This window comes from Pseudomonas lini (genome assembly GCF_030812475.1).
Classification (GTDB): Bacteria; Pseudomonadota; Gammaproteobacteria; order Pseudomonadales; family Pseudomonadaceae; genus Aquipseudomonas; species Aquipseudomonas lini_A.
Genome location: NZ_JAUSSR010000014.1, coordinates 1 through 55972, shown reverse-complemented (window position 1 = coordinate 55972; position 55972 = coordinate 1). Strand labels below are relative to the sequence as shown.

Sequence of the window (55972 nt, the reverse complement as noted above, 5' to 3'; positions counted from 1 at the left end):
CGTTCTTCGCCGCCAGCCCGATGGTCGTCAACAGGCCCACCTGGAAGTACACGTCATTGGAGAGGCCGCGCAGGCTGGTCGCCATCAGCGCCCCGATGATGCCCAAGGGCACCACCAGCATCACCGCGATCGGGATCGACCAGCTTTCATACAACGCCGCCAGACACAGGAACACCATCAGCAGCGACAACGCATACAGCGCTGGCGCTTGCGAGCCGGACAGACGTTCTTCATACGACAGGCCGGTCCAGGAAATACCGACACCGGCCGGCAGTTTCTTGGCCAGGGCTTCGACCTCGGCCATGGCTTCACCGGTGGAATAGCCGGGCGCCGGAGCACCGAGGATTTCCATCGCTTCTACGCCGTTGTACCGCGACAGTTTCGGCGCGCCGTAGATCCACTCACCCTTGGCGAAGGCCGAGAACGGCACCATGGTCCCGGCGCTGTTGCGCACATACCATTTCTTCACGTCCTCGGGACTCATCCGTGCACCTGGCTCGCCTTGCAGATAGACCTTCTTCACCCGACCGCGGTCGATGAAGTCGTTCACATAGCTACTGCCCAGGGCAATCGACAGGGTGTTGTTGATGTCGGTGAGGGTCACGCCCAAGGCGCTGGCCTTCTCGTCATCGATTTCCAGCTGGTATTGCGGCTCGTCGTTCAGGCCGTTGGGACGCACTTGCGAGAGCACCTTGCTTTGCGCCGCCATGCCGAGGAACTGGTTGCGCGCTTCCATCAGCTTTTCGTGACCGATGCCGGCGCGGTCCTGCAGGAACACGTCGAAACCGGTGGCGTTACCCAGTTCCAGAACCGCCGGCGGCGCGAAAGCGAACACCATGGCGTCACGGAAGGTGAAGAAGTGCTGCTGGGCCCGTGCCGCGAGTTTGAATACGCTGTTGTCGGCGTTACGCTCGTCCCAGGGCTTGAGCATGATGAACGCCATACCCGAGCTCTGGCCACGGCCGGCGAAGTTGAAGCCGGTCACGGTAAACACCGAGGCTACCGCGTCACCTTCACCGCCGTCCTTGGTTGGACGCAGCAGGAACTCACGCATTTCGTCCACCACCACTTGGGTGCGCTGGGCAGTGGAGCCGGCCGGGGTTTGCACCTGGGCGAACAACACGCCCTGGTCTTCTTCCGGCAGGAACGCCGTTGGAATACGGGTGAACAGCCAGATCATGCCGACCAGGATGATGAGGTAGGCCAGCAGGTAGGGCGCCTTGTTCGAGAGCATATTGCCCACGCCACGCTCATAGCTTCTGACACTACGGTCGAAATTGCGGTTGAACCAGCCGAAGAAGCCGCGTTTCGGCGTGCCGTGTTCGCCTTTCGGAATCGGCTTGAGCATGGTGGCGCACAATGCCGGGGTGAAAATCAGCGCAACCAGTACCGACAGCGCCATGGCGGAAACGATGGTGATCGAGAACTGCTTGTAGATCACACCGGTGGAACCGCTGAAGAACGCCATCGGCAGCAGTACCGCCGACAGCACCAGGGCAATACCGACCAGCGCACCCTGGATCTGCCCCATGGATTTCTTTGTGGCCTCCTTGGGTGACAGGCCTTCTTCACTCATGACCCGTTCGACGTTTTCCACCACGACGATGGCGTCGTCCACCAGCAAGCCGATGGCCAGCACCATGCCGAACATGGTCAGGGTGTTGATGCTGAAACCAAATGCCGCGAGGATGCCGAAGGTACCCAGCAACACCACCGGGACAGTCATCGTGGTGATGACGGTGGCGCGGAAGTTCTGCAGGAACAGGAACATCACCAGGAACACCAGCACGACCGCTTCGACCAGGGTTTCAACCACGCCCTTGATCGATTCGGTCACCACCGGCGTGGTGTCGTACGGGAACACCACTTCCATCCCTTGCGGGAAGAACGGCTTGAGGGTGTCGATGGTCTTGCGCAGGGCTTTGGCCGTATCGAGGGCGTTGGCACCGTTGGCCAGTTTCACCGCCAGACCGGAGGCCGGGCTGCCGTTGAACTGGGCGCTGATCGCATAGTTCTCGCCACCCAGGCCGACGTCCGCCACGTCGCCGACGCGCACTTGCGAGCCGTCCTTGTTGACCTTGAGCAGGATCGCCTTGAACTGCTCGGCAGTCTGCAGGCGGGTCTTGCCGATGATCGTCGCGTTCAGCTGTTGGCCGGCGACCGCTGGCAAACCGCCGAGTTGACCGGACGACACCTGGACGTTCTGCGCCGCGATGGCGGTCTTGACGTCCACCGGAGTCAGGTTGAAGTTGTTGAGCTTGGCCGGGTCGAGCCAGATCCGCATCGCATACTGGGCACCGAAGACCTGGAAGTCACCGACACCGGCGGTCCGCGAAATCGGATCCTGCATGTTCGACACGATGTAGTTGGACAGGTCGTCCTTGGTCATGCTGCCGTCACGCGACACCACGCCGATCACCATCAGGAAGTTTTTCACTGCCTTGGTCACGCGGATCCCCTGTTGCTGCACTTCTTGCGGCAGCAGCGGGGTGGCCAGGTTCAGCTTGTTCTGGACCTGAACCTGCGCGGTATCGGAGTTGGTGCCCTGCTCGAAGGTCGCGGTAATGGTCATGCTGCCGTCGGAGTTACTTTCCGAGGAGACATAACGCAGGTTATCGATACCGTTGAGCTGTTGTTCGATCACCTGAACCACGGTGTCCTGCACGGTTTGTGCGGACGCGCCCGGGTAGGTCACCTGGATCGCAATGGCCGGAGGCGCAATGCTCGGGTATTGGTTGATTGGCAGTTTGAGGATCGAGAGTGCCCCGACCAGCATGATCACCAGGGCAATTACCCAGGCGAAAATCGGACGGTCGATAAAGAATTTCGACATGGTTTACTCCCCTTTGCCGCCGGCGGCCTTGTCAGCTACCTGTGCGGGGGCCGGGTTCTTTGCGCTAACGTTAGTCGCTTCACTGGCTTTGACTTCGATGCCAGGTTTGACGTATTGCAGCCCTTCGGTGATCAGTCGATCGCCGGCCTTCAGGCCGTCTTCGATCAGCCATTGACTGCCCACCGTGCGGCTGGCCTTGAGCTGACGCAGTTCGACCTTATTGTCAGGGCCGACGACCAGCGCGGTCGGGCTGCCCTTGAGGTCACGGGTCACACCTTGTTGTGGCGCGAGGATCGCCGCACTGTTCACACCTGATTGCAGCTGGGCGTGAACGAACATGCCTGGCAGCAGGGTGTGATCGGGGTTGGGGAACACCGCACGCAAGGTCACGGAACCGGTGGTCTGGTCGACCGAGACTTCGGAGAACTCGAGCTTGCCCGGTTGTTTGTACTCGCTGCCGTCCTCGAGGGTCAGCTTGACCATGGCGGCGGTGTCGCCCGCCTTTTGCAGGCGACCGCTTTCCAGTTCGCGGCGCAGTTCAAGCAGCGCCACGGAGGACTGGGTCACGTCGACGTAGATCGGGTCGAGCTGCTGGATCACAGCCATGGCGTCGGCCTGGCCATTGGTCACCAGCGCACCTTCGGTTACCGAAGAACGGCCGATGCGGCCGGAGATCGGCGCGTACACCTTGGTGTAGCGCACATTGATCTGGGCGCTTTGCAGGGTGGCTTCCGCTTGCAGCCGGTTGGCCAGCGCGGTGTCGTATTCCTGGCGGCTGACCGCCTGCTCCTTGACCAGTTGCTGATAGCGATCGGAGATCGACTTGGTCTGTTGCAGGTTGGCCTGGGCGCTTTTCAGGGTGGCTTCATAAACGGCCGGATCGATCTGGTACAGCTGCTGGCCGGCCTTGACGTCGCCACCTTCCTTGAACAGGCGCTTGAGAATGATGCCGTTGACCTGAGGCCGAACTTCGGCCATGCGGAACGCGCTGGTGCGGCCCGGGAGCTCGGACGTCAGGGTGAAGGCTTGTGGTTGCAGGGTTACGACGCCGACCTGAGGGGGCGGTGCTGCAGGCGCTGCCTCTTCCTTTTTGCATCCGCTAAGCAGAGTTGCCAAGGCGACGGCGGTGACCAGAGCGGTAACAGCTGGCTTGAATTGCATGAAAATCCTCGGGTCAGGCACGCACAGTGCGCACTCGAAAGGTGGAAAGGTAAAAATTTTGCACTGAGTGGATAAGTAGCTTGCTAAGTAATATACTTACGTTCATGGTTGTTTGTAAATAGCTGAACCGTGTCACCTTGACGTTACAAAATTTGATCAAAGATTCGAATTGTAGGCCGGGGACCACGCCTGAGAGCGTTCGCCCCACTTTTATTCAGCTGATATTCAGACATCGCTGAAGCATCCTGATTGAGGTTGTACTGCCATGGTCCGTCGTACCAAAGAGGAAGCTCAAGAAACCCGTAGCCAGATACTCGAAGCGGCCGAGAAAGCCTTTTTCGAGCGGGGCGTGGCGCGCACGACGCTGGCGGAAATCGCGACCCTGGCCGGCGTCACGCGCGGGGCTATCTACTGGCATTTCAGCAACAAGGCGGCCGTGGTACAGGCCATGCTCGACAGCTTGCATGAGCCGCTGGATGACATGGCCAAGGCCAGCGAAAGCGCAGATGAACCCGACCCGCTGGGCTGTATGCGCAAGCTGCTGATTCATTTGTTTCATCAAGTTGCCGTGGACCCGAAAACCCGGCGCATCAATGAGATTCTGTTTCATAAGTGCGAATTCACCGATGAAATGTGCGACCTGCGCCAGCAGCGTCGCTCGGCCAGTCTCGATTGCAATGGGCGAATCGCCCTGGCCCTGAGTAATGCGGTTAATCGGGGACAGTTGCCGGAAAACCTCGACACTGCCCGCGCCGCCATCAGCCTGCATGCGTACATCGATGGCATTTTGTACCAGTGGCTGTTGGCGCCCGACAGTTTTGAACTGCATGCCGAAGCCGAGCGTTGGGCCGATACCGGGTTGGATATGCTGCGCTTGAGCCCTAGTCTGTGCAAATAAAACAAAATGAATTAAACGGAGCCGTTTCTGACAATGCCCGGCAGGGGTGAAGCTCTGTCCTTTGCTCGCGTTGTCGCAACGGGATGCTTTTATATACGCAGACGCTTGCGTATGACAGCGAACGACCCCGGTATTTTGTAGGGATTTTGTGTCGAGTTTGAATGAGTGTGGCGTCGGCATGAGCGGCATGGCACTGGTTTGCCTCAGTGATCTTGCTGCCGCCGAGCAGCGCGCAGGCTGATCGGTTTAGAAGATCAGACCCATCCGCCGCTCGTAACCGATCCGGCCCTTATAGGCCTCGCCGCTGTCGACCCAGCCGGATTTCGCATAAAGCGCGATGGCCGACGCGTTGTCGGCATCCACTGATAATTCCAGTCCCTTTATCTCCGGCCAGGCCTGGCGCGCCACCTCGGGCAACGCTTGCAGGCAGGCCTTGCCGTAGCCTTTGCCTTGAGCGCGGTGATCGACTTGTAAGGCATGCAGGGTCGCGCTGTGTTCGTCGGCCCAGGCGGGCAGCACCGGCGGACGCTTGAGCAGCAGAAAGGCCACGGGAATGTCCTCGGCCAGCAGGGCAAACCCCTTGACCCCGGGGCCGGGCTTTGAAAGCAGGGTGTGCAACGCACCGTGGATGTCGCCGGAGAACCTGATTTGTTCGTTGTGCACTTCAATGGCCTCGACCTGCCGGCGCTGGAGCGCGTTCAGGCTTTCGTAAGGCACGAGTCTGGCTGTCACTGGAGTATCCTTTTTCCATCAACGATAGGTGGAGGAATTCTATCGAGTTTGCGCCGACGGATTATTTTTATTTCAGTTGTCGATTTGGCGTTTTGCCAGACGACAAAGGGTGTCTTCAAGCAAAAACCACGGAGAACCACCATGAACGCTACCCACGAGATCCAGACCCTGATCGACACCTATCGCCAGGCGGTCATCGCCAAGGATGTCGAGAAAATCATGGCCCTGTATGCCGAGGACATCGTCTCCTACGACGCAGTCAAGGCCCTGCAGTTCCGGGGCAAGGCCGCTTACCGCGCGCACTGGCTGGAGTGCATGGAAATGTGTCAGGGTCCGCACACCTTTGACTTCGACCAGATGAACATCGTGGCCGACGAGCACATCGCCTTCGCCCACTGGCTGGCCCATTGCGGCGGCACCAATGACAAGGGTGAAACCCAGGCCTGCTGGATGCGCGTGACCGCCTGTTACCGGCGCGAGGCCGGACAATGGCGCATCGTCCACGAACACTGGTCGGCCCCGTTCGACATGATGAGCGGCACGGCACTGTTCAACCTGGAACCTTGATCGCCTGGCGGTTGATCGGCAAACAGCGCCAAAACGCCAATCTGCAGCCATAGTTGATCAGTTCGATCAGTGCAGAGCCCAAGAAACGGAGAGCGTCCATGAAATACCTATGCCTGGTCTACAGCAACGAGCTCGAGTTGCATTCCCAGCCCGATAGCCCGAAAGACGCCGAATGCATGGCCTACGCCGAGTCGATCCAGGGCAGTGGCCGGATGCTCGCGGCCGAAGCGCTGGAGTCGGTGCAGACCGCGACCACCGTGCGCATGCGCAACGGGAAAATGTCGATCACGGACGGTCCGTTCGCCGAAACCAAGGAGCAGTTGGCCGGCTTTTACCTGATCGATGCCAAGGACCTCAATGAAGCCCTGCAGGTCGCCGGCAACATCCCGGCGGCCCGGGTAGGCTGTGTCGAGGTGCGCCCCGTTCGCCAGTTGAATCCCTGAACAATCAAAAACAGGAAACTGTATGAGCCCGCAACCTTGTAACAAGCAACTTGCCGACGTCGATTCAGCGATGACCGAAGGCATGCCGGTCTGATGCCCGACGTCGCGGTTACGGCCCGGGTCGAGCAGGCCTACCGTGAGGACTCGCGGCGGATCCTGGCGACCCTGATCCGCTTGCTTGGCGATTTCGATCTTGCCGAAGAGGCCTTGCACGAGGCGTTTTTCATCGCGGTCGAGCGCTGGCAGCGTGACGGTGTGCCGGACAATCCGCGGGCCTGGCTGGTGTCCACCGGACGCTTCAAAGCCATCGATGTGTTGCGTCGGCGTGCACGCTTCAACGCGTCCCGACCGTTGTTGATCGCGCAACTGGAGGCGCTTGAGCAGGCCGACTGGAGTGACGAAGACGTGGAAGACGACCGCCTGCGCCTGATCTTTACCTGCTGTCACCCGGCGCTGGCGGCGGACGCCCAGGTGCCGTTGACCCTGCGGGAAGTCTGCGACCTGACCACCGAGGAAATCGCCCGGGCCTTCCTCTCGGCACCGTCCACCATTGCCCAGCGCATCGTGCGCGCCAAGGCGAAAATCCGTGACGCGAAAATCCCCTATCAAGTGCCGACCCTGACCGAATTGCCCGAACGCCTCGACAGCGTGCTGCGGGTGATTTACCTGGTGTTCAACGAAGGTTATTCGGCGTCCATCGGCGCCGAATTGACCCGGGAAGATCTGACCCGCGAAGCGATCCGGCTCGGCCGGCTGCTGGTCGAGTTGCTGCCGGAGCCGGAGGTGATGGGCCTGCTGGCGTTGATGCTGTTGCACGAGTCGCGGCGCCCGGCCCGGACCTCGGCCAGTGGGGAGCTGATTGTGCTGGATGAGCAGGATCGTTCGTTGTGGGATGTCGGGATGATCGCCGAAGGTTGCGCGCTGGTGGAGCGGGCACTGACGACCCGGCGGTTCGGGCCTTATTGCCTGCAGGCGGCGATCGCGGCGGTGCATGCTGAAGCGCAGAGGGCGGGGGAGACGGACTGGCCGCAGATTGTCGGTCTGTATGACGTGCTGTTGCAGGCCATGCCTTCACCGGTGATCGAGCTGAACCGGGCCGCGGCATTGGCCAAGCGGGATGGACCGTTGGCGGGGTTGACCTTGGTCGAAGGGATTCTGCAGCGCGGTGAGCTGCTGGATTACCACCTGGCGCATTCGGCGCGGGCGGAGTTTTGTCGGCAGTTGGGGCGGGTGGAGGAGGCGCGGGCGGCGTATGAGCGGGCGCTTGAGTTGACGCAGCAGGTACCGGAGCGGCGGTTTATCGAGAGGCGGCTCAAGGGGTTGGAATGAGGTGGTCTAAGTCCTAATACACTGTAGGAGCGAGCTTGCTGGCGATGGTCGTAAACGATAACGCGTATTTTCTGATTAAACGCGGCGCTCTTGAGTCCATCGCGAGCAGGCTCGCTCCCACAGGTACGGAGTCGATCCCATAATCACGAATCGACTCGCAACCTGTGGGAGCGGCGGTGCGACGATTCGGCTTGCCCGCGATTGGCCGCGCCGCTACTCCAGCATCTTGCCAATCAACCAACTCCCCGCCGGCCCCGGCGGATTCAACCGCAACCACAGCACATCCACCGACACCGTCTTCGGCCAACCCCGCACCTGAATCTCCTGCAACGACCCCGCACCAAAGCGTTCGACCAGCCATCGCGGCAACGGCGCCCAGCCGAATCCGCCCTGGGCCATTTCCAGCAGCATCAGGTAGCTCGGCGCCGACCAGACACGCCCCTTCGCCCGACTTTCATAGGGATTGACGATGGTCGCCAGCCGCAATTCGCGATGCTGTTGCAGCACCTCCTGATCCACCTTTTGCAATGCCGCCAACGGATGTCCGGGGGCTACGAACAGCGCGATTTCCGTGCGTTCGTCCACCGTCGAACTGGCGAGGTCCGGCGGGTAGCTGTCTTGCCGCTCGGCGAAGGCGACATGAGCGCGACCGCTTTGCACCAGTGCCACCAGGTCATCGCATTCGGCGATCAGGCATTCGAGCTCCAGGTCCGGATAACGCTGTTCGAAGGTACTCAGTGCCGCTTCGAACCGGTCGGACTGATAGGTGTCGGACAGCGCCACCGTCAGCTTCGCCTCGACCCCTCGGGACAATTGGCTGGCGGTCATTTCCAGGCGGCTGGTGGCCGCCAGGATCGCTTCGGCCCGCTGCAATACCACGTGCCCGGCCGGCGTCAGGCCGGGCTTGCGGCTGCTGCGATCGAACAAGGTCAGGTTCAGGTCGATCTCCAGGCTGGCCACTGCCGCGCTGATGGTCGACTGACTGCGGCCAAGCTTGCGCGCCGCCGCGGAAAACGAACCTTGCGTCGCCGCCTGAACGAACGCCAGCAGCACTTCGTGAGAGGCCATGAACTATCGCCTTGATCGATGGTTATTGATTATGAAGTATCGGTGTCATAGCGGACCATGGCAACCACAGTCACCCAGGGAGTCCGGCCATGAACGCCAACAAATCCATCACTGAACGTATTTTCCAGGCCATTGGTTTCGAATTGCTGGCGGTGTTGATCTGCACCCCCTTGCTCGCCTGGGTCATGGACAAACCGATGCTCGACATGGGCGTGGCGACCATGGCCATCGCAGCCTTGGCCCTCGCCTGGAACGTGATTTTCAACGGCGTGTTCGATCGCGCGCTCAACCGTCTCGGCTTGGTGCGTAACGCCCGGGTTCGGGTGGTGCACGCGTTGCTGTTCGAGGGCGGCCTGGTCGCCGTCGGCGTGCCGCTGATTGCCTGGTGGCTGAATATCAGCCTGTGGCAAGCGTTCCTGCTGGACATCGGCGTGTTGCTGTTTTTCCTGCCGTATACCTATGTGTATCACTGGGCGTATGACGTGGTGCGTGAGCGATTGGTCATGCGCACCTCTTGCGAAGGATAAAGCAAAGACCGCAGCCTGCAGCAGCGCCTACGGGATCGGGTGCAGCCACAATTATGCGGATATACCCGATCCCTGAAGAATACGTCCACCGTCAGCCAGCAGCGGCAGCAGGGTCTGTTTGCCAAAGCCGCGGCCGGCGCCGGTGATCAATGCGATTTTACGGTTCATGGGACTTCCGTTGGAGACCACGTCCAGTTTGCCGCCATGGGACGGCGCTGATGGCGAACAAGGGGTTGCGCAAGTCATGCCCCAGCACGGCGATGAACTGTTCGCGCAGCTCGCCGTTTTCCTGCTCTTGAATCAGCAGAATGCAAAAAGCCGCACGACCCGAAAGTCGTGCGGCTTTTTTTGATGTGTGTATCAGTCGTCTTTTTTGTTTTTCAGGACTTCGCCAGTGGCGGCGTTCAAATCCACGTCCCATTCAACGTTGCTGGCATCGCGCAGTTCGACTTCGTATTCATAGTTGTTGAAGTGGTTATCCAGATCGCTGTCGGTAATGGTGGCACCCGGGTGCAGCTTCAGCACGATCTGGTTCAGCTCTTCCAGCGGCTTGATCTTTTTATCTTTGACCAACTGAGGGATCTGATCGACAGGAACATCGGCCTGGGCCAGGCCTGCGGTGAGGGTCAGGGCAGCAGCGGTGAACAAGGCAGTCAGGGTTTTCATGGGATTCTTTCCTTGGATGATCTGTTTAAGTGGGATCAGAGTAACTGTGGCAACTTAATTCACCCTTAATTCCTGAAACCGTCTCGTTAGCAAGAACTTCGCTGCGGTGCGGCGATCCGACCAGCTCCTACACGGTCTGCGCAAAACCTGTAGGAGCTGGCTTGCCAGCGAAGCAGGCGCCTCGTTGTAACGCCAGGCGCAAATCAATACCCATTGTTCTGCAGCAATTGCGCAACACTCGCCGCCGCCGGCCGTTTATAAAACTTGAGCAGCTCGCTGGCGCGATTGGTGAAAATTCCATCGACGCCAGCGTCCATGACCTTCTGATAATCCACCGCATCGTCGACGGTATAGGCATGCACCAGCAAGCCCTGGTCATGGGTGTACTGGTTCATCCACGGTTGCACCAGATCCGAATAGCTTTGATCACCCCCGTGGGTCAGCCTGACAGAAGGGCCGGTGCCGATCGCGCCCTGGGCCTTGGCGTACTCGACCCAGCGCTGGAATTCAGCTTTGTCCTTCGGTTGCTGTTTGGCATAGAACGTTGCTTTGTCCTTGTCGCCGGACTTGGCAAAAGTCACCTTGGACTTGGGTTCGATGCTGCCTTCGCCGACCCACAGCAACAGGATCTTCGGCACTTGCGGCATTTCCTTTTCCAGCAGTTCCAGGCTGCCCTTCTCAAACGTCTGCAACACCACCTTGCCTTTGCCCTGGCCGACCGCCAGTTCACTTTTCGCCAGTTTCGAACCGGTCGGGCTCAACCAGCCGCGATCCTGGAGCTTCTCCTTGAGGTCGCGTTCGAGACCGGGAAACTGCTTCGGTTCCTTGGTCTCGATGTACAGGCCCGGCTTGTGCAGCGGATTGCCCTGGGCGATGTCGATGATTTCGTCCAGGGTCAGGATCTTCAGCCCCGCATAGGACGGACGGGCGCGATCCGGGTAAGCGCTGTTGAACCAGCTGCCGGCATCGAGGGTTTTCAGTTCGGCAAGGGTGAAGGCGTTGGCGGGGCTGTCCTTGCGCTCCGGAAATTTGGAAGCGACGTCGGTGGTGCGTTGCAGGTTGTCGTCGTGCAGGGCGAACAGCACGCCGTCCTTGCTGCGCTGCAAGTCCAGCTCCAGGTAATCGGCACCCAGATCCCGCGCCAGTTTGTAAGCCGGGGCGGTGGATTCCGGCGCATCGAAGGACGCGCCACGGTGGGCGATCACCGCCGGATGCGGGATGCCCAGGCGGGTCGCCAGTACGGTGGGACTGGGTTCGCTGGCGGCCTGTGCCTGGCCGAGGCCAAGCAGCACACTCAGCAGCAAAGCGCTTTGGGTGAAGGTGACGGGCATGGGTCGAGGTCCTTTCGCAGGTTTTCAAAGAGCTCCCTTTTAACAACTGAGGGCTGCCAGCGCTATCGCGTGACCGACATAAACCTGTTTCAAGCAGATTTTTCCCGCGCTTTTGTGCGGTTCTTTGCAGTACTCTTGGTCCCGGCAGCGTCCCCGGCAGAGGGAACGCCATTCACTTGCCTTGCGTGTAAACCATCGATCACCGGTCCTTCGCGACCCTTTGTGAGGTTTACCATGCGCATCACGTCCCAGCTCATCTGCCAAGCTGCCGACCAACTCCAAGGCTTCGTCGGCCTCAATCGCAAAACCGGCCAATACATCGTCCGCTTCAGTGAAGACGCGTTCGGCATGGACGTAGCGGATGACGGCATCATTCCCGTGAGCGAGTTCGTCTGGGCGGCCGGTCCGGAGCAGGCCATGACACTCAAGCGCGAGTTGATTCAGTTGCTGCTGGATCAGAATATCGACGACCGGATCAACATTACCGAGCCGTTGCGGGTGTACATGAATCGGCGGGAAGTGCCGGAGATTTCGGCGGTGCGCAGTCTTGTGCAGGGCTGAGATTTTTCATCCGCGTTCGACCGCGCGCGGTCACGCTGCTCCAGGTCCACGCCGACAGGTCGTCGGTTCGCTGATCAGCGGCTCGACTGAGCCTTGCCCACAAAGTGTTGATGCATCTCGGACGTCAGGCTTTCAATGCGTTCGGTCAGGGTCTTGGTCATTTCGGTCAGTCGGGTGTTCTGCTCCAGCAGCTCCAACAGTTGCGCGGAGTTCTGCGCTGCCTGGGCCTGACGTTCGGCGTTGGCCACGGCCAGCGCTTCGCGGTGCTGCGCATCGGCGTCGGACTGGGCTTTGTCGCGGGCGGCCTGGCGGGTCTGGGCCAGCAGTATCAGCGGTGCGGCGTAAGCCGATTGCAGGCTGAACGCCAGGTTGAGCAGGATGAACGGGTACAGGTCGAAGTGAGCCACGCCAAACAGATTGAGGCACACCCACACCACCACGATCAGCGTTTGTGCACCGAGAAAAGTCGGCGTGCCGAAGAATCGCGCAAAGGCCTCGGCGCGCAGGGCAAACCTGTCGGTACCAAAGGTCGGAGCCAGGTGAGCGTGAGGGCGGTGAAAACGCAGGTGATCGACGGGCGCGGTGTGTTTGGTTTCGGTGGTCATGGGACTCTCTGCCTGGCGCGGGGACTGAGGCTCACTATAGCGCCGGGGCATAGCCAGAGCTTGATCTAGACCTGATAGCACGCCAGAAACATATCCAGCGCGGATTCCACGACCATGCTCTGCCGCTCGGCTGACAAGCTTGGCAAGCCCATGGAAATCTGCGGCCAGAAGGCAAAGGATTTGAGCATCCCGTGAATCTGCTGCGCGGCAAATTCCGGTTCGACCGGTTTTAACCGGCCATCGGCCTGGGCAGTACGGATCCACAAGGTCAGGCTTTCTTCGCGTTCACCCATTCGCGCGACCATGTTCTGCGCTCGCTCCGGGGAGTGGATGGTGGCGGCGATAGCGACCCGGGCCAGGTCGAGAAAATTGTCGTCGCTCATCATCTGCAATTTTGCCAGCAGCATCCGGCGCATCTGGTCGCGCAGGGGCAGGTCAGGGCGGTAGGACGTTTCCGGTTCCGCGGTCAGCCGCGCCCACAACTGATTGAGGATTTCGGCGAACAACTCTTCCTTGCTGGGGAAGTGGTTGTACACCGTGCGCTTCGACACCCCGGCGGTGGCGGCGATCTTGTCCATGCTGGTGATGTCGAAACCGTTGGCACGGAATTCGGCAATCGCCGCCTGAATGATGGCTGCACGTTTTCGATCGGTGAGGCGCTGTGGGGCAGTCATAGGAAACGCTTCGTCAGGAAGTGGTAAAAATTACACTGAGTAGTTTACTTGGGATTAAGATTGATGCAACCTAGAAACTACACTGTGCAGTGTAATGCTCTGTTAATCCTGAGCATCAATCATAGAGTTTTTCGGCTAGTGCGTGCGTGCCCGGCCATTTTTCGTTTCAAAGCACAGAGCCGCCAAACCGCGGTTTTTCTGGAGTCTCAGCCATGGCCACTTCATTTTCCCCGGCGGACAACGCCTCCGTACCTGAAGCATCTCGACAGACTCAAGGGCAGTACCGCAACCATGCCCCGGTGCAGCGCGAAGGTTTTCGCAAAACCGTGCGCATCATGTGGGACATGATCTTCCACAAGCCAGACAATACCCGCCCGACGGCACCCGTTCCGGTGCAAAGACTGACGCAAGCGGCGTTGATTGCCGCGCCGAATCACAGCGTCTACCGCCTCGGGCATTCCACCGTCTTGCTGAAACTGCGGGACAAATTCTGGATCACCGACCCGGTCTTCGCCGAACGTGCCTCGCCGGTGCAATGGGCCGGCCCCAAGCGTTTCCATCAGCCGCCGATCAGTCTGGAAGAACTGCCGCCGATTGAAGCAGTGATCTTGTCCCACGATCACTATGACCACCTCGATTATCAGGCGATACGCAAGCTGGCGGACAAGACCCACTACTTCCTGACGCCCCTGGGCGTAGGCGACACCCTGATCAAGTGGGGCATCGACGCCAGCAAAGTGCGTCAGCTGGACTGGTGGCAAGGCACCGAGGTCGATGGCCTGCAGTTCATCGCCACCCCTTCGCAGCATTTTTCCGGCCGGGGCCTGTTCGATGGCAACAGCACACTGTGGGCTTCATGGGTGATGATCGACGGAGATACACGGATCTTCTTCAGCGGTGACAGCGGTTATTTCGACGGCTTCAAACGCATCGGCCAACAGTACGGGCCATTCGACCTGACCCTGATGGAAACCGGCGCCTACAACGTCCAGTGGCCCCACGTGCACATGCAGCCGGAGCAGACCTTGCAGGCGCATATCGATCTAAAAGGGCAGTGGTTACTGCCCATCCACAACGGTACCTTCGATTTGTCGATGCATGCCTGGTACGAACCCTTTGACCGCATCCTGGCGTTGGCCTGGGAGCGCAATGTGTCGATCACCACGCCACAGATGGGCGAAGCATTCAATGTGCTGCATCCGCAGCGAGGCAGTACCTGGTGGGATGAGGTCGAGCAGCAGCTGTACCAGCAGAGTGTTGGCTAAAGCGGCTACAGGGTGGGACGCGTATTCGTACAGGTTCCAGCGAAAAGTGATGACGGACAATTCCAGCGGTGTCGGTAGGCTGGAAGGCGAGTGAGCTCATTCACTCGCTATCAATCATCACAAGGAGCTTTTCACATGGATGTGACATTTAAAGCCTGCATGACGCGGTTGGCATCGCTTGTCCTGCTGTCGATCGCGAGCGCAACCCAAGCGCAAACTTTGGCAACCGAATCGGGGCTGGAATATCTTAGTGTCGATGAACTCGGCAAAAGAATGGAGCGCAATCAACTGAGTGCGGTAACGCTGGTGCAGCACTTGCAACAGCGGATCGAAAAGCTGGATAAACAGGGACCGGCGATCAACGCGATCATCGAGCTCAATCCGGAGGCATTGGCCATTGCCGAGTCACTGGACCAGGAGCGACGAGGAGGGCACGTCCGCGGCCCGCTGCATGGCATTCCGGTATTACTCAAAGACAATATCGACACCTCCGACCAGATGCAGACCAGCGCCGGGTCGTTGGCCATGGTCGGGCAGCCCGCCGCGCAGGATGCCTTTATCGTGCAACGGCTCAGGGCGGCCGGGGCGGTTATCCTGGGGAAAACCAACCTCAGCGAATGGGCTAACTTCCGCGACCTTTCCATCCCGGGTGGGTGGAGTGGCCGCGGTGGACAAACCAAGAACCCGCACGTATTGAGTGAGACGCCCTGCGGTTCCAGCTCGGGCTCCGGCGCCGCTGTCGCCGCCGGTTTCGCACCCTTGGCCGTCGGCACGGAAACCTCCGGCTCGATCATCTGCCCGGCCGCCCTCAACGGGGTAGTGGGCCTCAGGCCTACCGCGGGCCTGCTCAGTCGTAGCGGCATCATTCCCGTGACGTATAAAACCGATACGCCCGGGCCGATGACGCGCACCGTCCGCGAGGCTGCACTGCTGTTGAACGCCATGACCGGTAACGACGATGACGAACCGGTCAAAAAACCGCAGTCCGTGCGCGACGTGGACTACACGCAATGGCTGCAACCTAACGCCCTGGCAGGGCGGCGCATCGGTTATCCGGTGAAATTCGACACCGACATAGAGGCGAAACAACTCGACCCCCAGTTTTCCCTGGCGCTGGAAATCATCCAGGCGGCAGGCGCCACCTTAATTCCGGTGGAGTTCATTGAACCGGAATCGGAGCAGGTAGAGGAGGCGTTCTCGATGGGTATCAAGCGCAACCTGCCAGGCTATCTGGCAACTCGTAAAGGACTTGTGGCACCGAGTCTGGAAGCGATTGTGCAATTCAACGAAAAGTCCCCCGGGGCTGAAGGTTATGGGCAGACCCTGTTGAGCGCGGCCAGCAAGATCGATTTTGACGAGAGTACGTACAACCAGTTGTGGCAAAAAATCCAAAGCGAAAATGCGGCCGCCATTGACAACGTGCTGGTCACCCATCAACTGGACGCCCTGATGCTGGACGTCGGCTCACCCGGCTTGAACGCCGCCCCGCTGGCGGGTTATCCCGGCATCATGATGCCTTCCGGGATCGACGATACCGGGGTGCCGACCTCGGTGTACTTCTTCGGCGCACGCTGGAGCGAGGCCAGGCTGCTGTCATTAGCGTACGGTTACGAACAAGTGTCCCGTGCGTGGCAGGCACCGGCGTTCAAGCCGTAGGCAGTGGCGGGGATTGGTCAGAGGTTGGCAAAAAGAACATGAGCAGGCGACGACCCGGAGGATATAGCGCCGGGTCGGCGCTTCAGGTGAACACCACCTCAATTCGTCCCTCTTTTCTGGATCGGGGGGCCGACTTGACGACGATTTGCACATCACGCCCGAGCAGCAGAAGGCATTCCATCATCTTGGCTTCACTGATGCCGCGAAACTTTCCGCGCAACATCTCGGAGAGCTTGGGCTGCGACAACCCCAGGATTACTGACGCTTGAACCTGGGTCAAATGCCGAGCCTTGACGATCTCGCCAATTTTTGCGGCCAGTTGGGATTTGACTCGCATCTCATTGGCGTTGGGTATCCCGAGGTCGGCATAGACGTTCCCGCTGCTTTCTTCGACTTCAATCATTTTCTGATCCTTTCGCGTGATCCTGCGCCGCTTGAAATCTCTTCTTGATCAAACCGATGTCGCCCTGCGCGGTTTTGATTCCCGTAGTCGACTTCTTTTGAAAACAGTGCAAAACATAAATGGCACTACTGAAACGAACGGTATAAACGGCGCGGTAGGTATTCGTATCGAAGTCCTCAACCACCTCCAGAACTCCAGCGCCTCCAAAACCTTTTAGAGGCTTTGCGTCCGGATGCTTCGCACCACTCTGTGCCAAATCCAGAGCATGTCCAAAAACGTCCTGTACATCGGCGGGCATTTCCTTGAGATCCTTCTTGCTGCTGCTAACCCACAGGAGTGACTTCCTTGTACTCATGGTAAAATATACCTAAATGGGAATAATCGTCAATCGATGATTGTTCACTCAACCATCGCATAATCCGCCCGTCCCACCGGATTCGGCGTCGACCCCTTCACATTCATCCCTCGCCCCGGCGCAAACCCCGGGAAAAACACCAACCCCTCCGCTTCAAACCGGTAAGCCAACGCCAGCCGGGTCACATCCAGCACATCACGCTCGGCTTCGAATCGTTGAATGGCGTCAACCGAAACACCGGATTCTTCAGACAGCTCTTCGATACTCCAACCCAGCATCGCCCGGGCCTGGGCGCAGTGGTTTGGCGTGAATTGGAAAAGGGCGATACGTTCCAAGGTGATCTTCATCGCATAAGAGGCCATGGTGTTCTCCGGGCTCGAGAGTGTCGGTTCAAAATATACTGTGTTTTTGTACAGTTGTTTTGCCCCGGGATCAAACTCATTTTTTGATGCATTCTATTTCACCTCTTCCATCCAGGCCGACGGTGGCTCTCCCGGCACCCGGCGAAAAATCGTCGAAAGCGCCGCCGAACTCTCATCACCAAAATCCAAACGCGAGCATCCGGTTATCGACCAAGTCCCTTGTGTCGGGCGGCTTTCGGACCGAGTGCATGCCCGAATCCAAGTGGGTTTGCTAGTTTTGGTGATGCTAAGCACGTGGCACCAGGCAGGGTTAGAATCAGCAGGCCTATTCCCTGGAATATGCCTTCGCACCGTTCAAAATTTCATGCAGGAGAGCCTCATGTCGATCCTCGAAAGCGACTGGAAAAAATTCAAGGAACTGCGCAAGATTGCGCTCGATCGTTTTTGCCAAGGTGTACTGGCTGATGCCAACACCATTACCGAGCATGACGCGCTTTCGTCTCATGCCAGGTATGTGATGCTTTATCGCTTGATGCGCGATCGGGACAAAGACATAGTCCGGGTTTTCGACGCTTACAGTCGCTCCAAGGCACTCATGGCCCTGCGATTGATGGTCAGACACGACTTATTGACCGATGCAGACCTCTCGGTTCTCAGCGAGGCAGGGCTGGAAGAGATTGCTAACGTTGTTCGCCAGCCCTATGAGCTTGAATGGATTGAAGAGATCGAGCGAGACGACTGAGCATCGCTCATCGCATTATTAACGGACCACGAATGTTGATCTTCAACTGCACCGAAGCGGCCAGCAACTTCTTCAGTCGCATCCACAAGGGCAAGAAAATCACCCCAGTGGAAAAACCGCCATCGTCCGTTATCGAGGAAGGTGAAAAGGATGACAGCAGCGAACAGTGGCTGGTCCACGCCGTCACCGTCCAACGAAAACACGTGTTGTTCGTGATTCACATACCAAGCCGTTACTGCATGATCTTTGCCGATGCAAAAAAGGCTGACGCTGAGGGTTTTTTTCAACGCTTTACGGATCGCTGGATCAACGGCCTGATGCGCCACGCAGGGCAATACGATGTCCTTCAGTGGGTTGTCGATGAGCCGATGATCGAGCGTTTTCAGGAAAGCTGCGGCCAGTTCCGCCTATACCGACGCAGCCATCGCAGCGCGCAAAAGCACATCGATGAAATCGCATGGATTTTTCAGAGTTTTGCTGCGGAGTGGGGCTCGCTGCCAGCAAACGAAATCTCGGCATGCCGCTCCGATGGCGATATGAACGACACGCCGAGAAACAGCAAAGGCCATAAAGACTATTACTACCCGGATGAGGAAATGATGGTTCACTGGTTACGGCGATACTGCGGCCTCGATGAGTCTGACATCCAGGCTGCGCGGGCTAGGCGTAAAGAGGTGCGGCAGGAGATACGGGCTCTGGAAAGGCAACTTGACGCCCAATAAACCAACGCTTTGGTTCGGATTACTTGCCCTCCAACCCCGGCGCCTCACGAATAATGAAGTGGTCCAGGTTCTCGATATTGGCACTGAACACCCCGAACGTCTGCTCGGGGTTCTTCTTGCTCGGCACCTGCTGCAACTCCGGCGTCACCCCATAAAAGAAGCAATACAACTCGGCATCACTGTCGATGGCATGCTTGATCTCCTCCAGAAACGCCTTGCGCTTGCGGTAGTTCTCGATCAGCTTCTTGCTCAGGTAAACATTGACCGAATAAGGCTTCTTCTTCGCCTCATTCCCTTGCTTGAACCAGACCTTCTGCTCGAAATCGATGCGAAAGCTCTGGGTGTAATCCTTGATCTCCTTGATCTTGCCCCAGTAGATCAGCCCCTTGTTGTCCTGCAGATACTCGATCTTCTTGAAGAATGATGCATAAGGCGCCGTGTGCTCGCCGATCTTCAGCGGCATGCGCTTGAGCAGCTCCTTGTCCTCGAAGTTCGACACGAAACACTCCACCGGATGGGCGAAGACGCTGGTCTTGTCTGGCGCGGAATCGCGTGTCGAATGCTCGACGTCACTGGCCGTTGAAGGTGGTTTTGGATCATCCCGCACGACATCCGCCACCACTGCCGGGCTGAACGGCTTGCGCATATACTCACGCCGAGTCAGCAACAATTCCGACGGGAAATGCTCCTCGCGGCTGTCATCCGTTTCCGAACCGTCCGCTTCCACGCCCGATGCCGCCGTTTTCAAACTCACATAAGGACAACCCTCGACATGCCGGGTGCTGGGAATGTTCTTGAAATGCGGGGTGCGTACGTAATTCACATTCTTGGCGTTGAACGTCCCCAACACATTCCCAACATCGAACGCCAAGCGGCAAGCGTCGTTGGGGCACTGGAAGTGCTCCTTGGCGGAATCGAACGCCATCGTCTCGTCGAAATTCAAATCGCGCACGTCATAGATCGACAGCTTGGCGTCGAGGCTGAGGCAGTAGGCGAGGTTGAATTTCATGGTGGGCTCGGTCCTTCAAAGGAGGATGGCGTATTAATAGCGTGTCGCTTGAGATGACGCACCTGTTGATTCAAGTTCGTCGCATCAGCTAGCTTGGCTAACTATGTGGAGGTGTCATATGACTGAACGGCAGGCGCGCAAGCCTGGAAGGTTGAAGGGGAAGATTCGGATGTCTGCGGATTTTGACAAAACCCCAAAGGCCATCATTGATGGATTTAAGGGCCGCCTGTGAAGTGATTATCAGGGGGGAGCCCACGCATTCTCATCCCCTGTGGCGAGGGAGCTTGCTCCCGCTGGGCTGCGCAGCAGCCCCAAATCCAGCAGCGGTGAGCCAGACATACCCAGTTGTTTGCATGGCGACTGCTCCGCAGTTGAACGGGAGCAAGCTCCCTCGCCACAGATTCGATCAGCCACTCATTCCTCTTCCAGCCGGCCAACCTTTTCATAAAGTTGAGCAGTGAATGCATCCCGGTCACTTGAATGGTGACAGCGGCGATGACAATTCGGACACAGCGCCACCGCATTGCTCGGACGATCCGAACCTTCCTGCGCTAAATGCTTAACGTGATGAACCTCCAGAAACGGCTTGCCGTCCTTTTCGAACGGAGCCGGTTTTCCGCAACCCTCGCAGATGCCTTTGGCTTCTTTGCGCACCCAGGCTCTAACCTCAGGATCTCGTACAAAAGAGTTGCCCGAGCTCGAAACTTGTTGGGGTTTTAAAATCCCTTTTGGCTCGCCCTTGAATGATTGCTTCTCAAGTTTGATGGCGCGTTGTTCAAGCGTCGCTTCATCAGCCGTCGGTGCAAAATCCTCGGATGTCAAAGAACTAGGAGCGTTCAGCGCGTCGCGAATGCTGCGAATAATATTCGCGCCGACATTCTTGGCGGGTTTGTAGCCCACAATGCGATCTCGGCCGAGTTCAACCAAGACGGTAGAAATGTTCTGCATCCGAAATTCAACCGATCCTTTTGTGCGACCTGCTAAGGCTCCTTCGCGTAAGACACGATTCTCATGAGCCTTATTGACCGTCTGACCGCTCTGCTCGCGTGACAACATACTGAGATAGGCATCGACCGCAGCCTGAATCTCCGCGTCACTCCAATCGCTGGTGCTCTTTTTCGTATCCATACAATCGCCGAGGGTTGAAAACCCTCGGACGATACTGAGTGGCCATTACGACTGTCTACGAAAATTCCTACAGAAAAGAGCGACGCGTCGCTCAACGATCCTACAGACGGTTCCACAAGCACTAACCCACCGAATGCCTCGACGACTGAAATATCTCCACAGCCCTCCGCCACCAAGGCTTAGCCACCGGCACGTGTCGTTGTGTGCGATTGAGCAATAGATAAGGCATATCCCTTAGCCGAATCCAGCCTTCATCCTGCCAATGCAACAGGCTCAATGACATCTCCGGCCAATCCATCAAACTCATCATCGGCCGGTCCGCACTCTGCGGAAGCCCTGCATCGCGTAGCGTCGGTACCACCTGATGAGTCAGCCACTCACGTAGCAACCGATGCCCCGGCGCGTAGTGATAGACCAGTAACGCGTATACGCCAGACTCGCTGAGCATCAATCGCTCCTGCGGGTGACCGAAATACTCAATCAGTAACGTATGCCGCTGATCCTCATCCAGCTTGCTGACCATGCGGTCGCTCAAATAGATGCCCATCAAGCGACCTAAATCTCGGGCGCAAAACCAAGGCTGGTTTTCAAGGAGGAGGGTGTTAAGAGGGAGGTTTTGGCGGGTGAAGATTGTGGGAATGTAGGGATCAGACATGGCGAGCCTCCGAGAAGGGATGCGCATGGACAATGAAGCTGCTCAAGCAGATTTCCTTCGGAGAGAAGGAGAGATTTTTAGGCATATCCTTTACCTCTGTGTGATGTCAGCTTTCTTAGGGCTGGGTGCCGGGAGTTAAGAAACCCCACACAGAGGGCCGGACATATTCCCCTTTCGGGTCTTGTATTAGCCCACTCCCGGCATAACAGAGATTTTTTGACGTCCACGAGGAAAACGTAGGCACAAAAAAGCCGCTACTGTCGGGTGCGGTCAGTCCGCTGTGTGAGGTGTTTCTTAGGCACCGGATTGAGAGGTTATGATTTGCCGAGGGTGGTGGTCAAGGGTAGATATCTATATTTTTTGTGTTTCTAAATCGCGCTTGGCGCGAAGCTCTCTGCTAGCATGACTCCAGAATGTCAGTGATCGTGTGCGGTGGGTAGCAGATATAGCAATGAGAAATTATCGAGAGTTGAGTAGGATTTTTTCTACTAATTGCGTTGAAAGTCTTGCATGTGGAAATGTCGAACATGTGCTAGATGTTTCTCGTGCCTACATGGATGTTCTTCCTCGAGAGTTTACTCCTGCAGATGTGTATGAGGTTTGCTATAACGATCTTAGTAAAAATTATAGATTTGAATACTTCTTTAAAAATGTCGTAGCGAATAAGATTGTTTTAGGTCGGCATAGACTTTCGACTGCTACCCTGATATCAGAGTTTAGAGTTGAAAATAATAAGGCTGACTGTGTGGTTTTGAATGGAAACAGTACGTGCTACGAGATTAAAACGGATCTAGATAATTTTTCAAGATTAAATGATCAGTTGAATGCCTATGAGAAGTTATTTGACAAGACGTATGTGGTTATAGCTGAAGCTCATAGGGAGTATGCGTTAAAAAACATTCATGATGGTGTTGGGTTGATCGTGCTGACTGCTAGAAATACTCTGTCGGAGGTTCGAAGTGCCAGGCTTGCTAAAAGTAAGATAGATCCGAAGATTTTAATTAGATCGTTGCGTAAGCCCGAATATTTTTCAATGGCTTGTCAGCTTGAACAAGCACCTTTTGGTCTTTCAAATACAGATGTTTTTAATTGGTGTGAAGATGTTTTCTTGAGGGCCGATGCAGAGTTGTTGCGATCAATTTTTTGTAAGACTTTAAAGGAAACACGACGCTTAAGTCGAGAGTTTTCACTCGCTGTACCTCGCACATTGCTTATGGCTAGTCTTAGTGTGAAACTGTCTCATGCTAATAAAAATAATCTTATGAGGGTGCTTGACTCTCCAATTTAAAGGGATGTTTGATGTATTTTCCTATATTAAAGGGTAAGCAGAATGAACTGATAGCTTTGCGTGAGCTGTCAACGATAATTAACGCTCAATATATAAAGCCTGTAATAGAGCCGGTAAGGGAAAATATAGCCCCATTAGAGCGCACAATACAGCTGCTTGCAGAAAATGAGATAATCCCGCTCGTAGTTGTTAACCCGTCGTTAGGTGATTATGCTGGCGGTGAGGACCTCATAAGCACCTTTTTAGAGGGGGCAGAGGGTTCATATCTACCTTGTGTAAAAATAAAAAATCCTCAAGATGCTGCGGCGATCAATCTTTTCCAATCGTTTGGTGGTAGAGCTGCGGTGTATCTCGAAAGTAGCGTGGATAGATCTCTGGTTCATGTTGTTAATCAGTCGATGTACACGTTGGTGAATCAGAATCGAGTCAGTTCCGCTGCGTTTGCAGAGCTTAGAAATAAAGTTGTTTATGGGGATAGCTTCAAAAAAGAAGTTAAGAACTCGGATTATGCAGAAGATTCATTGTTCTCGGGTTTGCATACTGAGTACAGAAGGCTCGATGATGTTGTTGGTTTTGGCGATTTTACTATTTTGAGTGAGGATTATTCCGAGTCGGGCGGGCCTGCATATGTTGTGGCTGTGCATTTGTCATATATAAATCGTGAAGAGTACGATGCCATGCATGTGCGGCATTTTTCTTCCTATGATGATCGTACCCCGACAAACCCGGGCGGGAAATTCATGGATGCTCTGAATAAACTTGTCCAGTATGTGCGCGCTAATCCTAGTAGGTTTACTGAGACAACTGGATTGGGTGATTTTTTTAATCTTCATGCGTCCAGGCATTATCCAGGGCTAGGGCATGTAAAGAAAATATCGATAAAGCATCATATTGAGACTACATGCAGCTATATCCAGGAGCATTGAAATGGCCAGGTGTTGCATTCATTGCTTTACTGACTCGGTTTTAATCGAAGCAGCATCGAAAGGTGCTATTGGAAATTGTGCCCACTGCGATTCAAATAGGGTTCCAACAGTTAGTGCTGATGTCTTTTTTTTCATCGGTGGAACTAATTTTGTATAGTTTGGAAGTTTCCGATGATGGTGAGGAGTTGGTCGCCCTATTGTATAAGCAATTTGGGTTGTTTAGCCCGACGGTGGTGAAGGATCCCGAAAAACTAGTACGCGAGATGTTTGGTGATGAGATCGCTGAATTAAAGTACGTATTTAAATTTGATGTGTCGTTGTATTCAAGTCAGTGGTTGGATTTTAAAGAAGAGCTTAAACATCAAAACAGATTTTTCCCCCGAAGTACGTTAATTTCTCAAGTGTTAAGCCCTTCGGCAAGCAATGCAAGCTTCGAGGTTTTCTTAGCAATTCTTGAACAGTTGAAGTCACCTTTTGATGCGGGTGAAGTCTTGTTCAGGGCGCGGATATCTGAGAGTCCTTTGGCTGCTAGTCAGATGGGGACGCCGCCTCCTATGGTGGCATCTGGCGGAAGAGCAAATCCGATCGGGATACCGTACTTGTACCTTGCTGAAAATGAAGAAACATGCGTGGCAGAGGTCAGGCCTAACAATGCTAGTGTAATATATGTTTCGGAGTTTGTTGCGGTTGCCGATTTAAATTTGCTAAGTTTAACAAATCCTCGGTGCGACTCTTCAGTTCTAAAATTTGAAGAGCAGCAGATGCAGGATGTTCTTTGTTTTCTCGATTTGCTTGAACGATTCTCGCTTGAGTTATCTAAACCTGTATTGCCTGATAAGTCTCATATTGAATATATTCCTACGCAGTATGTGTGTGAATTTGTTAAGTCAGTAGCCAATTATGATGGGATTGTTTTTAATAGCTCATTTGGCCAGGGCCGAAACTACGTTATATTTAATAGTGGGAATTTTATTGCGAGAGAGCCCTATCGTGGTCAGGTTGTAAAAACGAGGCACGAGTTTTTAGCTGATCCTGTTTAATGTTGCTTAAGTATAGTTTTTGATTTTTATATTTGGCATGAAAAAAAGCCTCGAAATTTTTCGAGGCTTTTTAAGTTGGATCAGCTTTTTAGCGCATCAATCCCAGCTCAACGCCCCACCAGTCTGATACTCAATAACCCGCGTCTCAAAGAAATTCTTCTCTTTCTTCAAGTCCATGATCTCGCTCATCCAAGGGAACGGGTTAGTCGTCCCTGGATACTCTTCCTTCAACCCAATCTGCGACAGACGACGGTTAGCAATAAACTTGAGGTAATCCTCCATCATCGCCGCATTCATGCCGAGCACGCCACGAGGCATGGTATCCCGCGCGTATTCGATCTCCAGCTGAGTGCCCTGCAGAATCATCTGCGAAGCCTCTTCCTTCATCTCGGCATCCCACAAATGCGGGTTTTCGATTTTGATCTGGTTGATCACGTCGATGCCGAAGTTCAGGTGCATGGATTCGTCGCGCAGGATGTACTGGAACTGCTCGGCGACGCCGGTCATTTTGTTGCGGCGGCCCATGGAGAGGATCTGGGTGAAGCCGCAGTAGAAGAAGATGCCTTCCAGGACGCAGTAGTAGGCGATCAGGTTGCGCAGCAATTCTTTGTCGGTTTCGACGGTGCCGGTTTCGAACTTCGGATCGGAGATCGAGCGGGTGTATTTGAGGCCCCAGGTGGCTTTTTTCGCGACCGACGGGATCTCGTGGTACATGTTGAAGATCTCGCCTTCATCCATGGCCAGCGATTCGATGCAGTACTGGTAGGCGTGGGTGTGGATCGCCTCTTCGAAGGCCTGGCGCAGGATGTACTGGCGGCACTCCGGGTTGGTGATCAGGCGGTACACGGCCAGGACCAGGTTGTTGGCGACCAGGGAGTCGGCGGTGGAGAAGAAGCCGAGGTTGCGCATGACGATGCGGCGCTCGTCGTCGGTCAGGCCTTCCGGGTTTTTCCAGAGGGCGATGTCGGCGGTCATGTTGACTTCTTGCGGCATCCAGTGGTTTGCGCAGCCGTCCAGGTACTTCTGCCAGGCCCAGTCGTACTTGAAGGGTACGAGCTGGTTGAGGTCGGCGCGGCAGTTGATCATGCGCTTTTCGTCGACCGCTACGCGGGCGGAGGCGCCTTCGAGTTCGGCCAGGCCTTCGGCAACGTCGAGGTTGTCCAGGGCAGCTTTGGCGCGGGCGATTGCGGCGGAATCGGACGCAGTCACAGCGCGAGCTTCCTGGGCCGCAACGCCACCGGCAGCATCGAGGCGGTCCATGTTGGCTTCGGTCGCGTGGCCGGCGTTGGCGCCTTTGACCACGGTTTCGCCGCTGTCTTCTTTGTCGAATTCGTCCCAGCTCAGCATGACGTGTCGTCTCCTGCGTGAGGGCCAGTTGCCCGTGTGAAAACTGATAGGTTGGTTTTTCACACGACCGACTGGCCGCGTTGGATCTAAAGGAAATCGTTTTTTGCAGCAGTACAACGCAGGCAATAAACAGAATTTTGTACGGGTGTTCCGAAGCCGCTGACGGGCGCAGAAAACATGAACGGCATCTGCGTGGGCTTCAGACTGGCTATGACCCCTGTAAGGGAATATTGCAGGCCCGTTTAAGGCCGCATTATAAGGAAAAATTCAGTGCCGTGGTGCGTCGAATCAGCGCTGCGAAGGGTCGGCAGGGCACGTTTTCCGGTCGGAGCGAGGGTTTACAGGGCTTTGGCGGATGAAGTTTTTTTTTCGCCTGAAATGGCTTTTTTTTGACGCTGTGATCGGGTTGGCGGCGGGGTGGAGATCGGTTGAATCACTGCGAGCCATGCGGTACGGGGCTTACAGAGGAGTGTGGATGATTTTTGATCGAAATTGGCTGCCGTTTTTCTCGGGAAATGACCTTGGAACTGTCTGATTAAAAAATAGGCAGAAATTGAGGTTTTTCACTACATGTTGTGTTTTTAGTCGGTTTTCCATGTCTGTAGACACAACTAAGCCCGACCAAAGCCGGGCTGCAAGTCACCCTCGAGGATCAGCCCAGGCGAGCAGCACCCACGTGATCGGAACCATCGGCAGCGACCTTGGCGGCACCGGTGTGATCGAAGCCGTCGGCGGCGACTTTGGCGGCGCCAGTGTGATCAAAACCGTCAGAAGCGAGTTTGCCGGCACCAACGTGATCCGCACCGTCGGCAGCAAAGGATGCCGAGCCGGTATGGTCGTAACCGTCGGAAGCGACAGCTGCCGAGGTGGTGTAAGCGGCCGAGCCTGTGCGGTCGTAGCCGTCAGCGGCGAAGGTGTTGGCAGCCAGCACCGAAAGGGTCAGGGCGAGGATCAGTTTGGTTTTCATGTCAGTTCTCCAGGTTCGTTGGCGTTTTGTGCCTTGGTGTGGAATTCATACTACGCCGACAATTTTGATTAAAAAGCGCAAATAAACGCTTAAAATAATCGGATAAATCGATATAAGGTTCGGTGCGTCATCTGCCTGATACAGCGGGCGAATGGGTCGAACCTTGGGAAGAGGGGAGGCGGGTGATCAGCCGTTGGAGCAGCCGTTACCCATGACGCTGTAACGCAGGATGTGACGCTGACCTTTGGAGTCGTCGTATTCCATTTTGGCCGGTACAACTTCGCAGACGTTGGGGATTTCGCTCATCGAGATAACTTTGGCGATGTCCAGGTGGGTGGAGTAAGTGTATTCCTCAATAGCGGGTTGCTGTTGTGCGACATCAGTCGGCACCTCATCTGCCATGGCGGTTGCGCACAGGCTGCTGAGGGCCAGAACTAATAAAGCTTTCATTTCAGGTTTACCTTTTAAAGGTCGAGTGGGGTCACGCAACCTTTTGGGGGTTGCGTGTGGAGCTGGGTGGCCGGGATCTTGATTAACTGCCTTCGTGGGGGCTGCAACTGGGTTAATCACATTGCCTTGTTGGCGAGGCGGATTTTAGGCGTGGGGTGGGCATTCATATAGGTGGGGTTTTGATAAACACTTTTGGCGAATTTTGTAACAATCCCTGGATAACGTTATAGAAGCCGGCTGGCTGGCGATCTTGACGACGTGGTTTTTCAGGTACGCCGCATTCGCCGGCAAGCCGGCTCCTACAGGGGATTGCGTACGGCTTTTGGCTTATCACCGTATTTTGTAGGGGCTTGTTACTACCATCGTCGAATGGTTCTATAGGCCCGGCCGGGCTACAACTGGGTCATACAAAAACAACTATTCCACCGAGGTAAGAAAGATGAGTGCGGCTTCTCTGTATCCCGTTCGTCCCGAGGTAGCAGCCAACACGCTGACTGACGAGGCCACCTACAAGGCCATGTACCAGCAATCGGTCGTCAACCCGGATGGTTTCTGGCGTGAGCAAGCCAAGCGCCTCGACTGGATCAAGCCTTTCACCACGGTGAAGCAGACTTCTTTCGACGATCACCATGTCGATATCAAGTGGTTTGCCGATGGCACCCTCAACGTTTCCTACAACTGCCTCGACCGCCATCTGGCCGAGCGCGGCGATCAGGTCGCGATCATTTGGGAAGGGGATGACCCTGCCGAAAGTCGCAACATCACCTATCGCGAGTTGCACGAAGAAGTCTGCAAGTTCGCCAACGCCTTGCGCGGCCAGGATGTGCACCGCGGCGACGTGGTGACTATCTATATGCCGATGATCCCCGAAGCCGTGGTTGCCATGCTGGCCTGCACCCGGATCGGCGCGATCCACTCGGTGGTGTTCGGTGGTTTCTCGCCGGAAGCCCTGGCTGGCCGCATCATCGACTGCCGTTCCAAAGTGGTGATCACGGCCGACGAAGGTGTTCGTGCCGGCAAGAAGATCCCGCTCAAGACCAACGTCGATGACGCGCTGACCAATCCGGAAACCAGCAGCGTGCAGAAAGTCATCGTGTGCAAGCGCACCGCTGGCGAAATCAAGTGGAACCCGCATCGCGACATCTGGTACGAAGACCTGATGAAAGTGGCGGGCAGTGTCTGCGCGCCGAAAGAGATGGGCGCCGAAGAAGCGCTGTTCATCCTCTACACCTCCGGTTCCACCGGCAAGCCCAAGGGCGTGCAGCACACCACCGGCGGTTACCTGCTCTATGCGGCCATGACCCACGAGCGTGTGTTCGACTACCGCCCGGGCGAAGTCTACTGGTGCACCGCCGACGTCGGCTGGATCACCGGCCACACCTACATCGTCTACGGCCCGCTGGCCAACGGTGCGACCACGCTGCTGTTCGAAGGCGTGCCGAACTATCCGGACATCACCCGGGTGGCGAAGATCGTCGACAAGCACAAGGTCAATATCCTCTACACCGCGCCGACCGCAATCCGCGCGATGATGGCCTCGGGTACCGCCGCTGTGGAAGGCGCCGATGGCAGCAGCCTGCGTCTACTGGGTTCGGTCGGTGAGCCGATCAACCCGGAAGCGTGGGAGTGGTACTACAAGAACGTCGGTCAGTCCCGTTGCCCGATCGTCGACACCTGGTGGCAGACCGAAACCGGCGCCACCCTGATGAGCCCGTTGCCGGGTGCTCACGGCCTCAAGCCGGGTTCTGCGGCGCGTCCGTTCTTCGGCGTGGTGCCGGCCCTGGTGGACAACCTGGGCAACATCATCGAAGGCGTGGCCGAGGGCAACCTGGTGATTCTCGATTCGTGGCCGGGCCAGGCGCGGACCCTGTATCGCGACCATGACCGCTTCGTCGACACTTACTTCAAGACCTTCCGCGGCATGTACTTCACCGGTGACGGTGCCCGTCGTGACGCAGACGGTTACTACTGGATCACCGGGCGTGTGGATGACGTGCTCAACGTGTCCGGGCACCGCATGGGCACGGCCGAGATCGAAAGCGCGATGGTTGCGCACCCGAAAGTCGCCGAAGCAGCGGTGGTCGGTGTGCCGCATGACATCAAGGGGCAGGGCATTTATGTCTATGTCACGTTGATCGGTGGTGAAGAGCCGACCGAGCAACTGCGCCTGGAACTGAAGAACTGGGTGCGTAAAGAGATTGGCCCGATTGCTTCACCGGATGTCATCCAATGGGCGCCGGGGCTGCCGAAGACGCGTTCGGGCAAGATCATGCGCCGGATTCTGCGCAAGATTGCGACCGCCGAGTACGATGGGTTGGGGGATATCTCCACCCTGGCGGATCCGGGCGTGGTGCAGCATTTGATTGATGAGCACAGGACGATGAACGTCGCTTAACGGCGGTTCTTGAGTCAATGAAGCCCCGTCAGGTGTTGAGCCTGGTGGGGTTTTTTTTTGTCTGGGGTTTTTGTGTTGTTGGTTCTGGCCTCTTCGCGGGCAAGCCCGCTCCCACAGGGAACTCCAGTGAACACAGCATTTGTGAACGACGGAGGACCCCTGTGGGAGCGGGCTTGCCCGCGAAGAGGCCCTGTCAGGCGCCGCTTAAACAACGACCAATAATTATCGGCTTCGTTCGTAGTTCATTTCGTACTGTTACCCGTCACCCTTAAAGTAACTGAATGTGTAACCGCTCAATCCGAAACGGGGCATTGAGAAACGCAAAATCCCATTCCCGGGGCACTTCAGCGCCCTTGAAAAATAAGAACCAACGCTACGCTTGCCGGATTAGAAGGCTTTGCCAATAATAGGCCCGCAATTTGCAACTCTGATCGGTTCACTGTCTTTTGCTCTTGCATGAAATTGCAAGGCTGTCAACGCGCCCCAGCGGCTTTCTCGGTGCTTCTGTAATTTGTTGTCGCATTGAAGAAATATCGGCTTCGGGCCTGTCGTTAGAATGCCGATCACTCGCTCGTCGTTGCTCGCGTTGAAATCAGCGCGGGTTTCCCAGGACGCAGCATTGCTTTGCGGTTCCACTCATTCGCATATTGGGCTATCGCTCACTCTGCCGTTTTAGCCCTTTACCGATGGAGTCCCAAGATGAAGAAACTCGTGCTGCTTGGCGCCCTGGCACTGTCCGTGCTGTCCCTGCCGACTTTTGCTGATGAAAAACCGCTGAAAATCGGTATCGAAGCGGCTTACCCTCCGTTCGCTTCCAAAGCGCCGGACGGCAGCATCGTGGGGTTCGACTACGACATCGGCAACGCCCTGTGTGAAGAGATGAAGGTCAAGTGCACCTGGGTCGAACAAGAGTTCGACGGCCTGATCCCGGCCCTCAAGGTGCGCAAGATCGACGCGATCCTGTCGTCCATGTCGATCACCGAAGACCGCAAGAAGTCCGTGGACTTCACCAACAAGTATTACAACACCCCGGCACGCCTGGTGATGAAGGCCGGCACCCCGGTCAGCGACAGCCTGGCTGAGCTCAAGGGCAAGAACATCGGCGTGCAGCGCGGTTCGATCCACGAGCGTTTCGCTCGTGAAGTCCTGGCCCCGCTGGGTGCCGAGATCAAGCCTTACGGCTCGCAGAACGAAGTTTACCTCGACGTGGCGGCCGGTCGCCTCGACGGCACCGTGGCAGACGCGACCTTGCTCGATGACGGTTTCCTGAAAACCGACGCCGGCAAAGGCTTCGCGTTCGTTGGCCCGGCGTTCACCGACGAGAAGTACTTCGGCGACGGCATCGGCATTGCAGTACGCAAAGGCGACGCGCTGAAAGACAAGATCAACACCGCGATCACGGCCATTCGCGAGAGCGGCAAATACAAGCAAATCCAGGACAAGTACTTCGCCTTCGATATCTACGGCAAGTAATCCGCCCCGGCGACAAGTCCGAAATGGCGCAAGCAGCAGGATCTCTGAGGTTTGCGCCATTTTTTCATCCCCCTTTTCGAGGACCTGAATCATGTTGAAAGGCTACGGGGCTGTCATCCTCGATGGCGCATGGCTGACGCTTCAGCTCGCCTTGTCGTCCATGGTCCTGGCGATTGTTCTGGGTCTGATCGGCGTTGCGCTGCGTCTGTCCCCGATTCGCTGGCTGGCCTGGCTGGGCGACCTGTATTCCACGGTGATCCGCGGGATCCCCGACCTGGTGCTGATCCTGCTGATTTTCTACGGTGGCCAGGACCTGCTCAACCGCGTCGCACCGCTGCTCGGGTTTGACGAGTACATCGACCTCAACCCGTTGGCCGCCGGTATCGGCACCCTGGGCTTCATTTTCGGGGCGTACCTGTCGGAAACCTTCCGCGGCGCATTCATGGCGATTCCGAAAGGGCAGGCCGAAGCCGGCATGGCGTACGGCATGAGCAGTTTCCAGGTGTTCTTCCGGGTGCTGGTGCCGCAGATGATTCGCCTGGCGATTCCCGGTTTCACCAACAACTGGCTGGTCCTGACCAAGGCCACCGCGCTGATTTCGGTGGTGGGTCTGCAAGACATGATGTTCAAGGCCAAGCAGGCGGCAGATGCCACTCGCGAGCCTTTCACCTTCTTCCTCGCAGTGGCGGCGATGTACCTGGTGATCACCAGTGTCTCGTTGCTGGCATTGCGTCACCTTGAGAAGCGCTACTCGGTAGGCGTAAGGGCGGCTGATCTATGATCTTCGACTACAACGTCATTTGGGAGGCCTTGCCGCTGTACTTCGGCGGTTTGGTGACCACCCTCAAATTGCTCGCACTCTCACTGTTCTTCGGTCTGCTGTGCGCCTTGCCGCTGGGCTTGATGCGCGTCTCGAAGAACTCGGTCGTCAACTTGAGCGCCTGGGTCTACACCTATGTGATCCGTGGCACGCCGATGCTGGTGCAGCTATTTCTCATCTACTACGGGCTGGCGCAATTCGAGGCGGTGCGGGAAAGCTTCCTGTGGCCGTGGCTGTCCAGCGCCACGTTCTGTGCCTGCCTGGCCTTTGCCATCAACACCAGCGCCTACACCGCTGAAATCATCGCCGGCAGCCTGCGCGCCACACCCAATGGCGAGATCGAAGCGGCCAAAGCCATGGGCATGTCCCGCTACAAAATGTACAAGCGCATCCTGCTGCCATCGGCCCTGCGCCGGGCGCTGCCGCAGTACAGCAACGAAGTGATCATGATGCTGCAGACCACCAGCCTGGCCTCCATCGTGACCCTGATCGACATCACCGGTGCCGCGCGCACGGTCAACGCGCAGTTCTACCTGCCGTTCGAGGCTTACATCACGGCGGGTGTGTTCTACCTGTGCCTGACCTTCATTCTGGTGAAGCTGTTCAAACTGGCCGAGCGCCGCTGGCTGGGCTATCTGGCCCCGCGGAAGCACTGATATGGAACGCATCGACCATGCATTACCCTGGAGCAATCTGGGCAACGAACGCCAGATTTCGGTGTTCCGCTTCGGTGGTGGCGAGCGCAAGGCCTACATTCAGGCCAGCCTGCACGCCGATGAATTACCGGGGATGCGCACGGCCTGGGAGCTGAAAAAGCGCCTGGCCGAACTTGAAGCCCAAGGCTTGCTCAACGGTGTGATTGAACTGGTGCCGGTGGCCAACCCCATAGGGCTTGGCCAGCTGCTTCAGGGCAATCATCAAGGGCGTTTCGAGACGGGCAGTGGCAAGAATTTCAATCGCGATTTCGTCGAGCTGAGCGCGCCGGTAGCCGCCGAGCTGGATGGGCGCCTGGGGGATGATCCCCGCGCCAATATCCGCTTGATCCGCCAGGCCATGAGCGATCTGCTCGACGCCTTGCCGCCGGCCGCGAGTCAGTTGCAAGGCATGCAGCGCATCCTGCTCAGCCATGCCTGTACCGCCGACGTGGTGCTGGACCTGCATTGCGATACCGAGGCGGCGCTGCACATGTACGCCTTGCCGCAGCACTGGCCGCAGTGGCGGTCGCTCGCCGCGCACCTGGATGTGAAGGTGGGGTTGCTGGCGGAAGACTCCGGCGGCAGTTCCTTCGACGAAGCCTGTTCGCTGCCTTGGCTGCGCCTGTCGCGTCAGTTTCCGCAGGCACAGATTCCGCTGGCCTGCCTGGCGACGACCATTGAATTGGGTGGCCAGGCCGACACCGGCCGCGCAGAAGCACAAGCGTACGCCGAAGGCATCCTGGCATTCCTCGCCGAGCAGGGCCTGATCAACGGCGAATGGCCGAAACCTGCGCATGAGGCGTGCGAAGGCCTGCCGTTCGAAGGCACCGAATTGCTGTTCGCGCCGCACCCTGGGGTGATCAGCTTTTTGCGCACGCCTGGCGAATGGGTCGAAGCCGGCGACGAGATTTTCGAAGTGATCGATCCGTTATCGGATCGGGTCAGCACGGTGTGTGCTGGTACGTCCGGGGTGCTGTTTGCCATTGAACGGCTGCGTTATGCCCAACCCGGTTTCTGGCTGGCCAAGGTGGCGGGGCGCGAAGCGCTGCGTCACGGGCGCTTGCTCAACGACTGACTGACTGTTTTTGTGAGAACCGACCGCATGTACAAACTTGAAGTCCAAGACCTGCATAAACGCTATGGCAGTCACGAAGTGCTCAAGGGCGTGTCCCTGAAAGCGGCGGCTGGCGATGTGATCAGCATCATCGGCTCCAGTGGCTCCGGCAAAAGTACTTTCCTGCGCTGCATCAACCTGCTCGAGCAGCCTCACGCCGGCAAGATTCTGCTCAACAACGAAGAGCTGAAACTGGTGGCGAACAAGGACGGCGCGCTGAAGGCGGCCGACCCGAAACAGCTGCAACGCATGCGTTCGCGCCTGTCGATGGTGTTCCAGCATTTCAACCTGTGGTCGCACATGACCGCGCTGGAAAACATCATGGAAGCGCCGGTGCATGTACTGGGCATGTCCAAGGCCGAAGCCCGCGAGAAGGCCGAGCTCTACCTGAACAAGGTCGGCGTGGCACATCGCAAGGATGCTTACCCGGGCCACATGTCCGGCGGCGAGCAGCAGCGCGTGGCGATTGCCCGGGCGCTGGCGATGGAGCCCGAGGTGATGCTGTTCGACGAACCGACCTCGGCCCTCGACCCGGAACTGGTCGGCGACGTACTGAAGGTCATGCAGGCCTTGGCCCAGGAAGGTCGGACCATGGTGGTGGTGACGCACGAAATGGGCTTTGCCCGGGAAGTGTCGAACCAGTTGGTGTTCCTGCACAAAGGCGTCGTCGAAGAAAGCGGCAACCCGCGTGAGGTGCTGGTCAATCCACAGTCCGAGCGTTTGCAACAATTCCTCTCGGGCAGTCTGAAATAATCAGGGCTGCCGTTGTGCACCGCGATAGTGCATGCTCCTTGATTTAAAGGCTGCGCCCGATCCCCTGTAGGAGCCGGCTTGCCGGCGAAGGCGGTATGTCTGCGCCAGAGATGTAAACTGGCCCACCGCATTCGTTGGCAAGCCAGCTCCTACAGTTGGTTTTGAGATGTGCGTTCATTTACGGGCTAGCATTGACCCCGTGCCTTCATCACTGTTTTCGTTTTCGGATTGCCCGCCATGACTGCCCATCGAATTGGTTTCCTGATTTGGCCCAGCACTAAAGCATTGACGCTTGCGCTGGCTGAGGAGGCCTTGCGTGTTGCCCAGCGTGTGCATCCGGAAGTGGTCTACGAGCTGTCATTCCTGCAGGCCGAACCGCCGGCCGAAGGTGCCTGGCAATTGCCGGGTGAACCCTGGGCCGGCAAGCTCGAACACTTCCAGAAGCTGTTCCTGCTCGCCGATGAGCCGCCGACTGCGCTGGCGCCGGCACTCAGCAGTACGCTGAAACAACTGGTGCGCGCCGGTTGCGTGATCGGCGGTCTGTCGGCCGGTGTCTATCCGTTGGCCCAACTCGGTTTGCTCGACGGTTATCGCGCGGCGGTGCACTGGCGCTGGCAGGACGATTTCGCCGAACGCTTCCCGAAAGTCATCGCCACCAGTCATCTGTTCGACTGGGATCGCGATCGTCTGACCGCATGCGGCGGCTTGTCGGTGCTGGATCTGTTGCTGGCGGTGCTGGCCCGTGACCACGGTGCCGAACTGGCGGGCGCCGTCTCGGAAGAACTGGTGGTGGAGCGCATCCGCGAAGGCGGCGAGCGCCAGCGCATCCCCCTGCAGAATCGCCTCGGTTCCAGCCATCCGAAGCTCACCCAGGCGGTGTTGCTGATGGAAGCCAATATCGAAGAGCCGCTGACCACCGACGAAATCGCCCAGCACGTGTGCGTGTCCCGTCGACAGCTGGAGCGCATCTTCAAGCAATACCTCAACCGTGTGCCGAGCCAGTATTACCTGGAACTGCGCCTGAACAAGGCCCGGCAGATGTTGATGCAAACCAGCAAGTCGATCATCCAGATCGGCCTGTCGTGCGGCTTCTCCTCGGGGCCGCATTTCTCCAGCGCCTACCGCAACTTCTTCGGCGCCACGCCGCGGGAAGATCGCAATCAGCGGCGCAGCAGCAGTCCGTTCGAATTGTCGTCGGTGCCGTCGGAGCGCGGCTGATAAAGCGTGCTGCCTGGATGAACGCGTCGCCCTCTGGTTTTTCGTCGCAACGCCGCCCGGAGCAGGCTCGCACACAGAGATCCCTGTAAGAGCGAGCCAGCTCGCGATGGTCGTCAACGATAACGCTGCAAACCTGGCACCCCGTGGTGTTCTCAGGTTCATCGCGAGCAGGCTCGCTCCTACAGGGGACGGTGGTCGCTCGAACCTTGTCGGCAATGAAAATGCTTCCTGGCAACGCTGCCGCTAATCCCGTCGGCCAGTTAAACTGCGCCTTTGCGACGCTATTTGTCGCATTGCCGTAAACCCGGCTAAAACCGGGGTTTGCGCTATAAGAAGTTGTCGCTTGGCGGCAAGGCCGAGCTGAAAACTGTCCTTACAATCCTCACCAAGCTCGCCAGTTTCAGGCGGGTGTTCCTCTTCAGGAGACTCCGATGTCCGTTGAGCACGCTGCGGTACAACGCGCCGATTTCGACCAGGTAATGGTTCCCAACTACGCGCCTGCCGCATTTATTCCCGTGCGTGGTGCCGGTTCCCGCGTCTGGGACCAGTCTGGCCGCGAGCTGATCGACTTCGCCGGCGGGATCGCCGTGAACGTCCTGGGCCATGCGCACCCGGCGCTGGTCGGTGCCTTGACCGAGCAAGCGAACAAGCTGTGGCACGTGTCGAACGTATTCACCAATGAGCCGGCCCTGCGCCTGGCCCATAAGCTGATCAACGCGACCTTTGCCGAGCGCGCCTTCTTCTGCAACTCCGGCGCCGAAGCCAACGAGGCCGCGTTCAAGCTGGCCCGTCGCGTCGGTTTCGATCGGTTCGGCAGCGAGAAGTACGAAATCATCGCCGCGCTCAACAGCTTCCACGGTCGCACCCTGTTCACCGTGAACGTCGGTGGCCAGTCGAAGTACTCCGACGGTTTCGGTCCGAAAATCACCGGTATCACCCACGTGCCGTACAACGATCTGGCGGCGCTGAAAGCGGCCATTTCCGACAAGACCTGCGCCGTGGTACTGGAACCGATCCAGGGCGAGAGCGGCGTGATTCCGGCCGAACTCGAGTATCTGCAAGGCGCCCGTGACCTGTGCACCGCGCACAACGCGCTGTTGATTTTCGATGAAGTGCAGACCGGCATGGGCCGCAGCGGCAAGCTGTTCGCCTACCAGCATTACGGTGTGGTCCCGGACATCCTGACCAGCGCCAAGAGCCTGGGCGGCGGTTTCCCGATCGCGGCGATGCTGACCACCGAAGACCTGGCCAAACACCTGGTCGTCGGCACCCACGGCACCACCTACGGCGGCAACCCGCTGGCGTGTGCGGTCGCCGAAGCGGTGATCGACGTGGTCAACACCCCTGATGTGCTGGCCGGCGTCAACGCCAAACACGACAAGTTCAAGGCGCGCCTGCAACAGATTGGCGAGAAGTACGGCCTGTTCACCCAGGTCCGCGGTCTGGGCCTGTTGATTGGTTGCGTGCTGAACGATGCCTGGAAAGGCAAGGCCAAGGACATCTTCAACGCCGCTGAGAAAGAAGGCCTGATGATTCTGCAAGCCGGCCCGGACGTGATTCGTTTTGCGCCAAGCCTGGTGGTTGAAGATGCGGATATCGATGCCGGTCTGGACCGCTTCGAACGCGCTGCGGCGAAACTGACGCAAGCCTGATAGACCCTTCGACGCCTGGCTTTCGGGCGTCGAACCCAATTTTCATGCCGGGCCAGCCATGATGCACCACCCCCTGTAGGAGCTGGCTTGCCAGCGAAGAGGCCCGAGAGCCTTGCGGTGATCTATCGGCCGCCTTCGCTGGCAAGCCAGCTCCTACACAGGAGCCGCTTCAGGGCAACCCCGGTTTTTTTTCCCCCGTCGACCAATCGGGTCGACCTGTTTCTTGATTAAGGAGTGACACCATGCTGGTGATGCGCCCCGCGCAAATGGCTGATCTGGGCGAGGTACAGCGTCTGGCTGCGGACAGTCCGATTGGTGTCACTTCCTTGCCGGATGACGTTGAACGCCTGAGCGACAAGATCGCCGCGAGCGAAGCCTCGTTTGCCGCCGAAGTCAGCTTCAACGGCGAAGAGAGCTATTTCTTCGTCCTCGAAGACACCGCCACCGGCAAGCTGGTGGGTTGCTCGGCCATCGTTGCCTCGGCGGGTTATTCGGAGCCGTTCTACAGCTTTCGCAATGAAACCTTCGTGCACGCCTCCCGCGAGCTGAAGATTCATAACAAGATCCATGTGCTCTCCCAGTGCCACGACCTCACCGGCAACAGCCTGCTGACCAGTTTCTACGTGTTGCCGGAACTGGTGGGTTCGGCCTGGTCGGAACTGAACTCCCGTGGGCGCTTGCTGTTCGTGGCCAGCCATCCGGAGCGCTTTGCCGATTCGGTGGTGACCGAGATCGTCGGTTACAGCGACGAACATGGCGACTCGCCGTTCTGGGACGCTATCGGTCGCAACTTCTTCGACCTCAATTACGCCGAAGCGGAGCGTTTGTGCGGGCTCAAGAGCCGGACCTTCCTGGCCGAACTGATGCCGCATTATCCGATCTACGTGCCGCTGCTGCCGGACTCCGCGCAAGAAGCGATGGGCCAGGTGCACCCGCGGGCGCAGATCACCTTCGACATCCTGATGCGCGAAGGCTTCGAGACCGATCACTACATCGACATTTTCGACGGCGGCCCGACCTTGCATGCCCGCGTCTCGGGGATCCGTTCGATCGCCCAGAGCCGTGTGGTGCCGGTGAAAATCGGCGAGCCGGTCAAAGGTGCCGGGCGTCAGTACCTGGTGGCCAACGCCCAGTTGCAGGATTACCGCGCCGTATTGCTCGAGCTCGATTATGCGCCGGGCAAACCCGTGACCCTGGATCTGGAAGCCGCCGAAGCCCTGGGCGTCGGTGAAGGTGCCAGCGTGCGCCTGGTGGCGGTCTGACGACTGCTGCCCCGGCTGGAAAACAATGCTTGGAAAAGCAGCGAAGTTTCGCGGGTGGCGCAAGCGGCCCGTTTGAGGAGATAGCATGATCGTTCGTCCCGTACGCAGCAGCGATTTACCCGCTCTGATCGACCTGGCCCGCAGCACCGGCACCGGCCTGACCACCTTGCCGGCCAACGAAGAACGTCTGGCCCATCGGGTCGGCTGGGCCGAGAAGACCTTTCGCGGCGAAGCCGGGCGGGGCGATGCGGACTACCTGTTCGTGCTCGAAGACGACGACGCTCGCGTGGTGGGCATTTCTGCCATCGCCGGCGCCGTTGGCCTGCGTGAGCCCTGGTACAACTTCCGGGTCGGCCTGACGGTCAGTGCTTCCCAGGAACTGAATATCTATCGCGAAATCCCGACGCTGTTCCTGGCCAACGACCTCACCGGCAACTCCGAACTGTGTTCGCTGTTCCTGCACGCCGATTACCGCAGCGGCCTCAACGGTCGCATGCTGGCCAAGGCGCGGCTGCTGTTCATCGCCGAGTTCCCGCAACTGTTCGGCAACAAGATCATCGCCGAGATGCGCGGCATGTCCGACGAAGCCGGGCGTTCGCCGTTCTGGGAAAGCCTGGGCCGGCACTTCTTCAAGATGGAATTCAGCCAGGCCGATTACCTGACCGGTGTGGGCAACAAGGCGTTCATCGCCGAATTGATGCCGAAATTCCCGCTGTACACCTGCTTCCTGTCGCCAGACGCGCGCAACGTGATCGGCCAGGTTCACCCGGATACCGAGCCGGCGCTGTCGATGCTCAAGAGCGAAGGCTTCAGCTATCAAGGCTACGTCGACATCTTCGACGCCGGCCCCGCGGTGGAGTGCGAAACCGGCAAGATCCGTGCGATCCGCGAAAGCCAGGCGCTGGTCCTGGCCGTCGGTACCCCGGGTGACGACGCCACGCCTTTCCTGATTCACAACCGCAAGCGCGAGGACTGCCGGATCACGGCGGCGCCCGCACGCTTCGCCGCCGGAACCCTGGTGGTCGATCCACTGACCGCCAAACGTCTTCAACTCAACGCCGGCGATCAAGTGCGCGCCGTTCCGTTGTCCGCTGCCCGGGAGTCGAAATAATGAATTCGCTATACATCGCAGGTGAATGGCTGGCTGGCCAGGGTGAAGCCTTCCAGTCGCTGAACCCGGTGACCCAACAGGTGCTGTGGGAAGGCGAGGGCGCCACCACCGCCCAGGTCGAATCGGCCGTGCAAGCCGCGCGTCAGGCGTTTCCGGGCTGGGCCCGGCGCACCCTGGAAGAGCGCATCGCAGTGCTGGAGGCGTTTGCCGCCGCGTTGAAAAACCACGCCGATGAACTGGCGCGCACCATTGGCGAGGAAACCGGCAAGCCGCTGTGGGAAGCAACGACCGAAGTCACCAGCATGGTCAACAAGATTGCGATCTCGGTGCAGAGCTACCGCGAACGTACCGGCGAGAAGAGCGGCCCGCTGGGTGACGCCACCGCCGTACTGCGGCACAAGCCACACGGCGTGGTGGCGGTGTTCGGGCCTTACAACTTCCCTGGTCACTTGCCCAACGGTCACATCGTGCCGGCGCTGCTGGCCGGTAACAGCGTATTGTTCAAACCCAGCGAGCTGACGCCGAAAGTCGCCGAGCTGACGGTCAAATGCTGGATCGAAGCCGGCCTGCCGGCAGGCGTGTTGAACCTGCTGCAGGGTGCACGCGAAACCGGAATCGCCCTGGCGGCGAACCCGGGCATCGACGGCCTGTTCTTCACCGGTTCCAGCCGCACCGGCAATCATCTGCACCAGCAGTTTGCCGGCCGTCCGGACAAGATCCTCGCGCTGGAGATGGGCGGTAATAATCCGCTGGTGGTCGATGAAGTGGCTGATCTCGACGCCGCCGTCTACACCATCATCCAGTCGGCGTTCATTTCTGCCGGCCAGCGTTGCACCTGCGCCCGGCGCTTGCTGGTGCCACAAGGCGCCTGGGGCGACACGTTGCTGGCGCGTCTGGTAGCGGTCAGCGGGACGATTGAAGTCGGTGCATTCGATCAGCAACCGGCACCGTTCATGGGCTCGGTCATTTCCCTTGGCGCGGCGAAAGCCCTGATGGAAGCGCAAGAACATCTGCTGGCCAATGGCGCCGTGGCGCTGCTGGAAATGACCCAGCCGCAGGCCCAGGCCGCGTTGCTGACCCCGGGTATCCTGGACGTCACCGCGGTGGCCGATCGTCCTGACGAAGAGCTGTTCGGCCCGTTGCTGCAAGTGATCCGCTACGCTGATTTTGAAGCAGCGATCGCTGAAGCCAACGATACCGATTATGGCCTGGCGGCGGGTTTGCTGTCGGATTCCGAAGCGCGTTACCAGCAGTTCTGGCTGGAAAGTCGCGCGGGCATCGTCAACTGGAACAAACAGCTGACCGGTGCCGCGAGCAGCGCGCCATTCGGCGGCGTCGGCGCCTCGGGCAACCACCGCGCCAGTGCCTACTATGCGGCGGATTACTGCGCGTACCCGGTGGCCTCGCTGGAAACCCCGAGCCTGACTTTGCCAGCGACCCTGACGCCCGGCGTGAAAATGGCGTGATGCCCATTCGCGGGCAAGCCTCGCTCCTACAGGTTTTGTGTCGTTCACGTGAGCGGCGCACACCACAACCTGTAGGAGCGAGGCTTGCCCGCGATGGCCGCGACTCGGTCTTACTCAATTGTTACCTGATGCCATAACAAACCAGATTCTCGTGGAGCCTCGCTGATGAAATCCTATGAAGTCAATTTTGACGGTCTAGTGGGGCCGACCCATAACTACGGCGGCCTGTCCTACGGCAACGTCGCGTCCCAGAGCAACAGCCAGCAGTCCTCGAACCCGAAGGAAGCGGCGCTGCAAGGCCTGGCGAAAATGAAAGCACTGATGGAAATGGGCTTTCAGCAGGGCGTGCTGGCACCCCAGGAACGCCCTGACGTGGCCGCGCTGCGCCGCCTGGGTTTCAGCGGGACCGACGCGCAAGTGATCGAGCAAGCCGCCAAAGATGCCATGCCGTTGCTGGTTGCCAGTTGCTCGGCGTCGAGCATGTGGGTAGCCAACGCCGCCACGGTCAGCCCCAGTGCCGACACGGCAGACGGTCGCGTGCATTTCACCGCCGCCAACCTCAACTGCAAATATCACCGCAGCATCGAGCACCCGACTACCAGCCGCGTGCTGGGGGCGATGTTCGCGAACCAGCAACATTTCGCTCACCACACCGCATTGCCGGCCGTGGCGCAGTTCGGTGATGAAGGCGCCGCCAACCACACCCGTTTCTGCCGCGAATACGGCGAGGCCGGCGTCGAATTCTTCGTGTTCGGCCGCAGTGCGTTCGATACCCGTTACCCGGCGCCGCAGAAGTACCCGGCACGCCAGACCCTCGAAGCTTCCCAGGCAGTTGCCCGCCTGCACGGTTTGAGCGATGAAGGCGTGGTGTACGCCCAGCAAAACCCTTCGGTCATCGATCAGGGCGTGTTCCACAACGACGTGATCGCGGTGGGTAATGGCGAGGTGCTGTTCTATCACGAGGACGCGTTCCTCGACACCGAACAGATGCTGGCTGAACTGCAGGGAAAACTCGCCAAAGTCGGTGGGAAATTTCAGTCGATCTGCGTACCGCGTTCCGCGGTTACCGTGGAAGACGCGGTTCGTTCCTACTTGTTCAATAGCCAGCTGCTGACGCGTCCTGACGGCACCATGCTCTTGATCGTGCCGGAAGAATGCCGTGGCAACGAGCGGGTCTGGCAGTACCTGCAAGGTTTGACCAGCTCTGGCGGCCTGATCCGCGAAGTCAAGGTTTTCGACCTCAAGCAGAGCATGCAGAACGGCGGTGGACCGGCTTGCCTGCGGTTGCGCGTCGCGCTCAACGAAACCGAACTGGCAGCCGTCAACCAAGGCGTTATCATGACGGCACCGTTGTACGGCACGTTGACCGAATGGGTCGACAAGCACTACCGCGACCGCATGACCGAAAACGATCTCGCGGACCCGCAATTGCTGCTTGAGTGCCGGACGGCACTGGATGAACTGACGCAAATCCTTAAACTGGGCGCGGTTTATCCATTCCAGATCAATTGACAGTCGGCGCTGCATGCGCCGACTCACCTCCTTCAGAGAGCGTAAAAAAACATGAGCGATACCCTGCAGCTGATCCTTGAAGACACCGACGGCACGCAACTGGAAACGTCCTGCACCCGCGTCGCGGTCATGTGGCAAGGCAAAGAGCTGTGGATCCAGCAGGATGGCCGCGGCCAACTGCTGATCGGGGTGGACGTCGAAGAAGGTGACGCTGAATACGCCAACCTGCTGCTGCGCCCATTGGCAACTAATCTGGTAAGTCTGCAACTGGAAATGGAACCGGCCGAAGTCGGTGACGAAGACCACGTGCACGGCCCGGATTGCGCACACGACCACTAAGGAAGCCGCTTATGCTCGCCCTCGGCAAACTGCTTGAACTGACCCTCGCCGGCCGCGAACCGGCGGAGAAGACTCAACTGACTGTCGAAGGCGTGCGGATGCGCTGGTTGAGCGAGGGGGCGCTGGAAGTCCGGCCCCCCGAAGCCCGCGACAATGGCCTGGACCTGCTGCTGTCAGCCGGCATCCATGGCAACGAGACAGCGCCGATCGAGTTGCTCGACCGCCTGTTGCATGACATCGCCCGCGGAGACGTCAAACCGCGCGCACGTATTCTATTCCTGTTCGGCAATCCCGAAGCGATTCGCAAGGGCGAGCGCTTCGTCGAGCAGGACGTCAATCGGCTGTTCAACGGCCGACATGAACAAAGCAGCGGCTCCGAAGCCCTGCGCGCTTGTGAACTGGAGCGGCTGGCGGCCAGTTTCTTCAGCCTGCCGGATCGCAACCGCCTGCACTACGACCTGCACACGGCCATTCGTGGCTCGAAAATCGAGCAGTTCGCGTTGTACCCCTGGAAAGAAGGCCGTCAGCATTCTCGCCAGGAACTGGCTCGCCTGCGCGCCGCCGGCATGGAAGCGGTGCTGCTGCAGAACAAGCCGTCCATCGTTTTCAGTTCCTACACCTACGACAAGCTCGGTGCCGAGTCCTTCACCCTGGAGTTGGGCAAGGCGCGGCCGTTCGGGCAGAACGACGGGGTCAACATCGATCTGCTGGAAACCCGTCTCAAACAGATCATCGAAGGCAACGAACCGCCACTGACCGACGCGGCGCTGGACGGCCTGCAGTTGTTCAGCGTGGCGCGGGAAATCATCAAGCACAGCGATAGCTTCCGCCTGAACCTGCCGGCGGATATCGAGAACTTTTCGGAGTTGGAAGTGGGATATCTGCTGGCCGAAGACATCGCCCAGACCCGCTGGATCATCGAGGAAGAGGGCGCCCGGATCATCTTCCCGAACCCCAGGGTCAAGAACGGCCTGCGTGCCGGCATCCTGATCGTGCCGACGACCGACGAAAACCTGGCCTGACCGCGATCTCCGGCCGGACATAAACCCCCTGTAGGAGCGAGCTTGCTCGCGATGGTCGTCAACGATAACGCGGGGATCCTGAAACCCCGCGGCGTACCGAAGCCTATCGCGAGCAAGCTCGCTCCTACAGAGGGGCGCGGTGTTTAGACCGCTACCGCACGTGGCTCACTGCGACGCAACGCCCGCATCTTGTGCAACGTATCCGCACACGTCTTCGCCGCTTCCTGCCCCTTATGCACGAAATGCTCGAAGAAGAACTTGTGATGCAGTTCTTCACCGGCATGGAAATGGTGCGGGGTCAAAGACACCGAGAACACGGGCACTTCGGTTTCCAGCTGAACCTGCATCAGGCCGCTGACCACCGACTGGGCGACGAACTCGTGACGGTATATCCCGCCATCCACCACCAGGGCTGCGGCAACGATGCCGGCATAACGTCCGGTCTTGGCGAGTAACTTGGCGTGCAGCGGCATTTCAAACGCACCGCCGACTTCGAAGAAATCGATCTCCGATTCCTGGTAACCCTGAGCAATCATTTCGGCGACGAAGCCTTTACGGCTCTGGTCAACGATATCTTTGTGCCAGCAGGCCTGGATGAACGCAACGCGTTCGCCGTGATGGTTTTTGCTTTTGCTATCGATTGCGGTGGGTTGCATGTTCTGATTCCTGTTTGTGTAAAAAACAGGGCTTATGAATCGAATGGGATTTAAGGGTACGTACGCTCGCACGAATGCTGGCGGGCGGCCCTTTGGCGCCAATCCCGTTCTCTCTTCATCCGGACTATGACCGTCGGCCCCGGGATCACACCGGGTCTGCTGACCTTGTCGCCAATCACTGCCGAAGCCGTCACTGTCGCCAAGCGCTCGCGGGCTATGCACGTTGCGTGCAATTACCGCCGGTGGGGAGTTGCACCCCGCCCTGAGAACGTTGCGCCGCCAGATTATTTTGGCGGCGCAGCGTTTTTACCACATATTTCCGGGGCGTGCATGGCCAATACCGGTCAATCAAGATGCGATACCTGTGGGCGAGGGTTTGCTCGCGAAAGCGGTTTAATGTTCAGCGCAAATGTTGACTGTCAGTCCGCCTTCGCGAGCAAGCCCGCTCCCACATGGATTGTGCTTTCTCGAAGGAGTAACGCTTCTTTTCCTCTTTCAAGGGTTGATTATTAGTCGGTATGACCGCAGTAATCCCTACCTGAAAGGGATTTTCCCCTGCTTACCGAGGCCAGATTCATGAGCGTTATCGATCTTCGCAGCGACACCGTCACCCAACCGACCGCCGGGATGCTCCACGCAATGGCCACAGCGGCCACCGGTGACGACGTTTATGGCGAAGATCCGACGGTCAATCGTCTGGAAACCGAGTTGGCAAAACGGCTGGGTTTTGCGGCCGCACTGTTCGTGCCGACGGGCACCATGAGCAACCTGCTGGGCTTGATGGCGCATTGCGAGCGCGGTGACGAATACATTGTCGGCCAGCAAGCGCACACATATAAATACGAAGGTGGCGGTGCGGCGGTGCTGGGCTCGATCCAGCCGCAGCCACTGGAGGTGCGGGCCGACGGTTCGCTGGACCTGTCCCAGGTAGCCGCCGCGATCAAACCGGACGACTTCCATTTCGCCCGCACCCGTTTGCTCGCGCTGGAAAACACCATGCAAGGCAAGGTGTTGCCGCTGGAGTATCTGGCCCAGGCTCGGAACTTTACCCGGGAACAGGGCCTGGCCTTGCACCTGGATGGCGCGCGGTTGTACAACGCGGCGGTCAAGCTGGGCGTCGACGCCAGGGAAATCACCCGGCATTTCGATTCCGTGTCGGTCTGTCTGTCCAAAGGCCTGGGCGCGCCCGTCGGCTCTGTGCTCTGTGGTACGGTGGAGTTGATCGACAAGGCGCGACGCCTGCGCAAGATGGTCGGCGGCGGCATGCGTCAGGCCGGGATCCTGGCGGCAGCGGGGCTGTATGCGCTGGATCACAACGTTCAGCGGCTGGCCGACGATCACGCCAACGCCCAGATTCTGGCAGACGGCCTGCGAAAGGCCGGTTATGACGTCGAACCGGTGCAGACCAACATGGTGTACGTGCAGATGGGCGACAAGGCCGAGGCGATCAAAGCCTTCGCCGCCGAGCGCGGGATCAAGCTCAGTGCCGCAGGCCGCCTGAGAATGGTTACGCACATGGACGTCAGTCGCGTCCAGATCGGGCAGGTGGTCGCGACATTCGTCGAATTTTCGCGCAACTGACAACGTTAGCCGTCCAATTGACCGTTTCTATCGTATAAACACGCTGTACCCCGCGCGCAGGGCCGATATAATGCGGCCCTTTGCCGTCGCTTCGTCTGTTGACGTTTTGCACAGGCCTTTGGCCGCAGCCTCCGTGGAAGAACCTAATGAAAAGCGCAGAAATCCGTGAAGCCTTCCTTCGCTTCTTCGAAGAGCAAGGCCACACCCGTGTAGCCTCCAGCTCTTTGATTCCGGGCAACGACCCAACCCTGCTGTTCACCAACGCGGGGATGAACCAGTTCAAGGACTGCTTCCTGGGCCAGGAAAAGCGCGCGTACACCCGCGCCGTCTCGAGTCAGAAATGCGTGCGCGCCGGCGGCAAGCACAACGACCTGGAAAACGTCGGTTATACCGCCCGTCACCACACCTTCTTCGAAATGCTGGGTAACTTCAGCTTCGGTGATTATTTCAAGCGTGACGCGATCAGCTACGCCTGGAACTTCCTGACGTCCGAGAAGTGGCTGAACCTGCCGAAAGAAAAACTCTGGGTAACCGTCTACGCCAGCGATGACGAGGCCTATGACATCTGGACCAAGGACATCGGCGTTCCGGCCGAGCGCATGGTTCGCATCGGCGACAACAAAGGCGCGCCCTATGCGTCCGACAACTTCTGGACCATGGGCGATACCGGCCCGTGCGGTCCTTGCACCGAGATTTTCTACGATCACGGCGCCGATATCTGGGGTGGCCCGCCTGGCTCGCCGGAAGAAGACGGCGACCGTTACATCGAAATCTGGAACAACGTGTTCATGCAGTTCAACCGCACCGCCGATGGCGTGTTGCACCCGCTGCCCGCCCCGTCGGTCGACACCGGCATGGGCCTGGAGCGGATCAGTGCCGTGCTGCAGCACGTTCACTCGAACTATGAAATCGACCTGTTCCAGAGCCTGCTGAATGCATCGGCCAAGGCCATCGGCTGCACCAACGACAATCAGGCTTCCCTGAAAGTGGTGGCCGACCACATCCGTTCCTGCGGTTTCCTGATTGCCGACGGCGTGCTGCCGTCCAATGAAGGCCGCGGCTACGTGCTGCGCCGGATCATCCGTCGCGCCTGCCGTCACGGCAACAAGCTGGGCGCCAAGGGCAGCTTCTTCTACCAGATCGTTGCGGCGCTGGTCGCCGAGATGGGCGAAGCCTTCCCTGAGCTCAAATCCCAGCAGGCGCACATCGAGCGCGTGTTGAAAGCCGAAGAAGAGCAGTTCGCCAAGACCCTGGAGCAGGGCCTGAAAATCCTCGAGCAGGACCTGGCCGAACTCAAGGGCGACGTAGTGCCGGGCGACGTGGTGTTCAAGCTCTACGACACCTATGGCTTCCCGATGGACCTGACTGGCGACATCGCTCGCGAGCGCAGCCTGACCATCGACGAAGAAGGCTTCGAGCGCGAAATGGAAGCCCAGCGCGTCCGTGCCCGTTCCGCCAGTTCCTTCGGCATGGACTACAACAGTTTGGTCAAGGTTGACGTGGCCACCGAGTTCACCGGCTACAAAGCCACCAGCGGTTCGGCGAAAATCGTTGGCCTGTATAAGGATGGCCAGTCGGTCGACGTATTGAGCGAAGGCGAAGAGGGCGTGATCGTCCTCAACCAGACGCCATTCTATGCCGAGTCGGGTGGCCAGATCGGTGACTGCGGCTATCTGCAGGCCGGTGCTTCGCGCTTTGACGTGCGCGACACCACCAAGACCGGCGGTGCGTTCCTGCATCACGGCGTGCTGGCATCGGGCAGCCTGACCATCGGCGCGCCGGTGGAGACGCATGTGGATGCCGAAGTGCGTCACGCCACCTCGCTGAACCACTCGGCGACGCACTTGCTGCACGCCGCGTTGCGCCAGGTGCTGGGCGAACACGTGCAACAGAAAGGCTCGCTGGTCGACAGTCAGCGCCTGCGCTTCGACTTCAGCCATTTCGAGGCTATCAAGCCTGAGCAGCTGAAGGCGCTGGAAGACATTGTCAACGCCGAGATCCGCAAGAACTCCGCGGTTGAAACCGAAGAAACCGACATCGAAACCGCCAAGCAAAAAGGCGCCATGGCGCTGTTCGGTGAGAAGTACGGCGACAGCGTGCGCGTACTGAGCATGGGCGGCGATTTCTCCGTCGAGCTGTGCGGTGGTATCCACGTCAACCGTACCGGCGACATCGGCCTGCTGAAAATCATCAGCGAAGGCGGCGTGGCCTCCGGCGTGCGCCGTATCGAGGCAGTGACTGGCGCAGCAGCGCTGGGCTACTTGAACGCGGCTGAAGAACAACTCAAGGAAGCGGCCAACCTGGTCAAGGGCAGCCGCGACAATCTGATCGACAAGCTGTCGGCTGTGCTGGAGCGCAACCGCCTGCTGGAGAAGCAACTCGAGCAGTTGCAGGCCAAGGCTGCCAGCGCAGCGGGCGACGATCTGTCGGCCTCCGCCCTGGACGTCAAAGGCGTGAAAGTGCTGGCCGTGCGTCTGGACGGTCAGGATGGCAAGGCGCTGTTGGCGCTGGTCGATCAACTGAAAAACAAACTCGGCCGCGCAGTGATCCTGCTCGGCAGTGTCCATGAGGAAAAGGTCGTGCTGGTTGCAGGCGTGACCAAAGACCTGACTGGCCAACTCAAAGCCGGTGATTTGATGAAGCAAGCCGCTGCGGCAGTGGGCGGGAAGGGCGGTGGTCGTCCGGACATGGCGCAGGGTGGTGGTGTAGACGCCGGCGCACTGGATGCGGCATTGGCCCTGACTGTTCCCTTTGTAGAGCAGGGTTTATAAGGCAGCGTGTCCGGTCCGCAGTCTAGTGGCGGGCCGGCAGGCTGTTTGAGTGATTATTTGGGCGCCCTTCATGGGCAGAGGCGGCTTTGAAATGGCTTTGATCGTACAGAAATTTGGAGGCACCTCGGTCGGCACTGTCGAGAGAATCGAACAGGTCGCCGACAAGGTTAAGAAGTTCCGCGAAGCCGGCGATGACCTGGTGGTTGTGCTGTCAGCAATGAGCGGCGAGACCAACCGTCTGATCGATCTGGCAAAGAAAATCAGTGGCGACGGCCAACCGGTTCCCCGCGAGCTGGATGTGATCGTCTCCACCGGTGAGCAGGTGACGATCGCCTTGTTGGCCATGGCGCTGATCAAGCGTGGCGTGCCGGCGGTGTCCTACACCGGTAACCAGGTGCGGATTCTGACGGACAGCGCGCACAATAAAGCGCGTATCTTGCAGATTGACGACCAGAAGATTCGCGGTGACCTGAAGGCGGGTCGTGTAGTCGTTGTCGCCGGTTTCCAGGGCGTCGACGAACACGGCAACATCACCACCCTCGGTCGTGGCGGTTCCGACACCACCGGCGTGGCGCTGGCGGCAGCCCTGAAGGCTGACGAGTGCCAGATCTACACCGACGTCGACGGTGTCTATACCACCGACCCGCGTGTGGTATCCGTGGCTCAGCGACTGGACAAGATTACCTTCGAAGAGATGCTGGAAATGGCCAGCCTCGGTTCCAAGGTGTTGCAGATCCGTGCGGTCGAGTTCGCCGGCAAGTACAACGTTCCGCTGCGCGTACTGCACAGCTTCAAGGAGGGTCCGGGCACCCTCATTACTATCGATGAAGAGGAATCCATGGAACAGCCGATCATTTCCGGTATCGCTTTCAACCGCGATGAAGCCAAGCTGACCATCCGTGGCGTGCCAGACATCCCGGGCGTTGCCTTCAAGATTCTCGGCCCTATCAGCGCCGCGAACATCGAAGTCGACATGATCGTGCAGAACGTTGCGCACGATAACACCACCGACTTCACCTTCACCGTGCACCGCAACGACTACCAGGCGGCGCAGACCGTGCTGGAAAAAACCGCTGGCGAGCTGGGTGCCCGTGAAGTCATCGGCGACACCAAGATCGCCAAGGTGTCCATCGTCGGTGTTGGCATGCGCTCCCACGCAGGCGTCGCCAGTCGCATGTTCGAAGCACTGGCCATGGAAACAATCAACATCCAGATGATCTCGACCTCGGAAATCAAAGTCTCCGTAGTGATCGAAGAGAAGTACCTGGAACTGGCTGTGCGCGCGCTGCACACGGCTTTCGAACTGGACGCACCGGCCCGCCAGGGCGAGTGATGCGTTTGCCAGGGGGCGCGGTCTGACCGCGCCCTTTGTTTTTTCGAATGGCGCGACTCGAGCTGTTCTTTTGCTCGCGCTGGTCAATACTCAGGCATGTAGGGCTACGATCGCTCCGGTTGTAGGTCGGGTGCCTTTTTTTTGCAGACTGTTGTCCCTGAAATGAAATGCGTGAGGAGAAAGGTATGCTGATTCTGACTCGTCGGTGCGCAGAAAGCCTGATTATCGGTGATGGAGAAATCACCGTGACCGTGCTCGGCGTCAAAGGAAATCAAGTGCGTATCGGTGTCAACGCCCCGAAAGAGGTCGCGGTCCACCGTGAGGAAATTTACCTGCGTATAAAGAAAGAGAAGGACGAAGAACCAAGCCATTAATTTTTATCGTTTTTTATGTTTGCAAACGGGGAAGAAGCTGGTTAATATACGCCCCGTGTTGCGGAGAGCTGGCCGAGTGGCCGAAGGCGCTCCCCTGCTAAGGGAGTACACCTCAAAAGGGTGTCGGGGGTTCGAATCCCCCGTTCTCCGCCATTATTTGCGTAGTACGTTGTAATCTGGCTTTTTCGGTAAGTTGTTGAAATTACTAGAAAAAGTGTTTGACATAGAGATTAGACGGCCTATAATGCGCGGCAACAAATGCACTCGTAGCTCAGCTGGATAGAGTACTCGGCTACGAACCGAGCGGTCACAGGTTCGAATCCTGTCGAGTGCACCATTTAAGAGTTGTTTGCAGCAATGCGAATAACTTGGCTCCAACCAGTTGTGATCTGGTATAAAAACACAAATGCACTCGTAGCTCAGCTGGATAGAGTACTCGGCTACGAACCGAGCGGTCACAGGTTCGAATCCTGTCGAGTGCACCAAACACCAAAAAGCCTGCGTCTAACGCGGGCTTTTTGCTGTCTGGGTTTGGGCTTTTTCCCGTTGCATCCTCTCCCTCTGATTTGGCCTCTGCGCTACGACCTTGCCTTTGGGTCGTGACGGCTGCGCGTGCTCGAATTCATTCCCGATCTTCTCCGGTTATTGCCGGGGACGCTTTTGATGTCCTGTTGTCTCATGCGGGGGCGAAGCGTTGGTTGAGTCTTCAATGAGGAGCCTTCCAAAGGGGATCAGTGCATTTTTGGACGGTAGTGTGTTTTCTTTCAGGGATAAGTCGTCGCATTTTCATGGATCAGGACAGGGCTCAGGTTTATCTCGCAACCGCTTGTTTCCACCCGCGATTTTTTAACGTTTTAAACCGTCGGGCGGTGTATCATTGCGCCCGTCAGCCCCGCCGGGGCTTGTGGAATACCTCCATGGACTTACCCAGTAGTTACTCAGTAAACCGTTTTTCCAATCATGAATTGACTGATTGATCCTTCCGGCGCGCTCCGCAGCTGGGAGTGGAGTTCGCCTATGTCTGAAGTAGAAGTAAAGAAAACACAAGAAAGCCTGCAGGACCGCCTCGCTCAAGTCGTTGAGCTGTTGCAGCGTCAGCGGGTGGTCGAAGACCTGACTCATCGTCAGGAAGGTCCGCACCACGAGCGGGTCGAGAACCTGGTTCACAGGCAAAATCTCGTCGAGCTGCAGCGCAAGCTCGATGACCTGCACTCCGCCGACGTTGCCTACATCCTTGAAGCCTTGCCGCTGGACGATCGTCTGACGCTTTGGCAACTGGTCAAGGCCGATCGCGACGGCGACATCCTGCTTGAAGTATCCGATTCGGTTCGTGAAACCCTGATCGCCGACATGGATGATCACGAGCTCCTGGCTGCCGCCAAGGATATGGATGCTGACGAACTTGCGGACCTGGCTTCCGAGCTGCCGCGAGACGTCGTCCATGAGCTCATGGAAACCCTTGATAACCAGCAGCGTGAGCGTGTGCGGTCGGCCCTGTCCTATGACGAGGAGCAGGTGGGTGCGCTGATGGACTTCGAAATGGTGACGATCCGTGAGGACGTCAGTCTCGAAGTGGTCTTGCGCTACTTGCGTCGCCTCAAGGAGCTACCGGGTCACACGGACAAGTTGTTCGTGGTCGATTATGGCGGCGTGCTCAAGGGCGTGTTGCCAATCAAGCGTTTGCTGGTCAACGATCCGGAAAAACAGGTGGCTGACGTCATGGCCAGCGATCCGGTGAGTTTTCACCCGGATGAAGATGCCTACGATGCCGCCCAGGCGTTTGAACGATACGACTTGATCTCGGCACCTGTCGTCGACAAGAACGGCAAGTTGATCGGCCGTTTGACCATCGATGAAATGGTCGACCTGATCCGTGAAGAAAGCGAAAGCGAAGTACTCAACATGGCGGGTCTGCGCGAAGAAGAAGATATCTTCGCCTCGGTCTGGAAGTCCCTGCGCAACCGCTGGGCCTGGTTGGCTGTGAATCTGGTTACCGCCTTCGTCGCCTCCCGGGTGATCGGCCTGTTCGAAGGTTCCATCGAGAAGCTGGTGGCGCTCGCGGCATTGATGCCGATCGTGGCGGGTATCGGTGGCAACTCCGGCAACCAGACCATCACCATGATTGTTCGCGCCATGGCGCTGGACCAGGTGAGTACGGGCAATACTTCGCGTCTGATGCGCAAGGAATTGGCGGTAGGCCTGATCAATGGCCTGGTATGGGGGGGCGTGATCGGTGTCGTGGCCTACCTGCTTTATGGCAGCTGGTCCCTTGGCGTGGTAATGACCGCCGCCATGACGCTCAACCTGTTGCTTGCCGCCTTGATGGGGGTATTGATCCCTATGACCCTGGCGCGGCTTGGCCGTGATCCGGCGATGGGGGCCAGCGTGATGATCACCGCCATGACCGACAGCGGCGGCTTCTTCATCTTCCTGGGGTTGGCGACGATTTTCCTGCTCTGATTCCCCGCTTGGTTGCTGTTGGTGCTGTAGGAGCAAGCTTGCTCGCGATGGACGTTAACGATAATGCTTTCATTCTGAATAAACGCGTCGTCCTTGAGACCATCGCAAGCAAGCTTGCTCCTACAGCAACCAACCGAAACTACCCGCTGACTGGCGGGTTTTTTATGCGCGAATTTCAAGCAAAAAAAAGCCAGCGATTAAGCTGGCTTGGGACTTTCGTGATAAGTCAGGAAGCGTCCGCGGCCATTTCGGTGTCGTGGGCAATCAGCGAAACGAGAGCGTTCTGCTGGCGGTGGGAAAGCTGTCGGAAGCGTTGCAGCAATTCGCGCTCGTGCAATGACAGCTCCGGGCTGTCCAGGCGCATGCTCAGTTCTTCGCCCAAGGCGCCTTCCTGAATAAGGCTCTGCTCAAGTCGCGCGATGATTTCGGAGTTCATGCTGCGGTGATGATTGCGAGCCACCTCGGCAATGCGTTCACGCATTCCGTCTGGCAGACGTACGACGAACTTGTCAGCCGTACGGCTGGAATAAATTGCCTGTTTCAATGGGCGCATATATTTAACCGGTTAGTTCAGGGGAGCGGTTCTCGGGATTGGCCGCAGGATGTCTGATAGGACAAGCGCTCCGGCCAAATGTTCAACCTGAATCGATAGAGGCCCGCATCATGCCTCAAGATAGCCAGTTCATTGGCGTCAATTCTGTGACAAATATTGAACTGGATAAAGGCGTTCTGCCAGCACCTATTATCAGAAATGCGGACTGGTTGGAAAGTTTGACCTGTCAGCATCGCTGGCCGCGTCCGGTTGCCCGACGGGTGATGTCCAAAAGACATCAGAGGGGGGAAGTTTTGTGCGGATTCGTTCAACGTCCTTCTAATACAGGATAGTGGCAAATGGCCGATTTGCTAGGGTACGTCCGTACTGATAAGCAATTACAAGATGTATGGCGGTTTGCGTGGTTTGGTGCAGGCAGGCTGAATCCGCCAAGGAGGGCTGGGCGATCCTATGTAAGCCTCGGTGCCCATCCAATGACGAAGGCTGCGCCGGCGGGTTCATCAGGAGGATCTTGTTAGCGTAAAACGGGATCGAATTTGATTCTGCGCCCCGCTACCATCGCCGCCATAAACAATGTGCCAAATACGCCACAGGCAATGAGCGGCACGGTGATTATCTTGTCCTGGACCACTGAAAAATGAAAAATGCCGCACAGTAAAGTCAGGACGAAAAGTCCTGCTGCTGATTTGGACATGCTGTGCTCCTGATGGGTGGATTTAAAATACCAGGCGTTCTGAAGTGGGGGCTGGCAACAGGATCTTTTCCTGGCTCACGCCCTGGCCTGCAAAGCCGCGCTGATCGTTCATGACTGCCAGCTGCGGCGCTTTTTGTAGCTGGAGGTAGTGGGGCGTTCGATGGGCAACGGGATCAGTGCCGTTCTCGGGAGCAAAATGAAAACCCAGCAGGACGGCCAGGGCGATCGCGTTCGAGAGTAATAGGGCGCTGTTCATGAGGGCTGACCTCCGTTGTTCTACAAAGGAACTGAAGCAGCCGGCATGCCAAGACTCAATTGGTTATTAAATTCAATAAAATCAAAGATATAGAGTAAATTTTTACGCCGCGTATCTTGCATTTTGCAATGATGGCTTTTTGAGGTGATGCAATTTGCACGGTCAGCGATGCCGCTCGGCATGAAGTATCTGCCTACACTTAAAAAGCCTACGGACGACATGACAAAAGCAGGCCTGGCCGTTAACATGCTCGCCGTCCCTAGCGCCGCGTAAGCGGGGCGACTCGTGTCTCAGTAGCTCAATTGGATAGAGCATCCCCCTCCTAAGGGGAAGGTTGGCAGTTCGAACCTGCCCTGGGACACCATATTCAAAGAAGCAAATTCGTATACGTCCTCAAAAGCTTCGTGGCTGGTGGGGTAGGTATTTGCTTCTGGCATGGAAAGCTCCGTTCAGGAATTCAATTCTGGCGGGGCTTTTTTGTTTTTGGCCGCAGGCATCGCGAATGCGTTAAAGGCATGCTTTCGAGCTTTAGAGAATCCACCTATATAGAAGAGCCGTTTTCCTTGCCGTGTCGAGGCTGGTCGGGTCTGCTTTCCGGGCTTGGGCAAGTTATTGAAAGGAAAGCTGAATTAACGCTTGACGGCAAATCCTGAGTGTCTATAATTCGCCCCACTTCCGGCGCAGTCGAAACGGAAAACTCCTTGGTAAACAAAGAGTTACGCAGTTTTCGACAGCGGTTACGCTTCAGTTCA

Annotated in this window: 54 protein-coding genes, 4 tRNA genes and 1 riboswitch (1 of these 59 cut by a window edge); of the genes, 36 read left to right on the top strand and 22 right to left on the bottom strand. The window is 57.9% G+C overall.

Translation table 11 applies throughout. The features are described 5' to 3' along the window. Positions 1–2833, bottom strand: the 5' portion of a protein-coding gene (gene emhB / locus J2W17_RS24380) for an efflux RND transporter permease subunit EmhB (protein ID WP_307340628.1). 329 nt of this gene lie to the left of the window's left edge; only the first 2833 of its 3162 coding nucleotides appear in the window; its start codon is at positions 2831–2833; its stop codon lies off the left edge, out of view. Positions 2834–2836: 3 nt separating this feature from the next. Next, positions 2837–3994, bottom strand: coding sequence for an efflux RND transporter periplasmic adaptor subunit (locus J2W17_RS24375; protein ID WP_307340625.1), 1158 nt, complete (start codon positions 3992–3994; stop codon positions 2837–2839). 265 nt (positions 3995–4259) lie between these two features. Between J2W17_RS24375 and emhR the strand changes: the two genes are divergently transcribed. After that, positions 4260–4892, top strand: a complete 633-nt coding sequence (emhR, locus tag J2W17_RS24370) for an efflux system transcriptional repressor EmhR (RefSeq protein ID WP_307340622.1) — start codon at positions 4260–4262, stop codon at positions 4890–4892. 246 nt (positions 4893–5138) lie between these two features. On the opposite strand, the gene J2W17_RS24365 is transcribed toward emhR, so the two are convergent. Continuing rightward, on the bottom strand, positions 5139–5624 hold the full coding sequence (locus tag J2W17_RS24365) for a GNAT family N-acetyltransferase (RefSeq protein WP_307340619.1): 486 nt from the start codon (positions 5622–5624) through the stop codon (positions 5139–5141). A gap of 141 nt (positions 5625–5765) precedes the next feature. Here J2W17_RS24365 and J2W17_RS24360 point away from each other — a divergent pair, with 141 nt between their 5' ends. The 3 genes from J2W17_RS24360 to J2W17_RS24350 all read left to right on the top strand — a co-directional run bounded on the left by J2W17_RS24360 (position 5766) and on the right by J2W17_RS24350 (position 7963). After that, entirely contained in the window at positions 5766–6191 is a 426-nt protein-coding gene (locus J2W17_RS24360; RefSeq protein ID WP_130210101.1) for a YybH family protein, read from the top strand. 98 nt (positions 6192–6289) lie between these two features. After that, the gene (locus J2W17_RS24355) at positions 6290–6634 is read left to right on the top strand and encodes a YciI family protein (protein ID WP_150767723.1); all 345 of its coding nucleotides are present in this window, start codon (positions 6290–6292) and stop codon (positions 6632–6634) included. A 93-nt stretch (positions 6635–6727) separates the two neighbouring features. After that, complete coding sequence (locus J2W17_RS24350; RefSeq protein WP_307340610.1) at positions 6728–7963, top strand: RNA polymerase sigma factor; 1236 nt, start codon at positions 6728–6730, stop codon at positions 7961–7963. 213 nt (positions 7964–8176) lie between these two features. Here J2W17_RS24350 and J2W17_RS24345 read toward each other — a convergent pair whose 3' ends face one another. Beyond that, positions 8177–9031 carry a LysR family transcriptional regulator gene (locus tag J2W17_RS24345; RefSeq protein ID WP_307340607.1) on the bottom strand — a complete coding sequence of 285 codons (855 nt, stop codon included), beginning with the start codon at positions 9029–9031 and terminating at the stop codon, positions 8177–8179. A gap of 89 nt (positions 9032–9120) precedes the next feature. Here J2W17_RS24345 and J2W17_RS24340 point away from each other — a divergent pair, with 89 nt between their 5' ends. Next, the gene (locus J2W17_RS24340) at positions 9121–9558 is read left to right on the top strand and encodes a multidrug/biocide efflux PACE transporter (protein ID WP_307340604.1); all 438 of its coding nucleotides are present in this window, start codon (positions 9121–9123) and stop codon (positions 9556–9558) included. A 360-nt stretch (positions 9559–9918) separates the two neighbouring features. Here the strand turns inward: J2W17_RS24340 and J2W17_RS24335 are convergent, their stop codons facing one another. Next, positions 9919–10224 carry a PepSY domain-containing protein gene (locus J2W17_RS24335; protein WP_307340601.1) on the bottom strand — a complete coding sequence of 102 codons (306 nt, stop codon included), beginning with the start codon at positions 10222–10224 and terminating at the stop codon, positions 9919–9921. A gap of 203 nt (positions 10225–10427) precedes the next feature. Beyond that, positions 10428–11555 carry a glycerophosphodiester phosphodiesterase gene (locus tag J2W17_RS24330; RefSeq protein ID WP_307340598.1) on the bottom strand — a complete coding sequence of 376 codons (1128 nt, stop codon included), beginning with the start codon at positions 11553–11555 and terminating at the stop codon, positions 10428–10430. Between the two features lie 234 nt (positions 11556–11789). On the opposite strand from J2W17_RS24330, the gene J2W17_RS24325 reads away from it, so the two are divergent. Continuing rightward, the gene (locus tag J2W17_RS24325; protein WP_307340595.1) at positions 11790–12116 is read left to right on the top strand and encodes a DUF2025 family protein; all 327 of its coding nucleotides are present in this window, start codon (positions 11790–11792) and stop codon (positions 12114–12116) included. A gap of 74 nt (positions 12117–12190) precedes the next feature. Here the strand turns inward: J2W17_RS24325 and J2W17_RS24320 are convergent, their stop codons facing one another. Both J2W17_RS24320 and J2W17_RS24315 read right to left on the bottom strand, forming a co-directional pair. Continuing rightward, positions 12191–12721, bottom strand: a complete 531-nt coding sequence (locus J2W17_RS24320; RefSeq protein ID WP_307340592.1) for a DUF1003 domain-containing protein — start codon at positions 12719–12721, stop codon at positions 12191–12193. 65 nt (positions 12722–12786) lie between these two features. Next, positions 12787–13395: a TetR/AcrR family transcriptional regulator gene (locus tag J2W17_RS24315; protein ID WP_307340589.1), complete on the bottom strand. Its 609-nt coding sequence runs from the start codon at positions 13393–13395 to the stop codon at positions 12787–12789. Positions 13396–13607: 212 nt separating this feature from the next. Here J2W17_RS24315 and J2W17_RS24310 point away from each other — a divergent pair, with 212 nt between their 5' ends. Beyond that, positions 13608–14660, top strand: coding sequence for an MBL fold metallo-hydrolase (locus J2W17_RS24310; RefSeq protein ID WP_307340585.1), 1053 nt, complete (start codon positions 13608–13610; stop codon positions 14658–14660). Positions 14661–14795: 135 nt separating this feature from the next. After that, a complete protein-coding gene (locus J2W17_RS24305; RefSeq protein WP_307340583.1) occupies positions 14796–16316 on the top strand; it encodes an amidase family protein in 1521 nt (506 codons plus the stop codon). An 82-nt stretch (positions 16317–16398) separates the two neighbouring features. Here J2W17_RS24305 and J2W17_RS24300 read toward each other — a convergent pair whose 3' ends face one another. Genes J2W17_RS24300 through J2W17_RS24290 form a run of 3 tightly spaced genes read right to left on the bottom strand, consistent with a single transcriptional unit; the run spans position 16399 to position 17436 of the window. After that, positions 16399–16719 carry a helix-turn-helix domain-containing protein gene (locus J2W17_RS24300; protein ID WP_307340580.1) on the bottom strand — a complete coding sequence of 107 codons (321 nt, stop codon included), beginning with the start codon at positions 16717–16719 and terminating at the stop codon, positions 16399–16401. Continuing rightward, a complete protein-coding gene (locus tag J2W17_RS24295) occupies positions 16712–17074 on the bottom strand; it encodes a type II toxin-antitoxin system RelE/ParE family toxin (RefSeq protein ID WP_307340577.1) in 363 nt (120 codons plus the stop codon). The genes J2W17_RS24300 and J2W17_RS24295 overlap by 8 nt, the downstream gene beginning before the upstream one ends. A gap of 44 nt (positions 17075–17118) precedes the next feature. Continuing rightward, positions 17119–17436 (bottom strand): helix-turn-helix domain-containing protein, encoded by a 318-nt coding sequence (locus J2W17_RS24290; RefSeq protein ID WP_307340574.1) that lies wholly within the window; start codon positions 17434–17436, stop codon positions 17119–17121. A gap of 379 nt (positions 17437–17815) precedes the next feature. On the opposite strand from J2W17_RS24290, the gene J2W17_RS24285 reads away from it, so the two are divergent. Further along, positions 17816–18178 carry a hypothetical protein gene (locus J2W17_RS24285; RefSeq protein ID WP_307340572.1) on the top strand — a complete coding sequence of 121 codons (363 nt, stop codon included), beginning with the start codon at positions 17816–17818 and terminating at the stop codon, positions 18176–18178. Between the two features lie 32 nt (positions 18179–18210). Beyond that, a complete protein-coding gene (locus J2W17_RS24280; RefSeq protein ID WP_307340569.1) occupies positions 18211–18900 on the top strand; it encodes a DUF6933 domain-containing protein in 690 nt (229 codons plus the stop codon). 19 nt (positions 18901–18919) lie between these two features. On the opposite strand, the gene J2W17_RS24275 is transcribed toward J2W17_RS24280, so the two are convergent. The 3 genes from J2W17_RS24275 to J2W17_RS24265 all read right to left on the bottom strand — a co-directional run bounded on the left by J2W17_RS24275 (position 18920) and on the right by J2W17_RS24265 (position 21692). Beyond that, positions 18920–19909: a hypothetical protein gene (locus tag J2W17_RS24275; protein WP_307340566.1), complete on the bottom strand. Its 990-nt coding sequence runs from the start codon at positions 19907–19909 to the stop codon at positions 18920–18922. Positions 19910–20323: 414 nt separating this feature from the next. Beyond that, positions 20324–21037 (bottom strand): HNH endonuclease, encoded by a 714-nt coding sequence (locus J2W17_RS24270; protein WP_307340563.1) that lies wholly within the window; start codon positions 21035–21037, stop codon positions 20324–20326. Between the two features lie 121 nt (positions 21038–21158). Next, positions 21159–21692 (bottom strand): BRO-N domain-containing protein, encoded by a 534-nt coding sequence (locus tag J2W17_RS24265; protein ID WP_307340560.1) that lies wholly within the window; start codon positions 21690–21692, stop codon positions 21159–21161. 451 nt (positions 21693–22143) lie between these two features. Here J2W17_RS24265 and J2W17_RS24260 point away from each other — a divergent pair, with 451 nt between their 5' ends. The 3 genes from J2W17_RS24260 to J2W17_RS24250 all read left to right on the top strand — a co-directional run bounded on the left by J2W17_RS24260 (position 22144) and on the right by J2W17_RS24250 (position 24946). After that, positions 22144–22980 (top strand): sce7726 family protein, encoded by an 837-nt coding sequence (locus tag J2W17_RS24260; protein WP_307340557.1) that lies wholly within the window; start codon positions 22144–22146, stop codon positions 22978–22980. An 11-nt stretch (positions 22981–22991) separates the two neighbouring features. Continuing rightward, positions 22992–23906 carry a sce7725 family protein gene (locus J2W17_RS24255; protein WP_307340554.1) on the top strand — a complete coding sequence of 305 codons (915 nt, stop codon included), beginning with the start codon at positions 22992–22994 and terminating at the stop codon, positions 23904–23906. Positions 23907–23983: 77 nt separating this feature from the next. Next, complete coding sequence (locus tag J2W17_RS24250) at positions 23984–24946, top strand: RES family NAD+ phosphorylase (RefSeq protein WP_307340551.1); 963 nt, start codon at positions 23984–23986, stop codon at positions 24944–24946. A gap of 96 nt (positions 24947–25042) precedes the next feature. Here J2W17_RS24250 and J2W17_RS24245 read toward each other — a convergent pair whose 3' ends face one another. The 3 genes from J2W17_RS24245 to J2W17_RS24235 form a co-directional block, all read right to left on the bottom strand. Next, a complete protein-coding gene (locus J2W17_RS24245) occupies positions 25043–26293 on the bottom strand; it encodes a ribonucleotide-diphosphate reductase subunit beta (protein ID WP_307340548.1) in 1251 nt (416 codons plus the stop codon). A gap of 652 nt (positions 26294–26945) precedes the next feature. Beyond that, entirely contained in the window at positions 26946–27260 is a 315-nt protein-coding gene (locus J2W17_RS24240; protein ID WP_150767754.1) for a hypothetical protein, read from the bottom strand. A 186-nt stretch (positions 27261–27446) separates the two neighbouring features. Then, complete coding sequence (locus J2W17_RS24235) at positions 27447–27710, bottom strand: DUF2790 domain-containing protein (protein WP_038979415.1); 264 nt, start codon at positions 27708–27710, stop codon at positions 27447–27449. 439 nt (positions 27711–28149) lie between these two features. Here J2W17_RS24235 and acs point away from each other — a divergent pair, with 439 nt between their 5' ends. The 14 genes from acs to astE all read left to right on the top strand — a co-directional run bounded on the left by acs (position 28150) and on the right by astE (position 44542). Next, positions 28150–30105, top strand: coding sequence for an acetate--CoA ligase (acs, locus tag J2W17_RS24230; RefSeq protein ID WP_307340539.1), 1956 nt, complete (start codon positions 28150–28152; stop codon positions 30103–30105). 699 nt (positions 30106–30804) lie between these two features. Continuing rightward, positions 30805–31578, top strand: coding sequence for an ABC transporter substrate-binding protein (locus J2W17_RS24225; protein WP_307340536.1), 774 nt, complete (start codon positions 30805–30807; stop codon positions 31576–31578). Positions 31579–31669: 91 nt separating this feature from the next. Continuing rightward, on the top strand, positions 31670–32359 hold the full coding sequence (locus J2W17_RS24220) for an ABC transporter permease (RefSeq protein WP_033056744.1): 690 nt from the start codon (positions 31670–31672) through the stop codon (positions 32357–32359). Beyond that, positions 32356–33054, top strand: coding sequence for an ABC transporter permease (locus J2W17_RS24215; RefSeq protein ID WP_307340531.1), 699 nt, complete (start codon positions 32356–32358; stop codon positions 33052–33054). Before J2W17_RS24220 ends, J2W17_RS24215 begins: the two co-directional genes overlap by 4 nt. A gap of 1 nt (position 33055) precedes the next feature. Further along, positions 33056–34168 (top strand): M14 family metallopeptidase, encoded by a 1113-nt coding sequence (locus tag J2W17_RS24210; protein WP_307340528.1) that lies wholly within the window; start codon positions 33056–33058, stop codon positions 34166–34168. 27 nt (positions 34169–34195) lie between these two features. Beyond that, the gene (locus J2W17_RS24205; RefSeq protein WP_150797593.1) at positions 34196–34960 is read left to right on the top strand and encodes an ABC transporter ATP-binding protein; all 765 of its coding nucleotides are present in this window, start codon (positions 34196–34198) and stop codon (positions 34958–34960) included. A 237-nt stretch (positions 34961–35197) separates the two neighbouring features. Further along, complete coding sequence (argR, locus tag J2W17_RS24200) at positions 35198–36178, top strand: transcriptional regulator ArgR (RefSeq protein WP_307340524.1); 981 nt, start codon at positions 35198–35200, stop codon at positions 36176–36178. 431 nt (positions 36179–36609) lie between these two features. Then, on the top strand, positions 36610–37830 hold the full coding sequence (locus tag J2W17_RS24195) for an aspartate aminotransferase family protein (protein ID WP_307340521.1): 1221 nt from the start codon (positions 36610–36612) through the stop codon (positions 37828–37830). Between the two features lie 242 nt (positions 37831–38072). Continuing rightward, positions 38073–39092, top strand: a complete 1020-nt coding sequence (aruF, locus tag J2W17_RS24190; RefSeq protein WP_064676247.1) for an arginine/ornithine succinyltransferase subunit alpha — start codon at positions 38073–38075, stop codon at positions 39090–39092. A gap of 85 nt (positions 39093–39177) precedes the next feature. After that, positions 39178–40203: an arginine N-succinyltransferase gene (gene astA / locus J2W17_RS24185; protein ID WP_307340515.1), complete on the top strand. Its 1026-nt coding sequence runs from the start codon at positions 39178–39180 to the stop codon at positions 40201–40203. Further along, positions 40200–41669, top strand: coding sequence for a succinylglutamate-semialdehyde dehydrogenase (gene astD, locus J2W17_RS24180; RefSeq protein WP_307341018.1), 1470 nt, complete (start codon positions 40200–40202; stop codon positions 41667–41669). Before astA ends, astD begins: the two co-directional genes overlap by 4 nt. A gap of 165 nt (positions 41670–41834) precedes the next feature. Continuing rightward, positions 41835–43181 carry an N-succinylarginine dihydrolase gene (gene astB, locus J2W17_RS24175; protein ID WP_307340512.1) on the top strand — a complete coding sequence of 449 codons (1347 nt, stop codon included), beginning with the start codon at positions 41835–41837 and terminating at the stop codon, positions 43179–43181. A 51-nt stretch (positions 43182–43232) separates the two neighbouring features. Further along, the gene (locus J2W17_RS24170; RefSeq protein WP_033056735.1) at positions 43233–43520 is read left to right on the top strand and encodes a hypothetical protein; all 288 of its coding nucleotides are present in this window, start codon (positions 43233–43235) and stop codon (positions 43518–43520) included. 11 nt (positions 43521–43531) lie between these two features. Further along, positions 43532–44542, top strand: a complete 1011-nt coding sequence (gene astE, locus J2W17_RS24165) for a succinylglutamate desuccinylase (protein ID WP_307340504.1) — start codon at positions 43532–43534, stop codon at positions 44540–44542. A gap of 143 nt (positions 44543–44685) precedes the next feature. Here the strand turns inward: astE and J2W17_RS24160 are convergent, their stop codons facing one another. Further along, on the bottom strand, positions 44686–45198 hold the full coding sequence (locus J2W17_RS24160; protein ID WP_150768089.1) for a 6,7-dimethyl-8-ribityllumazine synthase: 513 nt from the start codon (positions 45196–45198) through the stop codon (positions 44686–44688). 102 nt (positions 45199–45300) lie between these two features. Then, positions 45301–45472, bottom strand: a riboswitch (FMN riboswitch). A gap of 302 nt (positions 45473–45774) precedes the next feature. On the opposite strand from J2W17_RS24160, the gene ltaE reads away from it, so the two are divergent. From ltaE to mgtE, 8 genes are all read left to right on the top strand, one after another. Next, positions 45775–46779 (top strand): low-specificity L-threonine aldolase, encoded by a 1005-nt coding sequence (gene ltaE / locus J2W17_RS24155; protein ID WP_307340500.1) that lies wholly within the window; start codon positions 45775–45777, stop codon positions 46777–46779. Between the two features lie 146 nt (positions 46780–46925). Next, positions 46926–49550, top strand: a complete 2625-nt coding sequence (alaS, locus tag J2W17_RS24150) for an alanine--tRNA ligase (RefSeq protein ID WP_307340497.1) — start codon at positions 46926–46928, stop codon at positions 49548–49550. A 91-nt stretch (positions 49551–49641) separates the two neighbouring features. Next, positions 49642–50883, top strand: coding sequence for an aspartate kinase (locus J2W17_RS24145; protein WP_307340494.1), 1242 nt, complete (start codon positions 49642–49644; stop codon positions 50881–50883). 185 nt (positions 50884–51068) lie between these two features. Next, positions 51069–51257, top strand: coding sequence for a carbon storage regulator CsrA (gene csrA, locus J2W17_RS24140; protein WP_002554426.1), 189 nt, complete (start codon positions 51069–51071; stop codon positions 51255–51257). A gap of 62 nt (positions 51258–51319) precedes the next feature. Continuing rightward, positions 51320–51410, top strand: a tRNA-Ser gene (locus tag J2W17_RS24135). A 107-nt stretch (positions 51411–51517) separates the two neighbouring features. Then, positions 51518–51594, top strand: a tRNA-Arg gene (locus tag J2W17_RS24130). A gap of 71 nt (positions 51595–51665) precedes the next feature. Further along, a tRNA-Arg gene (locus J2W17_RS24125) sits at positions 51666–51742 on the top strand. Between the two features lie 532 nt (positions 51743–52274). Beyond that, the gene (gene mgtE, locus J2W17_RS24120; RefSeq protein WP_307340490.1) at positions 52275–53717 is read left to right on the top strand and encodes a magnesium transporter; all 1443 of its coding nucleotides are present in this window, start codon (positions 52275–52277) and stop codon (positions 53715–53717) included. Positions 53718–53943: 226 nt separating this feature from the next. On the opposite strand, the gene J2W17_RS24115 is transcribed toward mgtE, so the two are convergent. From J2W17_RS24115 to J2W17_RS24105, 3 genes are all read right to left on the bottom strand, one after another. Beyond that, on the bottom strand, positions 53944–54270 hold the full coding sequence (locus J2W17_RS24115; RefSeq protein ID WP_023966649.1) for an Arc family DNA-binding protein: 327 nt from the start codon (positions 54268–54270) through the stop codon (positions 53944–53946). A 514-nt stretch (positions 54271–54784) separates the two neighbouring features. Further along, the gene (locus tag J2W17_RS24110; RefSeq protein ID WP_307340483.1) at positions 54785–54964 is read right to left on the bottom strand and encodes a PA3371 family protein; all 180 of its coding nucleotides are present in this window, start codon (positions 54962–54964) and stop codon (positions 54785–54787) included. 22 nt (positions 54965–54986) lie between these two features. Then, a complete protein-coding gene (locus tag J2W17_RS24105; RefSeq protein WP_307340480.1) occupies positions 54987–55220 on the bottom strand; it encodes a hypothetical protein in 234 nt (77 codons plus the stop codon). 287 nt (positions 55221–55507) lie between these two features. Between J2W17_RS24105 and J2W17_RS24100 the strand changes: the two genes are divergently transcribed. Beyond that, positions 55508–55584, top strand: a tRNA-Arg gene (locus J2W17_RS24100). Positions 55585–55761: 177 nt separating this feature from the next. Here J2W17_RS24100 and J2W17_RS24095 read toward each other — a convergent pair. Then, on the bottom strand, positions 55762–55972 hold a 211-nt coding region (locus tag J2W17_RS24095), incomplete at its 5' end, for a hypothetical protein (protein ID WP_307340477.1).

Excerpts from the sequence above, each read along its gene's own strand:
- J2W17_RS24375 (WP_307340625.1), bottom strand. The coding sequence starts at position 3,994 with ATGCAATTCAAGCCAGCTGTTACCGCTCTGGTCACCGCCGTCGCCTTG.
- emhR (WP_307340622.1), top strand. The coding sequence starts at position 4,260 with ATGGTCCGTCGTACCAAAGAGGAAGCTCAAGAAACCCGTAGCCAGATA.
- J2W17_RS24360 (WP_130210101.1), top strand. The coding sequence starts at position 5,766 with ATGAACGCTACCCACGAGATCCAGACCCTGATCGACACCTATCGCCAG.
- J2W17_RS24355 (WP_150767723.1), top strand. The coding sequence starts at position 6,290 with ATGAAATACCTATGCCTGGTCTACAGCAACGAGCTCGAGTTGCATTCC.
- J2W17_RS24350 (WP_307340610.1), top strand. The coding sequence starts at position 6,728 with ATGCCCGACGTCGCGGTTACGGCCCGGGTCGAGCAGGCCTACCGTGAG.
- J2W17_RS24345 (WP_307340607.1), bottom strand. The coding sequence starts at position 9,031 with ATGGCCTCTCACGAAGTGCTGCTGGCGTTCGTTCAGGCGGCGACGCAA.
- J2W17_RS24340 (WP_307340604.1), top strand. The coding sequence starts at position 9,121 with ATGAACGCCAACAAATCCATCACTGAACGTATTTTCCAGGCCATTGGT.
- J2W17_RS24335 (WP_307340601.1), bottom strand. The coding sequence starts at position 10,224 with ATGAAAACCCTGACTGCCTTGTTCACCGCTGCTGCCCTGACCCTCACC.
- J2W17_RS24330 (WP_307340598.1), bottom strand. The coding sequence starts at position 11,555 with ATGCCCGTCACCTTCACCCAAAGCGCTTTGCTGCTGAGTGTGCTGCTT.
- J2W17_RS24325 (WP_307340595.1), top strand. The coding sequence starts at position 11,790 with ATGCGCATCACGTCCCAGCTCATCTGCCAAGCTGCCGACCAACTCCAA.
- J2W17_RS24320 (WP_307340592.1), bottom strand. The coding sequence starts at position 12,721 with ATGACCACCGAAACCAAACACACCGCGCCCGTCGATCACCTGCGTTTT.
- J2W17_RS24315 (WP_307340589.1), bottom strand. The coding sequence starts at position 13,395 with ATGACTGCCCCACAGCGCCTCACCGATCGAAAACGTGCAGCCATCATT.
- J2W17_RS24310 (WP_307340585.1), top strand. The coding sequence starts at position 13,608 with ATGGCCACTTCATTTTCCCCGGCGGACAACGCCTCCGTACCTGAAGCA.
- J2W17_RS24305 (WP_307340583.1), top strand. The coding sequence starts at position 14,796 with ATGGATGTGACATTTAAAGCCTGCATGACGCGGTTGGCATCGCTTGTC.
- J2W17_RS24300 (WP_307340580.1), bottom strand. The coding sequence starts at position 16,719 with ATGATTGAAGTCGAAGAAAGCAGCGGGAACGTCTATGCCGACCTCGGG.
- J2W17_RS24295 (WP_307340577.1), bottom strand. The coding sequence starts at position 17,074 with ATGAGTACAAGGAAGTCACTCCTGTGGGTTAGCAGCAGCAAGAAGGAT.
- J2W17_RS24290 (WP_307340574.1), bottom strand. The coding sequence starts at position 17,436 with ATGGCCTCTTATGCGATGAAGATCACCTTGGAACGTATCGCCCTTTTC.
- J2W17_RS24285 (WP_307340572.1), top strand. The coding sequence starts at position 17,816 with ATGTCGATCCTCGAAAGCGACTGGAAAAAATTCAAGGAACTGCGCAAG.
- J2W17_RS24280 (WP_307340569.1), top strand. The coding sequence starts at position 18,211 with ATGTTGATCTTCAACTGCACCGAAGCGGCCAGCAACTTCTTCAGTCGC.
- J2W17_RS24275 (WP_307340566.1), bottom strand. The coding sequence starts at position 19,909 with ATGAAATTCAACCTCGCCTACTGCCTCAGCCTCGACGCCAAGCTGTCG.
- J2W17_RS24270 (WP_307340563.1), bottom strand. The coding sequence starts at position 21,037 with ATGGATACGAAAAAGAGCACCAGCGATTGGAGTGACGCGGAGATTCAG.
- J2W17_RS24265 (WP_307340560.1), bottom strand. The coding sequence starts at position 21,692 with ATGTCTGATCCCTACATTCCCACAATCTTCACCCGCCAAAACCTCCCT.
- J2W17_RS24260 (WP_307340557.1), top strand. The coding sequence starts at position 22,144 with ATGAGAAATTATCGAGAGTTGAGTAGGATTTTTTCTACTAATTGCGTT.
- J2W17_RS24255 (WP_307340554.1), top strand. The coding sequence starts at position 22,992 with ATGTATTTTCCTATATTAAAGGGTAAGCAGAATGAACTGATAGCTTTG.
- J2W17_RS24245 (WP_307340548.1), bottom strand. The coding sequence starts at position 26,293 with ATGCTGAGCTGGGACGAATTCGACAAAGAAGACAGCGGCGAAACCGTG.
- J2W17_RS24240 (WP_150767754.1), bottom strand. The coding sequence starts at position 27,260 with ATGAAAACCAAACTGATCCTCGCCCTGACCCTTTCGGTGCTGGCTGCC.
- J2W17_RS24235 (WP_038979415.1), bottom strand. The coding sequence starts at position 27,710 with ATGAAAGCTTTATTAGTTCTGGCCCTCAGCAGCCTGTGCGCAACCGCC.
- acs (WP_307340539.1), top strand. The coding sequence starts at position 28,150 with ATGAGTGCGGCTTCTCTGTATCCCGTTCGTCCCGAGGTAGCAGCCAAC.
- J2W17_RS24225 (WP_307340536.1), top strand. The coding sequence starts at position 30,805 with ATGAAGAAACTCGTGCTGCTTGGCGCCCTGGCACTGTCCGTGCTGTCC.
- J2W17_RS24220 (WP_033056744.1), top strand. The coding sequence starts at position 31,670 with ATGTTGAAAGGCTACGGGGCTGTCATCCTCGATGGCGCATGGCTGACG.
- J2W17_RS24215 (WP_307340531.1), top strand. The coding sequence starts at position 32,356 with ATGATCTTCGACTACAACGTCATTTGGGAGGCCTTGCCGCTGTACTTC.
- J2W17_RS24210 (WP_307340528.1), top strand. The coding sequence starts at position 33,056 with ATGGAACGCATCGACCATGCATTACCCTGGAGCAATCTGGGCAACGAA.
- J2W17_RS24205 (WP_150797593.1), top strand. The coding sequence starts at position 34,196 with ATGTACAAACTTGAAGTCCAAGACCTGCATAAACGCTATGGCAGTCAC.
- argR (WP_307340524.1), top strand. The coding sequence starts at position 35,198 with ATGACTGCCCATCGAATTGGTTTCCTGATTTGGCCCAGCACTAAAGCA.
- J2W17_RS24195 (WP_307340521.1), top strand. The coding sequence starts at position 36,610 with ATGTCCGTTGAGCACGCTGCGGTACAACGCGCCGATTTCGACCAGGTA.
- aruF (WP_064676247.1), top strand. The coding sequence starts at position 38,073 with ATGCTGGTGATGCGCCCCGCGCAAATGGCTGATCTGGGCGAGGTACAG.
- astA (WP_307340515.1), top strand. The coding sequence starts at position 39,178 with ATGATCGTTCGTCCCGTACGCAGCAGCGATTTACCCGCTCTGATCGAC.
- astB (WP_307340512.1), top strand. The coding sequence starts at position 41,835 with ATGAAATCCTATGAAGTCAATTTTGACGGTCTAGTGGGGCCGACCCAT.
- J2W17_RS24170 (WP_033056735.1), top strand. The coding sequence starts at position 43,233 with ATGAGCGATACCCTGCAGCTGATCCTTGAAGACACCGACGGCACGCAA.
- astE (WP_307340504.1), top strand. The coding sequence starts at position 43,532 with ATGCTCGCCCTCGGCAAACTGCTTGAACTGACCCTCGCCGGCCGCGAA.
- J2W17_RS24160 (WP_150768089.1), bottom strand. The coding sequence starts at position 45,198 with ATGCAACCCACCGCAATCGATAGCAAAAGCAAAAACCATCACGGCGAA.
- ltaE (WP_307340500.1), top strand. The coding sequence starts at position 45,775 with ATGAGCGTTATCGATCTTCGCAGCGACACCGTCACCCAACCGACCGCC.
- alaS (WP_307340497.1), top strand. The coding sequence starts at position 46,926 with ATGAAAAGCGCAGAAATCCGTGAAGCCTTCCTTCGCTTCTTCGAAGAG.
- J2W17_RS24145 (WP_307340494.1), top strand. The coding sequence starts at position 49,642 with ATGGCTTTGATCGTACAGAAATTTGGAGGCACCTCGGTCGGCACTGTC.
- csrA (WP_002554426.1), top strand. The coding sequence starts at position 51,069 with ATGCTGATTCTGACTCGTCGGTGCGCAGAAAGCCTGATTATCGGTGAT.
- mgtE (WP_307340490.1), top strand. The coding sequence starts at position 52,275 with ATGTCTGAAGTAGAAGTAAAGAAAACACAAGAAAGCCTGCAGGACCGC.
- J2W17_RS24115 (WP_023966649.1), bottom strand. The coding sequence starts at position 54,270 with ATGCGCCCATTGAAACAGGCAATTTATTCCAGCCGTACGGCTGACAAG.
- J2W17_RS24110 (WP_307340483.1), bottom strand. The coding sequence starts at position 54,964 with ATGTCCAAATCAGCAGCAGGACTTTTCGTCCTGACTTTACTGTGCGGC.
- J2W17_RS24105 (WP_307340480.1), bottom strand. The coding sequence starts at position 55,220 with ATGAACAGCGCCCTATTACTCTCGAACGCGATCGCCCTGGCCGTCCTG.